Below are 44,947 nucleotides of genomic sequence, written 5' to 3'. Positions count from 1 at the left end.
TGGAACTTCAGCAACCATTGCTTCTGTTGTGATCAGAAGGCTCGCAATTGAAGCCGCATTCTGAAGAGCAGAGCGCACAACTTTCACAGGATCAACAATTCCCAAAGCAATCAAATCACCGAATTCACCAGTTGCGGTATTGTAACCATAAGTGTCAGCATTATTTTCCAGCACTTTGCCCACAATAATAGCGGCTTCTTCACCAGCATTGCTTGCAATCTGGCGCGCTGGTGCTTGTAGAGCACGACGAACGATACTAATACCAGCTTCTTGGTCAGGATTACTTCCCTTAACGGTCAACGCATTTGCTGCACGCAACAATGCGGTACCACCACCAGCAACAATACCTTCTTCAACAGCAGCACGTGTTGCATTCAAAGCATCATCAACACGGTCTTTCTTTTCTTTCACTTCAACTTCTGTTGCACCACCCACACGGATAACAGCAACACCACCAGCGAGTTTAGCAAGTCTTTCTTGCAATTTTTCACGGTCATAGTCAGAAGTTGTTTCTTCAATCTGAGCCTTGATTTGATTGACGCGAGCAGTAATTTCAGCCTTTTGTCCAGCACCATCAATAATGGTGGTGTTTTCTTTAGAAATATTCACTTTCTTTGCACGTCCAAGCATATCCAAAGTGACATTTTCAAGTTTAATGCCCACATCTTCAGAAATAACCTGTCCGGATGTCAAGATAGCGATATCCTCTAACATTGCTTTACGACGGTCACCAAATCCAGGAGCTTTTACAGCAGCAATTTTCAAACCACCACGCAATTTGTTGACAACGAGCGTTGCCAAAGCTTCACCTTCCACATCTTCAGCGATAATGAGAAGTGGTTTTCCAGACTGAACAACAGCTTCAAGCACAGGAAGAAGAGATTGCAAATTAGACAATTTCTTTTCGTGAATGAGAATGTAAGGATCATCAAGATCAGCGACCATTTTCTCAGCATTTGTGACAAAATAAGGGGAAAGATACCCACGGTCAAATTGCATTCCTTCAACGACTTCTAATTCCGTTTCAGCGGTTTTAGCTTCTTCCACGGTAATGACGCCTTCATTGCCCACTTTTTCCATAGCATCAGCGATCATTTTACCGATTTCAGCAGCGCCATTAGCGGAAATTGTTCCCACCTGTGCAATTTCTGCTGAAGTTTGAATTTTTTTTGCTTTTTTGAAGAGGTTTGCCACCACTTCTTCAACAGCAGCATCAATCCCACGTTTAAGATCCATTGGGTTCATGCCCGCAGCAACAGCTTTAACACCTTCTTGCACAATAGCTTGTCCTAAAACAGTTGCTGTTGTTGTTCCATCACCAGCGATATCATTGGTTTTAGAAGCAACTTCGCGCAACATTTGTGCACCCATATTTTCGAACTTATCTTCCAGTTCGATTTCCTTTGCAACGGATACACCATCTTTTGTGATACGAGGCGCACCGAATGATTTATCAATCACCACATTGCGACCTTTAGGGCCGAGTGTCACCTTAACAGCATTAGCAAGGATGTCGACACCGCGCAACAAACGCTCACGCGCTTCACGGCCAAATTTGACTTCTTTAGCAGCCATTTAATTTCTCCTTGGAGTTTTCTCAAAATAGTACACAATGAAAAACTAAGTGCTTCAATTAGCCCATAATTCCCATAATGTCAGATTCTTTCATGATGAGGAGGTCTTCCCCATTAATCTTGACTTCAGTTCCAGACCATTTTCCAAACAAAATACGGTCTCCTGTTTTGACTTCTAAAGGCACGCGCTTTCCGTTATCATCGAGAGCGCCATTGCCAACAGCAATCACTTCGCCTTCTTGGGGTTTTTCTTTTGCTGTATCAGGGATGATAATCCCACCAGCCGTTTTATTTTCAGATTCAACCCGACGGACAACGACACGGTCGTGAAGTGGGCGGAATTGTATATTAGCCATGTTTTAAATCCTTAAAACTGAACATAATTGAATTAATCTTAAAAGTTCTTGCTAGCACTCTCAAATTACGAGTGCTAGCATGTGTTAGATATAAAATCGGCATCTCTCAATGTCAAGAATAGCCATAAAAATAATTTCTCTAAATGAAGCTTCAAAGTCTTGCCTCTTATTGCACTTTCGCGTTATCTATCTTTTTTGAGAACCCGTGAACAAAAAAGGATCTTATCATGGTTGAAACACGTCAGGAAACGGATAGCTTTGGAACGATTTCGGTACGTCAAGATCGTTATTGGGGCGCACAAACTGAACGTTCTCTGCATAATTTTAATATTGGCAGTGAAAAGCAGCCTCTTGCCATCATCTATGCCTTAGTCCTTGTCAAAAAAGCAGCAGCGATTGTAAATATGGGCAAAGGAAAACTACCAGAAAATATTGGAAAAGCAATTATTGCCGCCGCTGATGAAGTGCTTGCTGGCGATTTTGATACGCATTTTCCACTGTCCGTCTGGCAAACAGGTTCTGGCACACAAAGCAATATGAATGTCAATGAAGTCATTGCTAATCGTGCTAGTAAGATTTTGGGAGGAAAACTTGGAAGCAAAAAACCAGTTCATCCCAATGACCATGTCAACATGAGCCAATCATCGAACGATTCCTTTCCCACGGCGCTTCACATTGCCACCACGTTGCAAACACGCCAACACTTACTGCCAATCCTTGAAGCTCTTATTGCGACATTAAAACAAAAAGAGCAAGAATTTGCAGATATCATTAAAATCGGCCGCACCCATACGCAAGATGCAACCCCTTTAACCTTAGGGCAAGAATTTTCAGGCTATCGTGCCGCATTAGAAGCCAATCGTCAGCGTATTGAAAATGCTCTAACCGATGTCCAAATGCTTGCTCAAGGTGGTACGGCTGTTGGCACAGGGCTGAATGCGCCAAAAGGTTTTGACGTTGCTTTTGCGCAAACAGTGAGCACTCTCACAGAAATAACGTTCCAAACTGCCAGCAATAAATTTGAAGCACTTGCCCATCATGGTGCCCTTGCGCATTTCCACGGGAGCTTGAATGCTCTCGCTGCTGATCTGTTTAAAATTGCCAATGACATTCGGTTTTTAGGCTCTGGTCCACGTTCCGGTTTAGGGGAACTCAGTCTTCCTGAAAATGAACCAGGATCTTCTATTATGCCCGGCAAAGTCAACCCCACGCAATGTGAAGCCTTAACCATGGTCGCATGCCAAGTCTTTGGTAATCACACCAGCGTAACCTTTGCCGCAAGCCAAGGACATTTTGAACTCAACGTTTATAAACCTGTTATTGGCTATAACGTTTTACAATCAATTACCCTTCTTGGTGATTGCATGCGTTCTTTTGATATGCATTGCATTCAAGGATTACGAGCTAATCGTGTTCATATTCACTCACTCATGGAGCGCTCACTCATGTTAGTCACAGCTCTTGCACCAGAAATTGGCTATGAAAAAGCTGCTGAAATTGCCAAAGCAGCGCATAAAAATGATACAACTTTGCGCACCGAAGCATTAAAAGCAGGTGTTTTTGTAGAGGATTATGACCGATTAGTTGATCCTAAAAAGATGATTGCTCCCCAATAAACAACCCACTAAAAAAGATGCAAACATCTTAAACAAATCTTTCTGTCAAAAGATCGGGGTGTAAACACCCCGATGATGACCGATAACAATTACCCACAGCGTTCATTTTAGGCTCTGATCCGCATTTATGCTATGGGTGGTTTTGTTGCTTATATTGTACTTAAAAGGCACAACGGTTTTGCAAAGGCATGGATAGTCATAGCTCAACACCCAATGGCTATACTGGCAGAAAGTGATTTAAATGGATATGACCTTAAGGTGTTTTTCATTCTAGCTTCGCGTTTTGATTTTGAAAATCTATTAGCTATCAACCAAACAGAATGAGCTCAAAAAAATCGGTATTAATAGACATAATTTCAATCGAAGTATAAAAAGATTAATGAATTCATCGTAGTTACGCTTTACAATGTTATCATTATTGATAACATTGGGTAGATAACTCTTATCTCAATGAGATAATGTGTTTATTTATAATGATAATCTAGCGTTATCCATATTGAACGAGAATCCTAAATACCGTAAGATTTTCTCATTTTAAATCGGTCCCATGTTGCATCAATCAAAATCATTGACTTGCACATCACAAACGCAATGAATATGTGAATAGAAATTGTATCCGATAAGAACTACAAACGCCTCTAATGAACCACCTCAAGTGCCAAGGACTGTCACAACGGACAAAGGGGCCTCTGTCACAACATTGTGGAGAGGACTGTCACAACACCCCACGAACTGGCAAATATAGTAATGGTACCGGCGTGCTCCTTTATGAAGCGTAAAAGAGATGCTCAATAGATTTATTATTATACCATTCACAATCGCTGTCATGAAATGGGTTTAGGAACATTGAGAAATGTCTCTTTTATGAAGCGTGAAGATGGGAGTGCTCAATAGATTTATTATTATATCATTCACAATCGCTGTCATGAAATGGGTTTAGGAACATTGAAAAATGTCTCTTTTATGAAGCGTGAAGATGGGGGTGCTCAATAGAGGAACAGCTGTTGGAACAAAATTCAATGCACCGAAAGGTTTTGACCTTTGCTGAAACAATCAGCTCTCTAACGGGGATATCCTTGACAGCTCGCAAGAAATTGGAGGCATTTGCCCATTATGGCGCCCTCACCCATTTCCACAAAAACCTGAATGCACGCGCTAATCTCTTTAAAATAGCCAACGACATTCAGTTTTTAGGCTCTCATCCACGTTCCGGCTTTAAGCGAACGGAACGGAGAGTTTATCCGTTTTACATGGCGCATAAGAAACCTCATGAGACTTGAGATTCTCGCACTTTACTCCTTCTGATTCTTCGTATTCCATTCAATCAATCAAAACTATTCGCTTAGATTATTATAAGCAAAAGTGGCATATAGATAAAAAAGAAATAAAGTCGCCCATCCCCTCGAGTGCTCAAAAGGCTACCGCAATACAAAGCTATGCAATATCAAAAACGAGCAACGAATATGACGGTGCCAATATGCATTTTTACGATAAATTGAATATTTAAGCACATTGGTGTCAATCATAATGGATAATACATTTAATAACAAAAAGTGTTTTAATGTATATAAAGTAATATTTTTTTAACAAATAGAAAGCTTGTTTACTATACTATAATTTTTTCTAAAACACAGAGAACACTGAAAGAGTATATAAAAATACTGAAAAATCAATATAAACGCGGGATAATAGCATGAAAACAAGTTTCAAGAACGCTTAAATATGGATAATTATAGAGTTTTTGAATGTTTTAGTTTTCATAATGATATTAAATATAGATTTTTTTAACCAATTCGTATATAATGCGATTTGTATCTGAAATAAATTGGGGACGTTTTTATGAAAACAAAATGTTTAGTTGCACTATCTATTTTCACCTTCATTACCGCTTCAACAGCGCAAGCAGCAGATACAGTAATCTTTAAGCAATCAGAACCGAAGGTTTCATTGCAAGATGTTTCATCGTCACGTATTTCACCGGTTACTGTTTCTGCGCCTTTTTCTTGGTCTGGTTTTTATTTTGGAGGACAAATTGGATATTTTTCCAATAAAAATACTCTAAATTACGCACAAGAAGCCAGGGACGGAAAATGGGCTTTGGTTGATAGAGATTTATCACCGAAACTATCAGGATTGAGAGCAGGTTTGTATGCAGGTTCTAATATTGATCTGGGAGATCTTGTTTTCAGTTTTGATACCGATATGGTCTGGTCTGGGAGGAAAAGCACCCAAACAGACAATGGAAAGAAAATTCTAGATGAATCAAACTCCATTAACATTGCCTTTAAAAAAGCTGGGATTCCTATCATAAAACCTGCAGCTCAGGGTGAAACGATATCCAACTATGGTGACATTGTTGTTAGCAGTGTAACATTGAAAGAAACGTGGTCTGGTGCCACGCGCGCGCGCATTGGTTTTGCTTCCCATCGTCTTATGCCTTATATTGCAGGGGGTATAGCCTATAGACAGATGCAATATATCATGTCACTTTTATCAAAATCGCAAGAAGATTCGACAATTTTTGCTTCTGGCAATGTGTTAGATGAGACAAAAACAATGTTTGGTTACACTGTTGGTGGTGGTTTTGATCTTGCAATGACAGATAATATCATTATGCGGACAGAATATCGTTATTCAGATTTTTTTAAAAAGAAATTTGCAAACGATAACCTTAAAATCTCTTCTCAAACGCATGATGTTCGCTTTGGTATCGCTTATAAATTCTAAGTTTTTTAGAAAAGTTGAACGATTAAAAAACCCCGTTAAAAACGGGGTTTTTTAATGCCCCTTTGCACTAAAAAGACGTAGATTCTAAAAACCAGTACTAAACTGTAAACAAATAATCACGAAACAATCCAACCTCTCCCTCTCTTAAAGCAAGCTCCTATCCTCTCAGCCTTTCATGTAATGCCTTTGGAATATAAAAGCTTTACCATCATACCACTGGGCGCCATCGTAAAATAAATGAGAGCCGTTATTTAAGAGATATTTCTTTAAAATAAATATGGATATTGTGCATCAATTGCAGTTTTATAAGATGATGTTGACTTGGCCTCCCCGCTCTTAAAGGATAAAGATTCTAAACACCCATTTTTAAACACCATGTCCGTTTATAAAAGCACAAAAACCCTTGGAGACTCTTGGGGGATATTGGGCGGGCTTCTTTGGGCTCCTCCTCATGGAATGCCCTTAAATCTCAAGCAAGACAAACACTGAAGAATATCCAACACACACCGAAAAAAATACTGTAACGTTTCAAGGAAGTATGCCCTATATGACCACACTTCAAACGACAGTATTTTACCGCTATTGTATGCCAGAGTGGAGAGAGGATATTGCGGTTCTCTGTTTATGTAATTTCTATAACGGGGAGACAGCTTCATTTAGGGAGAACATGAAGTTGTCAAGGTAAAAACCAATTTCTAATCTTACCATTTCCCTCTGCTTTACGACTTTCAAAAGCCTCTAAAGCAAAATCTTTTAAGCCTCTCATGCTCCTGTCTTTTAAAGAGAGGAGATTACACATTGCCCCATGTTTTTGTTGCTCACATATCTTTTTGGCGATCACGCCCCTCATGTCATACGACAACGCTTCAAACCAAACACACTCAAATTCAAGACACTTTGGTTGCCAATTCACATGCGTGTTTTAAAGAAACAGCTCTCAAAACCCTCAAGCCCATTTTGCGAAAGCACCTACAAGAATATAAAATCTATAAAGCCTCTAAAGCACTATTTTTTAAACCTCTCATGCTCCTGTCTTTTAAAGAGAGGAGATTACACATTGCCCCATGTTTTTGTTGCTCACATATCTTTTTGGCGATCACGCCCCTCATGTCATACGACAACGCTTCAAACCAAACACACTCAAATTCAAGACACTTTGGTTGCCAATTCACATGCGTGTTTTAAAGAAACAGCTCTCAAAACCCTCAAGCCCATTTTACGACAGCACCTACAAGAATATAAAATCTATAGAGCACCATCTCTACACTTCATAAAAGTGCAAGCTGGCACCATCCATCATACACTTTACCTCCAATGATGCCCTTGAAACGGCATAAGAGGCATTTTTATTCATTTTTTGTAAAATTTCACTCCACGCGAGCTCATCTAGCTTGTAACGCACGAGCGACATGATTTTGGTTGATTTACTATAAGCAGACTTGAAATGAGAGAATCCTACGGTATTCGAGGTTTTTCATTCAACATACAAAACATTGAACACGGTCTATAAATTCCATGTTTTATAAATCCCATGTTCTATAAAACAACGTGATGCACCATAACAGGATAAAGGAAAATATTTATGAAGTGGTGCGGGTGGTCGGACTCGAACCGACACTCCTCTCGGAACCAGATTTTGAGTCTGGCGCGTCTACCAGTTCCACCACACCCGCACACTGCTATAAAAGACAGGACTATAAAAGACAGACTTGTCGATTATTCCTTTGCACTATATGAAGAAGAACAGATTCGTCAACAGAAGACTTCTCATTTTTTAAGAATTCATATCATTTTCTTATCTATTTTATGAAATACTTTCTTTATTGGATTTCTCTACCGGATTTATAGCAATCTCATTTGTAAAGTCTTTACCTCTTAAACTTATAAAAGCCTCATGATATTAAACAAATTAAAGCTTTGGACGATTTCTTTAGCAAATCGGCGTACAGCACCACACTGGCTTGGTTTCATTGCCTTTATTGAAAGTTCTGTTTTTCCAATTCCCATAGATGTTTTATATATTCCGATGCTTCTTATCCATCAAAAGCGGGTTTATCGCTATGCTTTGATTGCAACAATCTGTTCTGTATTAGGAGGCATTGCCGGTTGGTTTATCGGACATTTTGCCTATGATACCCTTGCCAAACCCATTTTAGAAATTTATGGTAAGGTTGAAAGTTTTGAATCTCTGAAAAATAGTGCAACCCTGCAATTTCTAATCATTTTACTGATAACATCAGGTTTTTTTCATCTTCCCCCCATCAAGATTGTCACAATTTTGGCCGGTGTTATGAGTGTGCGTCTTGAATTTTTCATTCTTATTTGTATTTTTTCCAGAGGCGCTCGTTTTTATCTTCTCGCGTGGCTGATTAAACATTTTGGGCAAAAAGCAATGAATTTTCTAGTACAGCATTTCAAATGGATTGTTCTCATTGGTTGTGTTAGCCTCCTTTTAATTTATGGGATTTTCATAGCTTTTTTAAACAGGAAGCTTTTATAAGGAACAGACTTAATGGCATGCGTTTTGTCTTCTCACCCACTTTTACACAAGCACCTTCATCTTGAACCCAGCAGAAAAGAACAAAGTTTATGGGCTTTTTTTCTCGCTTTTTGCTTGTCTGCCACAATAGGTATTGCCCTTGGTTTTGAACATTTCGGAGGGTATCTTCCTTGCGATTTATGTCTCATAGAGCGTTTCCCCTATTATGGTGCCATACCATTTTTGCTCTTAGCAGGTTTTGGGGCATATTTTTTTCGCATAACTGCTTGGGTACAACTTTTATTTTTGTGTGTTTTTGTCTTAATGTGCATCAGCCTTGTTTTAGCCATTTATCATGCGGGTGTTGAATATGGCTTTTGGGCTGCTCCCCTCAGTTGTGGTTTAAGCGCAGTCAGAAAAACCTCAGACATTAACCAGCTGCTTAACCAATTAAATAGCATTCATCCCCCTTCTTGTTCTGAAGCATCCGCACGCTTTCTTTTTCTCTCATTTGCCGGTTGGAATGTCGTCTCAAGCCTATTTTTCTCCCTTATAAGCCTCTATATTACTTCAAAAGGGCTCCTTTCAATCCATAAAAAACTCTAACCATAAAATAGAAACGAAACCGCGTACACTCGTTCTCTCCAATCGCTTTCCCCTACCAACCAACCCTCCAGTCACCAATCCCCACCCAAAACCACCCACCGCCAAACCAACCCACCAACACCAACGAGTCACCAACATCCCTCCTCTAGCGTTGTACTCAAAAGACAAAAATAAGCAGAGACATCCATTTTATGGTTTCACCTCTCTGTACTTATAAGCAACATTTTGATAAAAACTCGTGATAGAAAAGCCGTAAAATAATAAGTGAGGGGACCAATAAATATAAATGGTCTGCTATGGCTGAAGATAAGAACACAGAGCCTTCTACCCTATCACCTATTTCCTTAGATATAACCAAACTTGAAGAACCATGTGTTATGATGGAACATGATCATAATGCATGGCGTGAGCATATAAAAGAAAGAGATTTAAATGCGCCTTACGAAAAACCACCTCATATAAAACCACGAATCAAATCGGCACCACGCATCAGACAAGTTTTTTGGTGTGATTTTCCTCATGATTCGATACTCCCTGAATTTTGGAAAAAGCGGCCTGTTTTAGTGCTTTCTAAGAATGCAAAATTATATGGAAATGTGACAGTTTTACCTTTTTCAACGAAATCACAACCCAATAATCCCGCTGCGTATCCAATACAATCTCCTATAGAGAATAAAAAAGCATGGATTATCTGCAATTATGTCACAACAGTTTCTGTAAGTCGTTTAAGTTGCTCACGTACCGTTCCAAGATTATCCTGCGAAGATTTTCATAAAGTTGTAGCTCTGATGCTCAAATATTTACCGCATTTACACTATTGACTTTTGAGAAAAATAAGTGTACCTATATCAGCATACACGGCATCAGTAATGGTGGCCGCTTCCCCGCAAGGGGAGATAGGAACGAAGGAGTGGGAAACCGCTCCTTTCGTCATTTTTGGTATTTTTTTGAAAACTGCCATTTTTTGCAACCTTCCCTAGAACATATCCAACATTCATTCTCCACCGTTGTTGTTTTGAAATATCTGCGATTTGGGGTAAGCAGAAGACAATATCCACACCTTGGATCCGGTAAAGTTTCCCACGGAGATTACCGAGATATTGTACATACTTATCATTTCATTGCACAAAAAATCGTGCTGCCGTTGCTTAAACTTTATATGATTTTCCGCAATAAGAATATCTTTCCAAGATTGAAAAAAAGCTTCGCTTTATATGACCACACCTCAAACGATCGTATTTGACGAGATAACAAAGAAAATTCTCTAATAAACTAGAAATCAACCCCCAATCGATTTCTATCTCTTCACCAATAACAATTGTTTATTGCCCTAACCGCATTATTTCACCGGTCACACGACCCAACATAGCTTTTACAGATAGATTTTCTTCCCCTTTTCCGAGAAACGATCTATGCTATTTTGGGATTTACTGCTAAATTGCGTATGCTTGCACTTTGAATGCCTTTTTTCTCACCATATAAAAGGTAGATAAAAAAATAATTTCGTTTATCAGCTTTATTTTAAAGACACACCTATTTTTACAGGATACGTTTTCCTTTCTATCAACCCTATCACATTTAATACACTTGTCGTTTCTAAACATGAACAACCAAGCATCACAATGGAACAATAGACACCCATCACTTTCATGGGCACTTGCATTGACAAGAGATAAACAAGAGCATTGATCACCACACACGGAGCAAAAGTCTATAGCGACTACGCCATAGACTTTCGCCACGCAAGGGTTATTCTTAAAGCATATTTATGATGAGATAATCATTTATGACATCCTTTTTGTTACGCCAAAGAACGGGTTTTGCTAACGAGTTTTACTATTGTGCAAATTTTTCAAGAGAAATCCTCACTCGCTCATAGATGACAAGATTTCTTTATGGAGAAAGCGTATGGCGCTCAGCTTTGACCTTTTCCATAACAAGGGTAAAGTTCAAACTTTAACCAACACGACAATACACCTATTCTAAACGATTTACGCACCACCTCATCGGCAACACATTGCCAAATATCCGTACATTTCCTCGAAAAATTTTCACACTTTTACGCATAGTAAAAAAAAGATTAACTTTAATCATGTTGCACTCCATTTTAATTGATTTGGATTTTAAAATGCCCAAAAAAATCAAACAAAAATAGAGAGGTAAGTTACGAAAACTACAGGATAAATTTTACTGCCCCAAAATGTCTATTTTCCCCCGCCTGAACAGTCAGAGGAACACTATAAAAATTATTTTTATTGAAAAACAATTACTTATAATCTAGGGAAGAAAAGTAAAAATCTCCCCCAGAAAAAGAGATTATCTTCAAAATTATCAAAAAAAGCAGCACAATTTTAGTGATCTTTTTATTTTTTTTCTTTTGATAAAAGAGAGCTGGCAGGTGTCTTAGGCGCCCCTCCGGTAGGTTCCCAATTCGCAACAGCCGCTAATTCCTCAATGAGCTTCTCTCTTGGTAAATTATCATCATCCACCAACTTGTACTGAACGGCATGTTCACTAAGCCACTTTATAAGCGTTCCTTTAACAGTTTTACCACCCTCAGCCTCACTCACCGCTTCCCATGCTGCAACAATAGCAGCAAGCTTTGGAGCATAACGTGGATGCGTTGGATCTTGAAACGCATAATATTTCTGATCCTTAGTCTCAGCAGAATCATCCTCAGGGAAAAAAATGGAGGGTACAGACCACGCGATGAAAGCCATTCTTTTAAATCATCAACGCGAACATATGAAGAATCTGGATCTATATAACTCGAATAACTATACGACAATTTCATCTTTAATTGCCCTTCTTTTCCTGCCTGAATTATGGCATTATAAGCTCCTCGGAAACAAGCAGTTTTCTCTGATGATACGGAAAGGTTATCTTCGTAAATATCACTCTTTTCTGGTTCCATTTCATCGTGAAACAAACACTTTCCTGGATTTAATCCAACTATTAAAAGCGCTGCCTGCGGTATTGTTAGTTTGTGCAAACCCAAAAACCATTCTAAACTATCATCAATGTCCATAGAGTTCCTCTTTTTTCTGCACAATTTCGCTCTTTTTTAAAAACATCAAAAACGTTTGTTAACGCGTAGAGATTATGCACTTCTCACATTTCAATTCATCCCATACTTTAAATAAAAACACAGCACCCACACTCCTCCTTGTGATACACAAGAAAATGATTTGAATTGATTTAAGATAAGAAGTTTTGAAGTGAGAGAATTTTACTGAATTTTGGGCTTTCATGCAAGATATCAGGCCAGTTACAAGGCGATAAATGCCCCTTCATAAAGCATAAATTTTTATGCGTGATCAAACAATTTGATATGATAATATCTCTGTCATTTATGCACTCCCACCTTTATCTGTCCCTGCAATTACAGCACAAAAGATAATTCGTTACACGCTAACAAATCCACCTAAATGCAAAAGCTGTAACAACGCTAAAATGCGCGTAAATATCATAAGAATACTGTCTTACACCTCCACAAGCAGAATGAGTGGCGTAAAACTGTACAATAAAATGTCATGCCTATAATGAACAGTGCTAAAGACTGTCGCAACACTGGGAGCTAAGGTGTATGATGATGCCGGCTTGCTCTTTTATGAAGCGTAAAGATTAAGAAGACTCAATGGAGTTTATATTATTTCATGGAAATTTTGCCGCTCTACCCTTCTATACTCTTCACGGGGCCCCCTCGCGAAATGGGCTTTTATCCCTTGAATAAAGATCTCCTTTAAAGAATCATTTCAAATTCTAAGAGCTGTACAGTCTTTTGAACGCATCGAATGAAGATGATGCTAGCTTATTCCTTTCCTATATTCTCGAGCATCAATACATTGAAATGCTCCATTCAAACGCCCCTTTAGCAAAATAAAGCACATTGTCTCTTAAATTTTTTCACGTAATCATTTCTTTCATGCGCCCCTGTCGTCTCCATTTGACAAATCTCCTTGTACTTTCTCAACATCCCAGCACCTTTTTTCTCAGTGCAACCTTTTTGCAATTTTTCAGTTTTGAACTTTTAGATTGACTTTCGGTTTATTTTTCTTATGTTTTAGAATTATTCTAAAGTGCAGAGGAACAGAAAATGTTGAGATCGTTTTTTTCATTTGTACAACGTAAAGCTCTGTCCTTTCGTTCAGCACAAAACGTGATACTTAAAGCGCTCAAATTAAAAGAGCAACATGCGGCGCTCTATTTAAAATATGCAAAAGCTCTAGAACCTTATTCCTCTAAGGAAGCGGCGGTTTTTACCGCCATGGGGCTTCAAGAGCTTAAAAATTATAAGCAACTTTTGTGCCTTTCTTGCCATAATCGTGCAAACACTATCGGTTCATTATGTGACAGAACTTCTCTTGTGAAAGGAAAGAGCCGCCATCCCTCCCCAAAAACAACAGCGGCAAATCACACCATAAAAAAGCCTTCGAAAACGCAAAGACAAACACTTTTGACTTGGATTCAACCAGGTCTTGCAGGGTTAATGGATGGCTCTGTCTCCACCCTTGCCCCCATTTTTGCCGCAGCTTTTGCCACGGGAGACACGCATCAAACTTTTTTGATAGGGCTCTCAGCTTCAATTGGTGCGGGACTTTCAATGGGTTTCACAGAAGCAGCCCATGATGACGGAAAATTATCAGGGCGTGGTTCGCCATTAAAAAGAGGTCTTGCCAGCGGCATTATGACAACATTAGGAGGACTAGGTCATACTCTTCCCTATTTGATCAACTCTTTTTATGTAGCGACAATTATTGCTTTTATCATTGTTTTTTTTGAACTAGGCGCCATCGTCTGGATTCAGAACAAATTCATGTCCACTCCCTTTTGGCGCGCCTCTTTACAGGTTATCATTGGGGGAGCTCTGGTTTTTGCCACGGGTATTCTTATCGGTAGTATCTAAAAAATCTTATCTGTAACCATAATTTAGATCTCAAATAAGCGCATGCCCCTAGGCATAAGCCATCCTTGATGATGCCATTATTGAAAAATGCCATTGATAATGTTAGGTGGTGTTGTGGAATATTTTAAGTCAGTAAGAGATGATAAGCAAGCTCTGGGGACAACCTATATCCACACACCTTTATCGACTTGGTTTTATAGATATCTTTTGTTAAAGTATCATTTTCTTCTAGACCTCATATTTTGGAAATGCCTCGATCATGTCGCACACTGAAACCAACGCCCCTTTAAACAATCATCCTGTCTCTTCTCAATCTTCACATGCCCAGACTTTATTTGTTCAGCGTCTTGCACACGGACAAGGTTTAGAACTTCCTTGCTACGCGACAGCGGGTTCTGCGGGTCTTGATCTACGGGCAGCAATTGGAGAAGAAGAAACGCTTGTTCTTGCCCCTGGGCAGCGGGCACTTATTCCAACAGGTCTCATTTTTCATTTATCTCTTGGGTTTGAAGCACAAATACGTCCACGCTCTGGCTTAGCCTTAAAACACGGCATCACATGCCTCAACACTCCAGGAACGATTGATAGTGACTACCGTGGTGAAGTCAAAGTCCTTCTTATCAATTTAGGCCAAGAAGACTTTTCAATCCAACGGGGCATGCGCATTGCCCAAACAGTCATCGCCCCTGTATCCCAAGTTAATGTTTGCGCCATTGAACCAGAGCAAAATACCCAAAGCCATAACGAGAGCCGTGGAACAGGAGGTTTTGGTTCAACGGGACACACTTAAGAAGCTCTGAAAAATCTCTACTCTCAAAATAACACATACCCAACCACTCTTTCACTAGAAGTCCCTTGGGCTTTTAAAGTGTAGAAGGAGTGCGCATTTGCTTTCAAAGTTTTTTCACTAAACGCCCCTCTAAACAAGTATCCTTACTCTTCTCCTGTCTCTTCTCAATCTTCACACCCCCCTTGACTTTATCCGTTCAGCATCGCACGCTTGGGACAAGAAAGCTTCCTCATTACGCAACGGCTGGTTCTGCGGGTCTTGGATTTACAAGCAGCAAATTGGTAAAGAAGAAACGCTTGTTCTTGCCCCTGGGCAGCGGACACTTATTCCAACAGGTCTCATTTTTCATTTATCTCTTGGGTTTGAAGCACGCATCCGTCCACGCTCTGGCTTAGCCTTAAAACACGGGCATCACATGCCTCAACACTCCAAGAACGATTGGGTGTGACTATCCGGAAGTGAAGTCAAACTCCTTCTTATCAATTTAGGACAAGAAGACTTTTCCATTTAAACGGGGCATGCGCATTGCCCAAACAGTCATCGCCCCCGTATCCCAAGTTAATGTTTGCGCCATTGAACCAGAGTAAAATACCCAAAGCCATAACGAGAGCCGTGGAACAGGAGGTTTTGGTTCAACGGGACACACTTAAGAAGCTCTGAAAAATCGCTCCTCTCAAAATAACACACATACTTATTCCAACCACTCTTTCACTGGAAATTCTTTGCGCTTTTAAAGTGCAGAGGGAATGCGCATTTGCTTTCAAAGTTTTTTCACTAAACGCACCTCTAAACAATCATCTCTCAATTACGTCTCGTGCGCTATACAAAACTTCATTATCACCAGATACCCCTCCCCCATAACAAAAACATTGGCATTAACCATTGAGCGTTCACACACCACTTGTAATGTCGACAATCTATACATCATATTGATTTATAATAATAATGAATTGTCTTTCAACTTAAATGAGAAATCTCAATACTGTAAGATTGTTTTATGGCAAGCCTATTTATATTAAATCAATCAAAAGCATGTTTCTCACATTCCAAACGTGGCTAGCATGCAGATAACAACTGAAAAAATGCCTACAATGAATACGTGTCATAAACACTGTCGCAACATTGGGAAAAAATATAAATACGATAATGGTGCTCGCTTGCTCTTTTGTTAAGCGTAAAGATGGTGATGTTTGATAGGTTTTTTGATTATTTTACGGGGGCTTTACCGTTATACCATTTATGAACACCGCCGCAAAAAAGGCTTTAAGATGTATTAAGACACACAACAATCGCCTCTGCTGTTTTCTTGATCGCACCTCTTGCGGCAAGATGAGTAGAGTTTAATCCTAAAAAAACCGATTCGATATATGAACCCCCTGCGTAATATCAAACCCATGCGTGTTTGGTTTAATAAATCCGCGGAACCCTCATCAATTTCACTCTACGACTTTGAGTAATATGCTTTGCTTCCTGCAACAAAGGCTGTTTTTTATCACTGATCAGAGACATCGGCTGGAATATTAGCGTTTCCCGTAGTGCTCGTTGTTACGGCATCCACATGCCCCACAACGTTACCACCCGCGCTACCACCCGCTCCATCGACAGCAGCGTTCGCTACCCCTGTTGTTTTATTATTGATCTCACCTCTTGAGACAAGATTGGTAGAGTTTTGCAATCCTACAAGACCGATTTTATGATATCCAGCCATACGTATTTGATTTAATAAATCGATGACAGTACCATAATCAATTTCGCTATCCGCTTTGATTAAAATTTTTGCCTCTAAATTTTGCGTCGTTTCCCTCAACAAAGCTTCTCTCAAAGCTGCTTGTTCTACAAGATGATCACCAATGTAAAGAGAACGATCTTTTTGCAACGTAACATAAAGAGGTTCATCAGACTGAACCACTGAAGGTGCTTGAGTTATAGAAGGAAGCTGAACGGAAATGGCAGATGTTGCCAAAGGCGCAGCAACCATAAAAACAATAAGCAACACCAATACAACATCAATAAAAGGGGTCACATTGATTTCGCTTTGCAACCCACTCTCGTCTATATCCCAATCATTATTAAGGCTTGCTTTCATTTTTTATGACTTTTCTGTTGTCTTTGTCTATCAAGTTCACGGCTCAAGAGCCTTTCAAGAGCAGCAGCGATATCACCTAAATCACTACGATAACCACTCAAAGCACGCATAAGGCTATTATACATAACAACGGCGGGAATAGCCACAAAAAGCCCAACAGCCGTTGCGAATAAGGCTTCAGCAATTCCAGGCGCCACCACATCAAGTCGCGTTGTTTGAGACTGAGCAATCCCAATAAAAGAATTCATAATTCCCCAAACAGTTGCAAAAAGACCAACAAAAGGAGCAATTGCGCCAATAGTTGCAAGAACAGCACTTCCACATGCAACACGGCGTGTAGCAGCCAGCAAGCAGCGTGACAAAAGTGAATGAACCCTTTCTTTTAAACCTTCATGAACATCACGAACCCTAGCATCGCGAACATCGCGGGAAACATCTTCATATTGATTGCTCTCCTCATAAAAGAGAATATCTTCAATCGTTTGTGCCCTTTCCTCTGTACTGGTTTTTTCACCAGAGCTTTCGTTTATCCCTTCAGGAGCAGAAAAATGAACCTGTTGTGCAGAAAGATACACCTCTTTAAGGACTTCTTTGAGAAAAAACACACCAGCTCCTTTGCTTTCTTTCAAGCTAGCTGCCAAACGCGTAAGAGTCTGAGCATTTAGAACCAATTGAAGTTCATGACGTACTCTTCGTTTTACCAAAGTGATCTCAACAATTTTCACAAAAGCAATTGTCCAAGACATAAGTGAAGCAAATAACAAAATAATGATAACGGCTTTTACCACCCAATCAGCAGCCATAAACATAGAAAGAGGAGAAAAATCATGCACTGTCAATACAGCAGACATATTATCTAAAGGGACTGTTTTATCTAAAGGGACTGTTTCAGATTCCATTTTTATCTCACATTCTTGTGCTCTTATCTTTATTTATGAGCTGGATCGTCACCCCGCATAGCATCACTGTTCCACAATGCCACTACCCTTTTAACGTCACTTGTGTATTCCTCTTAAGAAAGAAAACTTGATAAATCAAGTATAGTTTTATTTCACAAGCTCTCTCTTAATTCTAAAGAAATTACTCAAGAAATTTTTCTCTAACAATTCAACAAGTTTATCTTACCCAATCAATTTATTGCATAAATTAGGCAAAATGATAAACTTACAAGAAGTATCGCATATAATATTTTAATTTATAAGAATAATTTATCATCGTTCCTGTTAAATAAATCTCTCATATCGCAAAGCTTTTCTCATTTCTGCGGCTCTTTTAAATCCAACAAAATATTTGCTTACATGAAACAAGCAGCAAAAATATCATAAAACTCTTAAAGAAAAGGACATGCACTTCTCTAACAACCCCTACACTAAAGTACCTCTCCTATCCTAAAATAAAAATATACCTTACGTTTTTAAAAAAGAACGATCGCAATATTCTTAAACTGACCAAAAGTATCATGGGGAGCGCGTGTTGCCCCCAAATACATAGAGAGCAAAGAGCCGCAATATTATTTTCTTTTTCTTTGCTGCAAAAGTATAAAAATGACAGTACTTCTGCCGCAAAATCGCAACAACGATGTTTTTTACCTGTCACAAGCTTAAAAAATAAGCCTCAGCACACTTTTAAAAAACTTTTATAAAAAACTGCGCCACGAGAAACTGAAGAATGGTGCTAAATTACTGCAAAAGCATAAGACAATTCTCAACAGATGCGACCCTTTACAGACAAAGCATATCGTATAGGAAAGATTTATTTTATCAAAAACAATTTTAAATTCGACAAAATGAAAGGAACCAAAAAAAGCTTTTGGCGTTACTCAAGCAGTGAAAATTTTCACTCCAATGCAAATGATCACTATGAACACACCAATACAAATATAATGAATCAAGAGGGAAAAATACCATGGCCCATAATAAAACAACACAGCACGATAAATCAGCCGTAGAAAAAGACCTACAAGGACAATTAGAAACGTTACGCACTGAAATTTCAGGGATTACCTCAACCCTAACAGATCTTGGTGCAAACAAATTCAACGCCGCCAAAGACAAAGCGGAAAAACTATATCACTCAGCGAAAGAAAGTGGTGAAGACATGATGTCTCAAGCAAAAGACAAAATTAGTGATCTTGAACAAACCATGAATCAATGCGTTCGCAAAAATCCTGGCAAAAGCGTTTTGTTTGCCGCAGGGGTTGGTTTTATTCTTTCTCAATTACTGCGTCGTTAAGCAATGCATAAGTTTATCGCGCCTCTTTTAAACCATCTTGTCGGTGGAGGGCTTAAAAGCACAGTCAAGCAAGTACGCCTTCAAGCAATTTTTTATGGGTTTATTGGCATTTCATTCTTCATGTCTTTGCTTTTTTTATGTACCATCGGTTTTATTGCGTTATGTTCTGTTATGAAGCCTCTTGCTGCCGCCAGTATCATGTTTTTAATTTGTCTTTCTCTTGCGGGATTAGGTCTTATTATCAGTCGCGTTCTCAAAACTTATCAACGCTATGACCAACAAAAAAAGACAGAAGAACAACGCCACAAACTCATGACAGATGCGACTGTTTCCAGTCTTGCAGCTCTCAGTCAACATCTCCCTTTTGCCAAATTGGGTGTTCCCATTCTCGGACTTGCAACTTATTTTTTGTGGAAAAAAGATAAAAAAGACCGCTTTTCAGAGTAAAATATGTAAAGCTGTCACTCTAAATCCCCCTCTCAATGTGCTTTCTTTTGTTATAAAAGAAAGCACATTTTTTTCCTCATAGTCTCTTTAGCTTCTTCAAATACCTGAAAAAAATCCCCTTCATTTTGCTAAAAATTCCATAGAACCGCTACACTCTCTTTCAGATTGCAACCCATTTTTCATGAACATAACAACATAAGGCAATGCTTGCATTAGAAGTCCTAGTTTAATTCGAAGCCATTTATTGTTTTTTGAAGGAAATGATGTTCCGTTTCTGCCTTTCTCTATATTTTCATAAGCTTTTTTCAGAACCAAAGGTCACGTCATCGATTTGAATTTATAAAGCAAAAATATTCCCCGTATGAAAATTCTTTTTTCAAAAAATCTGAAATTTTTACCGATAAGAAAGTTGTAAAAACGTCCATTACACAACAAAAATTTATCAACTCTGATACGAATAGAACAGAGGTCATACCTACAATTCACGTCACAGAAAAAATAAAGAAAGAAAATTTTATAGAAATATTTGCTGATGGCATTCAAGCAATTTGTAATTTATCTCGTACAGGACATCGTGCTTTGATAATAGTTTTAGAAGAATATCGATCTAATAAATCAACAAACGAAGACCCCAGCAGCGTTACCTTAATCTGGTTTGATGGGGGTATAAATGGAAAAAAGCGCGATATGGTCGACAGAACTTTTCACAATGGTTTAAGAGAGCTCATACAAAAAGGAATTTTAAAACCAAAATTGCCTAATCAATACTGAGTGAATCCTATTCTGTTCTTCAAAGAAGAAAAAGTTGCTTTTATGAAAGAATATCAAATAGAATCATCTTCTACCAAACCGGATATTTCATCCGTTGAACATCAAACAGATCTTGAAGATTTTATAACAAAATAACTTGTATCATTTATCGTACTGTGTATATTGTGGAGCATCTTGATTTAAGCGCGTGAGGGGAAAATAATGTCAAAATCACAAATAAGCAAAGAGGCGCTCGTCCTTTTGCTTTTATGGCTTCGTGGTCCTTTAAGATTGATACTAAGCCTTATAATGATAATGGGGTTTGTGGGATTGTTTACAATTCCTATTATGATATTATCAATAGGTTGGTCAAAAGCACTAATAAACATTACAATTTGTTCCTTTATATTAGGTTTTGGCTCTTTCCTTCTAATTTTTTATTATGATAAACTTATAAGATATTTACAATAAACTGTTCACATATTTTTCCATTAACAATACTAATAAAAAACAAAAGATCACGATAATTAAATCTGTATTCCGATATAATTGATGAGATTAATACATATAATTTTTAAAGAGGGGAAAAATGAAAAAATTTATTTTAATATGCTTGGCTCTATTGACTATAGGATTGAATATTACAGGTTGTGGTAAAAGTGAAGAGGAAAAACGTAGAGCCCAACAAGAAGAACAAGCTAAAAAGTTTTTTGAAACAAAATCGCCAGATACAGATCGTGGACATGCATATTAAATAAATACCCCACGACAATAAAATGTGAGTTATCAATCTCTAACTAAAAGAGTATTTTGTGTAACTCACACCTGACAACGTCATTGTACACTTTAACACGTATGAAGACAATCAGTTTTAAAAACTTTGGAAAGGCTTTTCATAACCTATCCGCTTAACGCTAAGTATTTATATAACAAAATACCCATTTATTATCTTTTCTTGTCTTTTTTATAATATTTTCAAATATATATCACTTAAAATACCTTATTATTTTCATCACTTTCTTTTGACTTATCCCCCTATAAGCTTTCTCTTTAATCATGATCTCAAAGCCGCGTGAGAAAAGAACAAGATAGGCCTTTTGGTTATTGATAAGGGGCACACGTGCGCCTAACGATACGCTTTTACAGAATTTCCCAGCCTTTAAAACTTAAAGCTTTTAGCCTTCTCATTTAAATGCAGGTTTGATGTCATGATTTTGGGGTGCGATTATTAAGAGTTTGAGAAGCGAAGAGCTTTTCATTTAAAAAGCAAAACGAAATGACGTATAGCCAAGGAAACGCGCTCTCCCATAGCACTGTAGTAAACAACCTATAAGGATATTTTAAACACAACAAATTTTCATAACGAGCGTTGTCCACCAAGGACTGTGTGGATTATCATTAACTTTTTTCTGATAAGATTTGCAGTAGAATATTGTCTTGATTTTTAAATAGCGCTTGAAAAGACGCTTTATCAATAATGGTCAATATTAATTATGGTCAATGGGATTATAGCTTCCATGATCTCTTCGCCAATCTTCTGGTTGTTGAAATTGGCTCGACCATAAACCGTTTTGTGCTTTTTGAGCAGCAGATTGTAGAGTTTTATAGTCTGCGGGGGATGGAAAATGATGCTGATCTTTTGTCAACACCATCAACCCTTCTGCCAGCCCCAACCGCGCCAGATCAACCCCATCTACAAAACATTGTGCATAATGAACCTGTTGAACGACACGTGCTTGCCGACAAGTAACCTTTTTATCAATTGTTTTTGAAACAAGCCAAGCCGTAACAAAAGCACCGCAAGGCCACTTAACTCCGTTGCGTGAGGCAAATTGTCGTGTTTCACAGCTTTCCACACCATATAAACGGATATCACGGATGATCTTTTTTCTCCACCCATCATCTACAAGCGTAATCATTTTAAAGGTCACACCACTTGTGACCTGTATAGCACCGGAATAGACCGGCACATTTTCTTCATAAAATTGTGATGCGATTGGTTCTGAATGCAACACCACATTTTGTTGGATTGCGTCTTGTTGGTTTGCATAATCAACCAATTGTGACTTCGGATTTTGAACGGGGTTTCCAATTGTCTTTTCTGATCCTTCAAAAAGAGAAAATTGCATAATATTTTCAGTATGTTGACTGAAATAAAAGTATCCTAAAATAATAATACAAATTAAGACAATATATTTAGGCGCTGCTCGAAGATATTTTAAAAGTATCATTTTGAATATTACTATATTTTTTGTTTATTAAATAATAAAAGATTAAATATTATTAATTTATCGATAGAAAAATTTATTTTTTTCATTTATATGATTCCCGATTAATATTTTGAATATTAATTTTATGATCAACTTAAACATAAAGCGGGGGAATTTTCATGAAAAACATGAATAATTCGTTCATTAATGAACATACCTTACAAAAAACTATTCTATCCAACACCCAAAAAAAATGGTTAACAGCAGCATTGATGCTGTTTATTGCCTTCATGGCACTGAGTGAACCAGCATTTGCTGATGGCGGCTTCGGAAAAATTGAAACTGCTCTTCAAAAAATAGTTGATGCTTTAAAAGGACCAATTGCAAAATCAATCGCAACCATTGCGATTGCTGGTGTTGGGCTTGCATGGATTGCTGGTTATGTTGAAATGCGTAAAGCTTTCTTTGTTTGTGTTGGCATCGGCATTGTTTTTGGTGCATCGCAAATCGCATCAATGTTTATGTCTTAATTCGCTTAACTTTAGCCTTTCAAAGCCATGAAAGAGCACGACAAGCTAACAGAAGATACGTTATTTCTTGCTTGCACGCGCCCTGCAATGATTGCGGGCGTAACAGTGGAAGCTATGGGATTAAATGCGATAGGAACGATGATATTGTTCATTATGGCAGGCAATATTTTTTTTCTAACCTTTGGTGTGATGCTGCATTTCATATTCAAGGAAATCCTAAAGCATGACCATAACAAATTTCGTATTCTTCTGACATGGCAAAAGACATCTATTTTTGCCAGAAATTCGAGTCTATGGGGTGGGGGAAGTATTTCTCCATTACGATTAATTCGTAATTATGAGGAATTATAATGAATAGAACAGAGCGCAAACGTGAAAAGCAGCCAGAAGCGATCATTCCTTATGTGCGCCATGTCAATAAACACATCATTGCGCTGGATTCACGCGCTCTCATGAGCGTTATTAAACTTGAAGGGATTAACTTTGAGACAGCGGATATTATTGATCTGAATGTGCTTCACGAACAGCTCAATAATCTGTTTAAAAACATAGCGGATGAACGGATAGCGCTTTATAGCCATATTATCAGAAAGCGTGAAACGATTTATCCGGATGGGACTTTCAGATCGGCATTTGCCAAGCAATTAGATGATAAATATCGCGAGCGGATGATTTCACAGGAGCTTTATCGCAATGAGCTTTATCTTTCTATTTTGTGGAATCCACACGTTGATCAAACGGATAAATTAGTGGAGTTTTTCAAACGTTTAGGCAAAGCCAAGCAAGAAAAGACAGAAGTTGATGCAGAGTCCATTCGCAAGCTTGAAGATATTACCACAGATCTTATTCAAAATTTAGAGCGTTATGGTGCAAGAAGATTGAGTCTTTATGAACATGAAGGCAATATTTATTCGCAGCAAAGTGAGTTTATCCACCAATTGGTGGGAGGTCGTCGTGAACGTATCCCTCTCACATGGGGGACGATAGCTTCGACTGTTTATTCAGACCGTCTCATTTTTGGGAAAGAGATCATAGAAATACGCACCGAGGCGGGACAGCGGTTTGCGGGCATGTTTGGTTGGAAAGAATATCCAGCAAAAACCAGGGTAGGCATGGCGGATGGTTTGCTCACCCTTCCCTTTGAGTTTATTTTCACCCAATCTTTTATTTTCAAGAGCAAAAATGCTGCCAAACAGATTATGGGGCGCAAACAGAATCAAATGGTCAATGCAGGAGATCGAGCAGGTTCACAAATTATGGAACTGGATGATGCGCTTGATGATCTTGAATCCAATCGTTTTGTTTTAGGGGAGCATCATTTATCATTGGCAGTTTTTGCTGATACGCCGCAAGAGTTAGCGGATAATCTTGCCAAAGCGCGTTCTCGTCTTACAGATGGTGGGGCTGTCATTGCGCGGGAAGACTTAGGGTTAGCAGCAGCTTGGTGGGCACAATTGCCTGGCAATTATGCTTATCGCACCCGCTCTGGTGCAATAACAAGCCGCAATTATGCAGCGCTTTCTCCTTTTCATTCTTTTCCGGTTGGAAAAATAGATGGCAATGTGTGGGGACCAGCGGTCGCCTTGATGAAAACCTCTGCTGGTTCACCATTTTATTTTAACTTTCACTTTGGAGATTTAGGCAATACGTTTGTTTGTGGTCCCTCTGGTTCTGGGAAAACGGTTATTGTTAATTTTCTTTTAGCACAACTTCAAAAGCATGATCCCAATATGGTCTTTTTTGACAAAGATCGGGGCGCAGAACTTTTTGTCAGAGCGGGTGGCGGCACTTATATGCCCTTGAAGAATGGTAGACCGACAGGCATAGCACCGCTAAAAGGCTTAGACTATAACAATCCAGCAGATAGAGTTTTTTTACGCCAATGGATTATAAAGCTTGTTTCTTCTGAAGATCAAAAGATCAGTGAATCAGAAAGACAAGATATTTCTGCTGCTGTTGACCAACTTGCCTTATTACCAAAAGAACAACGGACAATATCGGCCTTACAAATGTTTTTTGACACCACGCACAGGGAGGGGATAGCGGGTCGTTTAGAAAGATGGTGTAAAGGCAATGCCTTAGGGTGGGTTTTTGACAATCCTGATGACGACATTGGCATTGATGCAAAATTTATTGGTTATGACATGACGGATTTTTTAGACAATAATGAAATTCGTCCCCCATTAATGATGTATCTTTTTCATAGGATTTTGTCTCTGATTGATGGGCGTCGTATTATCATTGTCATTGATGAGTTTTGGAAAGCCTTAGAGGATGATTCCTTTAAAGCCTTTGCGCAAGACAGGCTGAAAACTATCCGTAAACAAAATGGTTTGATGTTGTTTGCAACGCAATCTCCCAAAGATGCGATCAATTCGACCATTGCTCACACCATTATAGAGCAATGCCCCACACAGATTTATTTTCCTAATCAAAAGGGCAATCATGGGGATTATGTAGAAGGGTTTAAATTATCGGACAGAGAATTTAACCTGATACAATCAGAATTAAGCCGTGAGTCACGGCGTTTTCTCATCAAACAAGGACAAAGTTCAGTTGTAGCAGAACTGAATTTACGCGGCTTTGATGATGAAATAGCCATTTTAAGTGGCACCACCAAGAATATTGAACTCCTAGAGACCATTATGGATGAAGTTGGACAATCTCCAGAAAAATGGCTTCCTATTTTTCAAGAAAGGTCAAAACAATGAAAAAACTTTTATTGGCAACAACCGTCTATGCAGCTTCATTTGGCTTTCAAACAAATGCATTCGCTATCATGGTATATGATCCCGCGGCTGTAGGACAAATAATGAAACAAGTCCAGCAAGGCACACAACAACTTAACAAATTGCAAGAACAAATTCAACAAGGTGCACAACAGCTTGACCAATTAAAGAGCCAACTCGATCAAGCGAAACAATTATATAACTCCCTAAATGTCAAGCCTGACATTTCGGGATTGAAAGAGATGTTTAACAAGCAAGGGAGCAGTGGCGCCCTTCCTTCAGATTTTAACCACTTTCAACAATCGATGGGCAGCGGCGGTGGTGGCGGTGGCGGCGGCAGCAAAAACACGCAAAAATGGCAAGAAGAACTTAAATACAAAGAGCCCTCAGGGGGTGCTGGATCAAAAGAGGCCGTGGATGCTTTTTACGCACAGGAAGTAAAAAAAGCCGAACAGCGCGTAGTAGGACAAGCAGCAAAAGGACAAGACGTCTACGAAGAAGCCAATGAAACACAAAAAAACATTACCAAGCTTCTTGACGAACTTGGAAGTACTGAAGATGCGGGTAAAATTCAAGGCATTCAAGCACAATTAGCAGCGATACAAGCAAAACTCCAAACACAAGTCCTTCAAATGCAAGCCGCCATGATGATTCAACAAGCAGAAGAAAAAGCGGCAGAACAACGTGGCTACGAAGAATTTACAGCACGATATAAAGATTTTGCCAAAAAACTCCGTGGTCAATAAACGAAAAAGAGGGATTTGAATATGAACAAGATCATCATAACAACATTGCTACTTTGCACAGGGCTCATCACGGCTGGTTGTGAAAAAACCTACAGCGTAGAAGAACTTAAAAAAAATAAAAAACTGATGGAAGAAGTATTAGTGAAATGTTTGACGTCAGGGGATTTGAATTCGAAAAATTGTAAAAATGCAGAGCAAGCTGAATTTGAAACCCGTAAAAATTGGAGAGGCTTTGGCTCAACAAATGACGATAAACAAGAATCTGAAAAGAAACAGGACAGTCATTAATCATGAACAAGATCATCATAACAACATTGCTGCTTTGCACAGGGCTCATCACGGCTGGTTGTGAAAAAACCTATAGCGTCGCAGAATTTAAAAAAGATAAAAAATTGATGGAAGAGTGGAATGCTAAATGTGGATTCGCAGGAACTGCAAAAAATTGTGAAAACTTAAGATTAGCACAACTTGAACTTGAAAAGGAATATGAAGCAAAAGCTGAAGAAAGAGCGCGTGAACGCGAAGAAGAAAACCGTAAAGCGATGGAAAGATTTGATGCCGCAATGGAAGCTCAACATCAAGCAAGGCAAGCTGAAATAAAAAAACTAAAAGCTGAAATAGAAAAAAGAAAAGCAAAAGAACAAGCCGAGCGAGAAGCAGAAGAGCGCGCTAAAGCAAAACAACAACAGGACAATAAATAATGAATAAAGTTCTCATAACAACATTGCTGCTTTGCACTGGAATTATCGCTGCTGGATGTGAAAAAACCTATAGCGTCGCTGAATTTAAAAAAGATGAAAAATTACGCTTCGAGTGGGATGCTAGATGTGGATTCGCAGGAACTTCAAAGAATTGTGAAAACATGCGGTTAGCATTTTTAGAACTTGATAAGGAACGTCAGGCACAAGCAGCAGAAAGAGAGCGTCAAGCGGAAGAGAACAATCGCAAAAGATATGAAGAATTTATGGCGAAACAAAAAGCTGATCTTGAAAAAATGAGAGCTGAGACTCAAAAAAAATTAGAAGAACAAAGAGCAAAGCGACGTGCTGAAGAAGAACAGGAAGCAAAAGAGAGAGCGGCAAAAGAACAACAAAATAACCATTAAAACATAACGAAGAGCGGAGCATCTAAATGGCAATAATAACGAAAGGCGTATTTACTGACATAGATGATATGTTGATGGATCCCCTTGCAGAGGCAATGGATAGCGCCATTACACATCGCTATTGCGCTTTAGCTGCTCAACTTAAAGAGCTTTGTGCACTTTATAATATATTTATGGCAACATTATGTCTGTGCTCTAGATTTATCATCACTGGTTATAAAAACCGATAACACAAGCAGAATTTAAAGATTGTGCTCAAACCTTGTAAAACTGAAAGGAAAAAGGGGAAATATCTATGAATAAAGTTCTCATAACAACATTGCTACTTTGCACAGGGCTTATGGCTGCTGGTTGTGAAAAAACCTATAGCGTCGCAGAATTTAAAAAAGATAAAAATTTACGCGATGAATGGAGACGTAAGTGTGGATGGACAGGAGATTCACAAAATTGTAAAAATTTAGACAAAGCAATAGAAGAAGTACGTCAAGAAAATTTTGATAACTATCTAAATAAATATCGTAAAAATGACGATAAACAAAAAATGAAAGAACAATCTGAAAAGAAAGAAGACAGTAATTAAAGCATAAAAATTCGACTTTGTATGGAACGCGAACCCGTATGATAAGAAGCGGAGAAAAACAATGGCAGCGTATGATATATTTACCATGATAGACAACGGGTTGATCGAGCCCCTCACAAAGGTAATGGATGACACCATTACACATCGCTATTGCGCTTTAGCTGCTCAACTTAAAGAACATTACAGACTATACAATAGATTTATGGCAAGATTATGTCGCTGCCCTAGATTTATCATTACTGGTTATAAAAAACCGATAACACAAGCAGAATTTAAAGATTGTGCTCAAACCTTGTAAAACTGAAAGAAAGAAGGGGAAATATCTATGAATAAAGTTCTCATAACAACATTGCTACTTTGCACAGGGCTCATCACGGCTGGATGTGAAAAAACCTACAGCGTAGCAGAATTTAAAAAAGACGAAAAATTACGTAATGAGTGGACACCTAAATGTATGTGGAAAAAGCCTTCTAAAACAGAATCTCCTCAAAATTGTGAAAACTTAGGAAAAGCACTAGACGAACTTCGTGAAGAATCCTTTCAAAACTATCTAAATAAATATCGTAAAAATGACGATAAGAAAAAAATGAAAGAACAATCTGAAAAGAAAGAGGACAGTAATTAAATCATAAAAATTTGACTCCGTATGGAACACGAACCCCATATGATAAGGAGCGGAGGAAAGACAATGGCAGCGTATGATATATTTACCAAGATAGACAACGGATTGATGGAGCCCCTTACAAGGGTAATGGATAACACCATTGGAAATCTTTCATCGTCTTTATCTACTCCGCTTAAAGCATCTTGTACAATCTACATTATATTTATAGGGTACAATATTATCTATGGGCGTTCTTCCATGCCTTTGTGGGACTTTATAGCAACAATTTTCAAACTTGGCATCATTGTTTCACTCGCCACAAACGCCGCTCTTTATAATGCGTGGGTTAGGGATATATTTTTCAATGATCTGCCGAATGCCATTGCAAATGTCACCCAAGGAGCACACTCGGATAAAAATGTATGGGATAATATGATACAAACTGCTGCTGGACACGTTTTTGATGCAGCAAACAACGAAAATGGATTTACGTTTGTTGTTTACTGGCTTGCTGGCCTTGTCTGCTTAGTAATTTCTGCTTTCTTTTGTGCTATTGGTTTTTTCGTCTCAATATTTGCTAAAATTGGTTTATTTCTCGTTATATCAGTGGGGCCCCTCTTTATAAGCCTTTATATGTTTTCCTCAACAAGAAGGTTTACAGAGGCATGGTTAAATCAAACAGCAAACTTCATCATTTTGCAGGTATTAGTAGTTATAGTTGGTGGTCTATATGTTGATCTTTCAACAACCATCCTTTCAGGTAGTGTTCTAGATATGATAATTTCCTTAGTCCAATTCTTCTCTATTGCCAGTTGCGGCATTTTGATTTTCCTCAAATTACCTGATATAGCATCAGCTTTAGCTTCTGGTGGAGCTTCCCTCACAGGCTCAACAAAATTAGGTGTAGGTGCAGGACAAATTGCTGGAAAAGGAGCTTTCCGTGCCGCTAAAGAAGCTGGTCACCTTGCTAATGTAGGTGGTAAAGCCGCTCTTCATGGTCTACAAAAACTCATCTCGAAAATAAGGGAGCACTAAGTTCAAATGCGGGAATTTAAAAAAATTGGGATTATCTTACCATTTCTCTTTCTCAGTGGCTGTGTGTCTTCACCAAACACACTGAAGTCACTCCCAAAATGTGATGGATATTCTAAACGTCCACTCAACAGATCAATGTGGAATTGGGAAGGGAAAAAACCCACGCCCACGCCCATCATCATCAGTAACAACACCCCTTCACCCCTAAAAGAAGGTAAGCTGGAAATGCTTCTGGCACAAAAATTAACGGATGAAGAAATCAAATCTTACAAAAATTGCGGGCAAAAAGCATGAAAGAAAAAGATATAGAACAATACATTGCTGAAGCACGCTCGTTTGATCAAGATCGCATGCTCGCCTCACGCCGCACCACCCGCGTCTCGCTTGCCATTGCCGGCATCGCCGTTGCGGTTGCAATACTGTCTTCTCTCGCGGTCATCACCCTCACACCCCTTAAAACCGTGGAACCTTTTGTCATCCGCGTCGACAATTCAACCGGCATCACCGAAGTTGTGGAAGCCTTAAAAGAAGGTCCCACCAATGTCGACGAAGCAATCACACGCTACTTTGCTGCAAAATATGTCCGCTCCCGTGAAGGCTTCACCACAGAAGAAACACAACACAACTTCCAAACCGTCTCCCTCCTCTCTTCTTCAGAAGAACAGGAAAGATTTGCCAGCTGGTATGGAGCAAGAAATCCCCAAAGTCCTCAAATTCTCTATAAACACGCCGCTGTTACAATAACAATAAAATCAATCTCCTTTATCAATGACGATGTTGCCCAAGTGCGTTACTACAGAACCATTCACGACAACGACAACAACAAAGAATTCATCACCCACTGGGTTGCAACACTTACCTTTGAATACATCAATGCCCCTATCTCTGTCCAAAACCGTTTGATAAATCCTCTAGGGTTTATTGTTAGTGAATATAGAACCGATCCGGAAGTGGTCAACTGATCATGACAAAAAAAATTCTTTTTCTCATTCTTAACATCGCTATTACCCTTTCTTTAACGCCTAGCCATGCCAGTATTTTTCCCACCCGTGCGCCAAGCGATAGCCGCATTCGCTTTATCAACTATGATGCCTATAATGTCACAAAAATTATTGGCTCCATACGCTCATCGGTACAAATAGAATTTTCTCCCAATGAAGAAATTGCCCATGTAGCAATTGGCAACAGCGTTGCATGGGAAGTCGCCCCCGCTGGCAATATTCTTTTCCTCAAAGCGCGGGAAGTCCAACCCATTACCAATCTCCAAGTCGTCACCACAAAGCTTGATGGCTCAAAGCGCTCCTATCAATTTGAACTCATGGTCAAAGATGGAGAAATTTCCTCTGGACAAGAAACATATTTCCTTGTGAAATTTCGCTACCCACAAGAAGAAGCAGAACAAAGAAGACTCGCAGCCCTTATGCGACAAGAAAAACAACAAGCCCAGCGTATCGATAATGTCTTCAACGCTTCTGAAACCTACGGACCACGCAATTGGGCTTACACCGCTCAAGGCTCTATCACTCTTGAACCCTCCTCCGTTTATGACAATGGCAAAACAACAACATTTACATTTCCAGACAACCAAGAAGTCCCTGCCATTTACATTGTCAGCAATGACGGTACAGAATCGCTGGTTCCCAAAACCACAAGAGGCAACATGGTGATTGTCCATGCTATTAGCGCACGCTTCACCCTAAGACAGGGAAAAAACGTCCTATGCGTCTTTAACGAAGCCTATCAACCAAAAGGCACAAATCCAAATACCGGAACAACCTCACCATCTGTTGAACGTAAAATTGCATCAGATCTTTAAATAAGCGGGAATTGAAGGGGACAACACATGAGTGATAAACCAATCATCGAAGATCGCGGATCTATTGGGGATGGCAAAAACAATAGCGCCAAAACCGCTGGCAAAAAAATAGTTGTCGCAATAGCCTGTATAGGAATCTGCGGCTATGTGCTCTGGAACATCTTATCCTCCCCCACAGAACAAAAAGACACCGCAAAAGCTCATAAAAAACAAGCACAAAACTTTCACAATTCCCTCGCTCCTTTAGAGCTCGCCCCCTCTGACCCGCGTGCAAACATAGCGCCAATAACCTTACCACCCCCACAACCACTCGCACAAGAACCCAAAAAAGATGACCCACTACTTGATGCCGCAAGACGTGCCCCTGTTCTCGCTTTTGCCAAAGGCTCTAAATCTCAATTAAAAGACATCGTCAACACGACTCTCAACCCCTTTGACAAATTCCATGCCCTTGAAAATCTCGCGAATGCGCAAAATTCTCCTGCCCTTCAAGACACACAAAATTTTGCAACCCTTTTAAAGCCTACCAAAACAGAAGAAACAAAAGCAAAAGCAAAACTCATCGGCAATAGAAACTTTATCATCGCCATGGGAACCTCTATTCCCTGTATCTTAGAAACCGCATTAAACAGTGAGCAACCAGGCTTTGCAAGCTGCATCATCAACCGTGATATCCTCTCTGACAATGGGCGCGTTGTTTTGCTTGATAAAGGAACCCAAGTGATTGGCGAATACCGCGGAGGGATAAAACAAGGTCAATCTCGCCTCTTTGTACTCTGGACAAGAGCAAAAACCCCAACCGGTGTCATCATCGACCTTGCCTCACCCGCAACCGACAGTTTAGGCAGAGCCGGTTTTGATGGCAACATCAACACCCATTGGTGGGAACGCTTTGGCTCTTCCCTTTTACTCACCGTTATTGATGGTGCCACAACAGTTTTAACAAATAAAATAGTAGGCAATTCCAATAAAGAAGGTTCAAACAACTCTGGAGGCGGCGGTTTTGAAGGCGCAAACAACACTGGAAAAGAGGCCGCCAGTATTGCTCTTGAAAATCAAATCAACATCCCCCCTACCTTAGAAAAATTTCAAGGCGAACTCGTCAACATTTTCGTAGCAAAAGATCTCGATTTTTCCTCTGTCTATAAACTAGTCGTAAAGAGCAAAAGAAACCGCTCTACTCCCGGCTATTCCTTTTTTCATTAAGCCAATAAAGTCACATTATGCCATCAGCAAAAAATGCAGAACGCGCCTCCATCGTCTTAACAAAATTAAAGATCTTAGATGACTTCCTCAATAATGACAATTTATTTGAAATTGTCATCAATCGCCCTGGCGAAGTAATCGTTGAGGGTCCCAATGGTTGGCAAACCCACATCTTAAAAGAGCTAACCTACAGCGAACTAGAAGGGATTGCAAAAGTTGTTGCTGCCTACACAACACAAAAAATCAGTGTAGAAAACCCCGTTCTCTCCGCAACACTGCCAAACAACGAACGCATACAAATTGTTATGCCTCCAGCAGTTGCAGCCAATACCATTAGCATGACCATTCGTAAACCTTCATCACGCACTTTTTCTCTTGAAAGTTTACATGAAAACAATCTTTTTTCTGTTGCCCAAAACACCAGTTTCACACCCACGCAACAAATGACAGAACGATTATCCGAACTCTCTGACACAGACAAAGAGCTAACAGATCTCTTTATCGCCAAAGACTTTTGCACCTTTTTAGAAAAAGCCGTTATTACACAACAAAATATCTTAATATCGGGCAAAACCGGTTCTGGTAAAACAACCCTCTCCAAAGCTTTGATTGCAAAAATCCCTGACTATGAACGAATTCTCACCATTGAAGACACGCCAGAACTTGTCGTTCCGCACGCCAACAAAGTGCAGCTCTTTTATTCAAAAGATAACCAAGGCTTAGCAAAAGCAGGCGCAAAAGAACTGCTTGAATCTGGCTTACGCATGCGCCCCGACAGAATCCTTCTACAAGAGCTGCGTGATGGTACAGCCTTTTACTATATCCGTAATGTCAATTCTGGTCACCCCGGCTCCATTACCACCGTCCACGCCTCAACAGCCCTTGCAGCCTTTGAACAAATGACCCTTTTAGTCAAAGAAAGTGACGGTGGTGGTAATTTAGCACGCGATGATATCCGCGGCTTATTAATCTCGATGATTGATGTCATCATCCAATGTAAACGCCTCGAAGGAAAATTTCGTGTAACAGAAATCTATTACGACCCTTTCAAACGCCGTGATGCTTTTTAAAAAAACGCTACCCCTCACACCCTTTTTTATAAGCAAAAACTATACCAATAGAGCTTTCTTAAAAACACGATTATAAGCCGCGGATATCATCGCGTGCTAAATTACCACCATAGCTTCAAGTTCAGTGTCAATAATCGAAAACAACAAGTAAAAAGAAGTAAAAATATCATCCCCATTCCCAATCACGAATGCGCCCCACAGGAAAACCAAAACGTGCCGAAAATGATATCTATAACCCTATATTTTTTCTGATTTTTTTTGACATCAATATTTGCAGGAATATCGATACAAAATTTAGTATCCGCTTCACCTTTAGCTTCAGACAAAAGCTTCACAAACACCTTTTAATATACGAGGTCCTGCTTTATGTGCCTTATCCATTATTATTCTTTTCGATATTCATCAAGGCGCAGTATAAAATTTTCTTCAACGCATTCCTCTCTGATTTTGTCAAATTACCTCAAGATGATTGACTGTAAATATCTTCGATCAACACCGGAATATTTTAACCACCAAAAAAGGGTATAACTTTATATCCCCCACTTTTACTCTTATGCTTTTAAACCTAACTTTCCTTGGCTTTCTCTCATACCTTGCATAAGACCACCAGCATCTGAATGAGTAGCAATAAAAGAAACAATATCAAATAATTATTCAGGCGATATGCCTTCTTCTTTCACAGAAGTTCAATAAGCTGCCATTTCAATCACGGTTTGCATACATCATTCAATATACGGAAACACCCATAACGATAACGATAACGATGTAAATTAAAAGCTCATTTGAAGTAAATGATCAGAAATATCAAATATCCAAATGACAAAACAAATCTTACTTATCTTCAGCTATATCTCTTAACCCTTGTCACTTTTCTTAACCCTTATCACTTTTCTCAAAAGTTTTAAGCGTTTTCTCATGAAGAATATACATATCAAACGGCAATCCTCTTTCATCAACAACTTTTGTCAAAGCAATACGGATGAAATCAGACACCGTAAGTCCTAAACTTGCTAATATTTCACCGAATTTTTTTTAACGCCCTATCTATGCAGGCACATACAACGTCTTTTGTCACACCCATATTAAACCTCTTTTGATTACCTCTCTTTTGCCATATGGCTTAATAGGGCTTATACAGCATAAGGCTTTATCCTTGCCCTTACCGTATCATATCTATTGATCTTGCACGCGCTATTGCGTTGATTTTCTCCTGTTGTCTCTGTTGCAAAAACTTAACTGCCATTTGAAACTCTTTTATGCGTTCTTTATTATAAGACTGTTCTTTGGGGATTGCTTTTGATAAATCAAAACCATATTTATGAATGGCATCATGTCCAAAACGTTTATCTAAAACACTTTGTAGCTTTAAAAACTCTTGATTAACCTGCTCTGGTATCTTTGAATAACTATCACAACCAGCTTCAACGTTTTTCATAAAAGTCACTGCTTCTTGTGAAAGTGACGGAACCTCAACTTTCAATCGCTCACGCTCCCGTGTAACACTATCCATATGTGTCTCATAAGAATTCTTATAAAAGGATTGAAGCAGTTTAATAGAAGAAATAGCAAGAGGAACATGATAAAGCGCTTCTTTTCGTTCTTTTCCTGTAGCCTTCAATTTATCGATAAAACGATCTGACCCACGCAGTTCGCCTGCTCTATCAGGTGCCCTATCCAAAATATCAGGAAGTTTATCGCCTTTACCTGCTAAAATCGTTTGCTCAATCCTAAACGCAGCCTCTTGTGGATCTCTATAAATAAATGCTAAACGACTGTTTAACTCCTTAAACATATTAACATAAGATTTTTTATTTCTAAGGGCGCTTAACACCTTCTGTTCTAGATTAGAGTTATCCGTATAAGCAGCAAGGTATGGCTCTCGTTCTGTTGCTTTTGCAACAACATTCAAATCATTTTGTAATTGTTCTAGTTCTTCTTTTTGACGTTTAGCAAAACTTGTCTTTTCTCTATCCCAAGGAGTTTCAATCTTCTCTTTTTGTTGTTCCAAGCACTCTTTATTAAGATCAACGCCAAAAGCAATATTTTTGCCAATACCTTGAGAAACATCATCCCTTTTATTTTCTGTAAACTTGATAAGGTTCTTATAGATGAGTGCAGATAGATATTCTGAATTACCAAAATGTGCTTCAATTGACGCACGTGTCATTTCTTGTCGCTCAATACCCTTCCAGTTGATATGATAACCAGCTTCACGAGCAAGTTGCACCATAAATTCGCGCTGAGTACGCCCATTCCCCTCTCGAAACGGATGCAACGCATTCAACTCGCCCATGTAATATCCAGCCCTTTGGCTAAAGTCATAAGCACCAAGACCACGCAGATACTGTTCTTTTGCAAGCTTTTGCGTAATCTTCGGTGCATAACTTTCAATCTGATTATAACTAGCAAACATACTATTGCCTTTGGCAATATCCACTAAACGAACTTGTCCCGCCCATTCATATATGTCACCAAACAGTCTTCTATGAATCTCTTTCATGTAATTCAGATCAAACTTACCACCAATAGGAGTATGTACAAATTCGAAAGATTTTACATAAGAAATCGTAGATTCTACACGTTGCAGTGTGGCTTTGTCTTTAATACCAAGCCGATTATACATCACACCAGTTTCAGGATCAGTATAAGAATCACCGCTCCCCTTATACTTCTCCACGTTTTACCCTCTCCATATAATCTTTGAGGATATCACTTGTTTCAAGCTCTCCAATAATAACACGCTCCATTTGTGCAACAACCAGCGGATCTGGCTCTAATCCCTCTAAACGTTGGCTTGCCAATGCATTTTCAGCATAGAGGCGACGCAGCTTAAGTTCCTCTTCACTCAACATATTAAAACCCTCATTTGCTTACATTTATTATAGCCAAACAGACTATAGAAACAAGATTTTATTCCTTGTCTTACCCGCGTTACATCTTTTGACCTTGTACGCTCATACGCATGATTTAGCTCTTGTATACGTTTCTGTTGCAAAAACTTAACTGCCATTTGAAACTCTTTTATGCAATCTTGATCATGGGACTGTTGTTAAGGATTTTTTTTTGATAGATCATAATTTGTTTGCATAGCAAGCCAAGCACGTGCTGTGCTTACACCAGACATTTCAAGCCTAATAGCAAGATTAGCACTCATAGCGGCTTTTCCATTTAAAACTCTAGAAAGTGCTACACGAGATATACCAAGCTACTCTGCTGCTTCATTAACGGATAAACCAAGCTCTTTGATCACATCTTCTCGCAATAATTCACCGAGATGTGAAGGATTCTTCATCATTGTTTAGACCTGCTTTTTGATGACAATCCAGATAATCAACCATTTCCACATCTATGCTATCAAAGCGAAATATTACGCAACAATTTCCATTTACAGTAATTGACTAATAATCCTTGAAATCACCCTTTAGCAGATGTAATTAAAAGGATGGATAACTCAAATCTTTTGGCGATACATCTCCTTCAAGAGCACTTAGAATACGCTTTAATTTTTGAGCATGGGCGGTTCTAATCCCTTCAGTCGTACCAGTATTATAGAAGGCTTCAATCCTTTTATGTTTAAATCTTAAAATTGTAAATGAATATAGAGTGTACCCTTCCAAGATACAAAAAATGTTCATTATTTTTACATCACACGGCTTTTTTTACTTTATAAACATTAGAACTGTCGTGAAAAAATTACTCATTCTCATCTCTTTCTCATTATTCTACTAATTATTGGAAAAGTATAAGTTCATAATTAGGAGGAGCTAAACGTAATAGGAGCGTATCATATCTCCAATTGGCAGCGGCACTTAGAAACATCAAGATGATATAACCACAATGACCATTGCTGTTTGATGTTCATGAGGCGCTGCACCCGCTGTATATCGAGTAAAAAGAATGAATAACACTAATAACCCCCTACAAACTCTGTTAAACTAATAACCGGTTTACGAATAAGTAAAAGAAAAAGGGAAATCAAAAAAAGGCATATTTTTCATATTTTACGAACTATAGAGAAATCTATACGCATTGTAGTTATTAGAATTAGACTTTTCCCTTTTTTATTTAATTTGTTCGTAGATAGAGTATCCATTACCGTTATTACATCACTAACAGAGTTAATAATCATACCTTTTGTAATTGCCAAAATCCCGCATTAAAATCAGACCTTTATTCAAAGATGATCTGATAATTTTTTCAAAAAATTCAAGATTCCTCAAGTGCAGTCCCCATGCGTACATCATGATGAATAATAACATCCATCAACTCTGTCACGACAGTGTCCAATACTTCTCGTGCATCGCCTTCAGCCATAAGGCGGATAACCGGCTCCGTTCCAGAAGCGCGGATCACCAGCCGTGCCTCTTTTCCTAACCGCTTCTCTGCTTGATCAATGGCCGCTTTGACGGGATTTTTTTTCAAGACATTTTTATTTTTAATCGTTACATTTTTTAAAATTTGCGGTACAGGTTCAAACCGTTTACACAATTGGCTCATAGGGCTTTGACTTTCCTTCATACAAGCTAAAATCTGCAATGCAGCCACCAAGCCATCACCCGTGGTACCAAAATCACTAAGCACGATATGGCCAGAAGCCTCACCACCAACATTATATCCCTTTTGGCGCATGGCATCGACAACATAACGATCTCCAACTTTTGTCCTTACAAGGTGCAACCCTTTGCTATTCAAGAAACGTTCTAGTCCAAGATTTGACATAATCGTTGTGACAACACCATTACACCGTAATCGTCCCATTTTATGCCAATTTTCAGCAATTACAGCAATTAACTGATCTCCATCAACCGTTTGTGCTTTTTCATCAACAATGAGAACACGATCTCCATCTCCATCAAGAGCAATCCCCACATCAGCACGCACTTCATGCACTTTTCGTTTTAAAGAGCTTAAATCGGTTGATCCACATTTTTGATTAATATTGGTCCCATTGGGTTCATCATGAATAGCAAAAACCTCAGCCCCCAATTCCCATAAAGCACGGGGAGCCGCTTTATAAGCAGCCCCATTGGCACAATCCACAACAATACGCACAGTATCTAAGCGAACATCACGCGGCAAAGTTCGTTTGGCATATTCAATATAACGATAAATATCCCCCTCAACCCGTTTTGCATAACCAATTTCGGCAGAACTTGCTAAAGATTTTGAAAGATCTGTATCGATCAATTGTTCAATTTTGGCTTCCATATCATCTGAAAGTTTAAAACCATCAGGACCAAAAAGTTTAATTCCATTATCATAGAACGGATTATGAGAAGCAGAAATCATCACCCCAAGATCCGCTCGCAAAGAGCGGCAAAGCATTGCAACAGCAGGGGTTGGCACTGGACCCAATAAAAAAGCTTCCATCCCCGCAGCAGTCAATCCTGAAACCAAAGCGTTTTCCAACATATAACCAGATAATCGTGTATCCTTGCCAATCACCACACGATGAGATTGATGTTGTGAGCGAAATAAAACCCCTACAGCCATCCCCACCTTCATGGCAAAATCGGGTGTCATAGGAAATGAATTGGCTTTCCCCCGAATTCCATCTGTACCAAAATATTTTTGCACCATGCCTCTTTCCTTTAATATATAATTCTTCCCTTGGCTTTTCCTTAAACCCCTAACAAGCCCCCTTGGTACAATAGTCCCCCCGCTCCCCGTATAAAATCAGATCATTGATCTAAACCTTCATGCATTTAAACAATCAAGCCCCCTATTCACCATCTACACATCTAAACCACTCTCAAGCAATTATGTTTACACCCTTCCACATAAAAGCAATATTATCTCCTCAAAATGCTCTATACACCCCTTTAATACAACCAACGGATAATCTCACACACTTGCTAAATCCGTAAAGAAACCCAGCACCAAACCTCATACCCTACAAAATCAGCAAGGAAATCTATCGCCTAACCTCACAACCCTACCACATTAGAAAAGCAACAGTCCACCTCGCCTTGTAGCATGCTAAAGCCGTCATAATACAACGGCTTTGCTTAATTTTTTGCTTCCATATTTTTGCAAATATTACAAGAAAGGCGCAAACAAAACTTGCGCCTTTCTCAAAAAAATTAGAAGTTTTCCTAAAACATCGTCACTCAAGCGATATTAAATAATTCTTATTTTTCTTTATCATGTCCCGCAGTATTGGACTTCTTTTCAGCATTACTTTTAGAGCGGTTGACTGATTTTGTGGTGCCTTTTGTGCTTTGCGCTTTTTTCTCAGTCTCATCCGATTGCACTTCTTTAGACTGAGCCTCCTTAGGCTCAACATTACCGGATTTTGCTGTTTTTTTCCCAACAGCTGCCTCTGCTTTGCCTACCTCGCCTTTATCTGTCTCTGCTTTATGAAGCACTGTTTTAGGGGCTGCTTCAGCGCTTTTTTCATCTACCACTGTTGTCTCTGTCTTCATTTTTCCAGTTTTTGGAACAGAAGACCCCCGTGGCGCAGCACCCTCATCTTTCTGTGTGCGTGAAGGAGGCTTTCCTGCAATAACTTCGTTAATTTCAGCTCCCGTTAAAGTCTCATATTCCAACAAACCTTGTGCCAAAGCAAACCATTCTTTTCTTTTTGTTTTCAAAATGTTTGTCGCATTTTTATAGGCATCATCAATAAGCTTACGCACTTCCATATCAATCATGCGCGCTGTTTCTTCAGAGACATTTTGTGTTCGCGCAACAGAATGACCCAAAAAGACTTCATCTTGGTTATCGCCATAAGCTACATTTCCAAGCAGATCAGAAAATCCCCACCGTGTGATCATCGCGCGAGCTAATTTCGTTGCTTGTTCAATATCAGAAGAAGCACCAGATGTGATATTTTCCTTTCCAAACTTTAATTCTTCAGCCACACGTCCACCCATCATAATGGCCAGACGAGAAATCATCCACCGATAACTCATAGAATAGCGATCGCCTTCAGGCAATTGCATCACCATTCCCAATGCTCTTCCCCTTGGAACGATTGTTGCTTTGTGGACAGGATCAGCAACCGGCACATTAAGAGCCACAATAGCATGTCCTGCTTCATGATAGGCAGTGAGTTCTTTTTCCTCTTGTGTCATAGCGGTTGAACGACGTTCCGCCCCCATCATCACCTTATCTTTGGCATCTTCGAATTCTTGCATCGTGACAACTCTTTTATTACGGCTTGCAGCCATAAGAGCAGCTTCATTGACCAGATTCATCAGGTCCGCACCGGAAAATCCTGGTGTTCCCCTTGCCAAAATTTTCAAATCAACGTTAGGCGCTAAAGGCACGTTGCGCACATGCACTTTCAAGATTTGTTCACGCCCAGAAACATCAGGGTTTGGCACAACAACTTGTCGGTCGAAGCGCCCTGGTCTTAACAAAGCGGGATCAAGCACATCGGGACGGTTTGTTGCAGCAATAAGAATAATACTTTCATTGGGCTCAAACCCATCCATTTCGACAAGCAACTGGTTTAAGGTCTGTTCACGTTCATCGTTTCCACCGCCAAGACCAGCCCCCCGATGGCGCCCAACAGCATCGATTTCATCAATAAAGATAATACAAGGTGCATTTTTTTTAGCCTGTTCGAACATATCGCGCACACGGCTTGCCCCAACACCAACAAACATTTCAACAAAATCAGACCCTGAAATGGTAAAGAATGGCACATTGGCTTCACCGGCCACAGAACGTGCTAGCAAAGTTTTACCGGTTCCTGGAGGACCAACAAGCAAAACACCGCGTGGGATACGCCCCCCTAAGCGTTGAAATTTTTGTGGTTCGCGTAAAAATTCAACAATTTCTTGAAGATCTTGCTTTGCTTCTTCAACGCCAGCAACATCTTTAAAGGTAATACGTCCTTGCGCTTCATTAAGCAATCTTGCTTTCGATTTCCCAAATCCCATTGCACCGCGTGATCCATTTTGCATTTGCCGCATAAAAAAGACCCACGCCCCCACGATAATAATAACAGGTAACAAGGAAAAGAGGAGATTGAGGAAAATGCTATTTCCAGAGCTTTCAGGAATAGCTTTAACATTGACGTTTTTACTTTCCAATTTTTGTATCAAACCTGGATCGCGAGGAGCATAGGTTGAAATAGCTCTATGTTCAATGGTTTTTCCTGTTAATTTTTGACCTTGAATGGTCACAGATTTCAACTCATTATTCTCAACTTTTTGCAAAAATTCAGAATAGGAGACTTCTCCACCACCAGAACGTTGGCTATCTCCATTAAAGAGAGAAAACGACACAATCAAAATCAATGCAATAACTCCCCAAATAAGGAGAGAGCGGTAATTGGAATTCATATTCAGCCCACTTAATCAAATATAGATTTCAAACAGTTCCCCTTAACATATAACCTTGTCAGCCCCTTGCCAAGGGATGAGAAGCTGTTTATTTTCTTTTAGAGTAATTTTCCTTTATCTTTTCACCTCAATATTAAAAAAAGGTTCCACAACATTCACCAAGGCTGCATCTTCTCGTGAGGAAAGCCAATCGAAAGGTGCCATAATCCGCTTGACGATAACATGTTTATGAACAACTGCTTGAGAAATCAACTCTGGAATATCATACCCTTTATGATTTGAGATCATCAGCAGCGATTGTAAAGAGGGAAAATGAGGCTTTTCAAGCTCAAAATCGCTATTTTTTAATAAAAATTTCAGCTGTTCTAAATTTGCGGCTCCAACCTTTATAGCCTCATATCCATGATTTGTGATATGATAGCGCCCATCCCATATAAAAGTTTTATCTGGCTCAACAATAGCCTCTTTCATATTTCGCCCTTCACGCCACAAAGAAATTCCCTGCTTGTTATATTCAATAACAGAGCCCGCATAAGTAAAACGCCGCTTTTCTGGAGAATCAAGACAGAGTTTTTGAACAAGCATGCTTAATTTCTGATTGGGGAGCAAATAAAATCCCCCTCCCATCAGCACAGCAAAGAGCCCCACCACGAAAGGAAAACTGGAATGTTTCTGTAAAAACAGCGCAGGCTTTTCTATGAAACAACGCCCATGTTGGACAGTAATATCCAGCGCTAAGATCAAATCAGCAATATTTTTAGCTTGTTGACGACGCTGCAATGCGGCTTCATTTATTTTTTGAGCAATATAAGCCAATTTTTGTGGAGAAAGAGATTGACGCACGCGCACACGTTCAAAATTGCGATCTTCATTGGTTGGATCATCAATCCATGTTTGTCCTTGTAAGCGTAAATAATTCCGTAATGTTTGGCGTTTTACACCAAGGAGTGGCCGAATCAAACGCACTTTTCTATGCAACAGCGCCTCACGCGGAATACAGGATAAACCACGCTCATAGAGGGGACCATAGTTTTTTTCGGCAATATTTTTTTTTGTTTTTCTGGTATGATCCTCATCACGTATACCCTCGGCTTCACCGCGCAAAGCACCAGCAAAACCACTGGCATAAACCTCATCGCACATGGCAACAGCTTCACTATATAAAGCACCTCTATTCTTTTGGAGACGTTGATACCGCATTTGATAGGTCTCAACCTGATCATTGAGTGTATGCCCCGTCATAATAAGTGATGCGCCTTGTTTTTGTGCTTCTTTAACCAAGAGATCATAGCGTGCAACACGCGCGCTGGAAGCAATATGCGTCTTTGGCTTTTCGCCTTCCCATCGCACAGTGATATGTTGAATATCATGGACACGACAAATTTTCGCAACAGTTTCTGCTTCACGCATCGATTCTTTACGCAATTGATGATCAACCGTGACAACAATCATTTCTGGAGGAAATACGAGTGTTTCCAAATGCTCTTTGACCAAAAACATCAAAGCCAAAGAATCACTTCCCCCTGAGACGGCAAGAATCAACTTCTGACATTGAATAAAATCCGATGTTTTAAAGAGATTTCTTGCCAGTCTAACGCACACCGAAAACGACCTCGCTGTTTATTTTGCAGGTTTACAAAAAACAGATGCTAATGTTTGTTGACGTTTTGATTTTTTCACAAAATGAGCACAATCGTCTTTATTTGGCTCAAGAGCGACCATACTTCTTGCTAATTTCAGTAAAATCTCGGAGGTATAGAGCTTCTTTTTATCTGCATACCATGCGGTAAGATAAACTTGTGCTGCTTCATGATAGCGTTTTTGCCCCAACAAAGATTCGGCCAACCAAAATAAAGCATCATCACTCAAAGAATCTTTTTTGTAACGATTTTGAAAAGCGCAAAAGCTTTTTTCAGCATCAACATAGTTAGCAGAACGAATAAAATCATACCCTTCCTTATACAAAGCTTTAGAAGAAGAAAGATTGTCACTCTGATGTGCTTCAATTGGAGCACTTACTTCATGCGCTTTGTTAAAAGGTTGACTGTTTTCATGGTCATGGCTCTCCACCTTAGCTTCCACAGCAGCAACCTTTGTCTGGTCACCTGTACTATGGTCCTGCTCCATCTCTTCCTTTACAGTCTGAGATTTTTCATCTACAGCAGACTTTTCAAAAGAACAAGAATAAACAGAAGAGACTTCTGTATCAAAAAGCTCGTGAAACTGCTTGTTAACATTTTTTAAACTGTTATGCTCAAGCACCATTCGTATCTTATGCAAAAGCTTATCTAAATCATAATCTTTAAATAAAGCCTGTTGATTCTCTAAAATAATCCCTTGGTGCTCCGCAACACTAGTAGCTTTTTCCACCACATCAGATGCTGCTTTATCAGCTGCTTCAGGTGCTTTCTTCACTGCATCAGTTGCCTTATCAACAGCGTCAGTGGCTTTTT

At 39.2% G+C, this 44,947-nt stretch carries 42 protein-coding genes, 1 tRNA gene and 3 pseudogenes; 30 read left to right on the top strand and 16 right to left on the bottom strand.

The features are described 5' to 3' along the window. Together groL and groES are read right to left on the bottom strand one after the other, a co-directional pair. Positions 1-1,575 (bottom strand): chaperonin GroEL (groL, locus tag ACFINK_RS04030; protein WP_375638306.1); only part of this gene is annotated, 1,575 nt, incomplete at its 3' end. Between the two features lie 58 nt (positions 1,576-1,633). Continuing rightward, positions 1,634-1,930, bottom strand: coding sequence for a co-chaperone GroES (gene groES / locus ACFINK_RS04025; RefSeq protein ID WP_005774667.1), 297 nt, complete (start codon positions 1,928-1,930; stop codon positions 1,634-1,636). A 227-nt stretch (positions 1,931-2,157) separates the two neighbouring features. On the opposite strand from groES, the gene fumC reads away from it, so the two are divergent. From fumC to ACFINK_RS04005, 4 genes and pseudogenes are all read left to right on the top strand, one after another. Then, positions 2,158-3,546: a class II fumarate hydratase gene (fumC, locus tag ACFINK_RS04020; RefSeq protein ID WP_375638305.1), complete on the top strand. Its 1,389-nt coding sequence runs from the start codon at positions 2,158-2,160 to the stop codon at positions 3,544-3,546. A gap of 132 nt (positions 3,547-3,678) precedes the next feature. Further along, positions 3,679-3,870 (top strand): hypothetical protein, encoded by a 192-nt coding sequence (locus ACFINK_RS04015; RefSeq protein WP_375611601.1) that lies wholly within the window; start codon positions 3,679-3,681, stop codon positions 3,868-3,870. Between the two features lie 670 nt (positions 3,871-4,540). Beyond that, positions 4,541-4,760, top strand: a pseudogene (locus ACFINK_RS04010) (lyase family protein); the annotation flags it as partial. A gap of 625 nt (positions 4,761-5,385) precedes the next feature. After that, positions 5,386-6,273: an outer membrane protein gene (locus ACFINK_RS04005; protein ID WP_375630099.1), complete on the top strand. Its 888-nt coding sequence runs from the start codon at positions 5,386-5,388 to the stop codon at positions 6,271-6,273. Positions 6,274-7,861: 1,588 nt separating this feature from the next. Here ACFINK_RS04005 and ACFINK_RS04000 read toward each other — a convergent pair. Then, positions 7,862-7,946 (bottom strand) — tRNA-Leu (locus tag ACFINK_RS04000). Between the two features lie 221 nt (positions 7,947-8,167). On the opposite strand from ACFINK_RS04000, the gene ACFINK_RS03995 reads away from it, so the two are divergent. Both ACFINK_RS03995 and ACFINK_RS03990 read left to right on the top strand, forming a co-directional pair. Then, positions 8,168-8,773: a YqaA family protein gene (locus ACFINK_RS03995; protein ID WP_375638304.1), complete on the top strand. Its 606-nt coding sequence runs from the start codon at positions 8,168-8,170 to the stop codon at positions 8,771-8,773. Positions 8,774-8,785: 12 nt separating this feature from the next. Next, positions 8,786-9,358: a disulfide bond formation protein B gene (locus ACFINK_RS03990; RefSeq protein ID WP_375638303.1), complete on the top strand. Its 573-nt coding sequence runs from the start codon at positions 8,786-8,788 to the stop codon at positions 9,356-9,358. Here ACFINK_RS03990 and ACFINK_RS03985 read toward each other — a convergent pair. Then, the gene (locus ACFINK_RS03985; protein ID WP_375638302.1) at positions 9,338-9,490 is read right to left on the bottom strand and encodes a hypothetical protein; all 153 of its coding nucleotides are present in this window, start codon (positions 9,488-9,490) and stop codon (positions 9,338-9,340) included. The two genes, ACFINK_RS03990 and ACFINK_RS03985, sit on opposite strands and share 21 nt — an antisense overlap. A gap of 164 nt (positions 9,491-9,654) precedes the next feature. Between ACFINK_RS03985 and ACFINK_RS03980 the strand changes: the two genes are divergently transcribed. Next, positions 9,655-10,179: a type II toxin-antitoxin system PemK/MazF family toxin gene (locus tag ACFINK_RS03980; RefSeq protein WP_375613249.1), complete on the top strand. Its 525-nt coding sequence runs from the start codon at positions 9,655-9,657 to the stop codon at positions 10,177-10,179. 1,542 nt (positions 10,180-11,721) lie between these two features. Here ACFINK_RS03980 and ACFINK_RS03975 read toward each other — a convergent pair. Beyond that, on the bottom strand, positions 11,722-12,078 hold the full coding sequence (locus ACFINK_RS03975) for a hypothetical protein (protein WP_375638301.1): 357 nt from the start codon (positions 12,076-12,078) through the stop codon (positions 11,722-11,724). Between the two features lie 1,376 nt (positions 12,079-13,454). Here ACFINK_RS03975 and ACFINK_RS03970 point away from each other — a divergent pair. The 3 genes and pseudogenes from ACFINK_RS03970 to dut (ACFINK_RS03960) all read left to right on the top strand — a co-directional run. Beyond that, positions 13,455-14,264 (top strand): VIT1/CCC1 transporter family protein, encoded by an 810-nt coding sequence (locus ACFINK_RS03970; protein WP_375613245.1) that lies wholly within the window; start codon positions 13,455-13,457, stop codon positions 14,262-14,264. A gap of 259 nt (positions 14,265-14,523) precedes the next feature. Further along, positions 14,524-15,054: a dUTP diphosphatase gene (gene dut, locus ACFINK_RS03965; RefSeq protein ID WP_375638300.1), complete on the top strand. Its 531-nt coding sequence runs from the start codon at positions 14,524-14,526 to the stop codon at positions 15,052-15,054. A 182-nt stretch (positions 15,055-15,236) separates the two neighbouring features. After that, positions 15,237-15,704 (top strand): annotated as a pseudogene (gene dut, locus ACFINK_RS03960) (dUTP diphosphatase); the annotation flags it as partial. A gap of 842 nt (positions 15,705-16,546) precedes the next feature. On the opposite strand, the gene ACFINK_RS03955 reads toward dut (ACFINK_RS03960), so the two are convergent. Next, positions 16,547-17,140, bottom strand: coding sequence for a biopolymer transporter ExbD (locus tag ACFINK_RS03955; RefSeq protein WP_375638299.1), 594 nt, complete (start codon positions 17,138-17,140; stop codon positions 16,547-16,549). Beyond that, positions 17,137-18,039, bottom strand: coding sequence for a MotA/TolQ/ExbB proton channel family protein (locus tag ACFINK_RS03950; protein ID WP_375638298.1), 903 nt, complete (start codon positions 18,037-18,039; stop codon positions 17,137-17,139). The genes ACFINK_RS03955 and ACFINK_RS03950 overlap by 4 nt, the downstream gene beginning before the upstream one ends. A 1,006-nt stretch (positions 18,040-19,045) precedes the next feature. Here ACFINK_RS03950 and ACFINK_RS03945 point away from each other — a divergent pair. The 3 genes from ACFINK_RS03945 to ACFINK_RS03935 all read left to right on the top strand — a co-directional run bounded on the left by ACFINK_RS03945 (position 19,046) and on the right by ACFINK_RS03935 (position 21,323). Further along, positions 19,046-19,372: an ElaB/YgaM/YqjD family protein gene (locus ACFINK_RS03945; RefSeq protein WP_375612522.1), complete on the top strand. Its 327-nt coding sequence runs from the start codon at positions 19,046-19,048 to the stop codon at positions 19,370-19,372. A gap of 3 nt (positions 19,373-19,375) precedes the next feature. Next, positions 19,376-19,819, top strand: a complete 444-nt coding sequence (locus ACFINK_RS03940) for a hypothetical protein (RefSeq protein WP_375638297.1) — start codon at positions 19,376-19,378, stop codon at positions 19,817-19,819. A 1,339-nt stretch (positions 19,820-21,158) separates the two neighbouring features. After that, a complete protein-coding gene (locus ACFINK_RS03935) occupies positions 21,159-21,323 on the top strand; it encodes a hypothetical protein (protein WP_273758902.1) in 165 nt (54 codons plus the stop codon). A gap of 733 nt (positions 21,324-22,056) precedes the next feature. On the opposite strand, the gene ACFINK_RS03930 is transcribed toward ACFINK_RS03935, so the two are convergent. After that, complete coding sequence (locus ACFINK_RS03930) at positions 22,057-22,800, bottom strand: nuclease (protein ID WP_375638296.1); 744 nt, start codon at positions 22,798-22,800, stop codon at positions 22,057-22,059. 158 nt (positions 22,801-22,958) lie between these two features. On the opposite strand from ACFINK_RS03930, the gene ACFINK_RS03925 reads away from it, so the two are divergent. The 17 genes from ACFINK_RS03925 (at position 22,959) to virB11 (ending at position 34,200) form a co-directional block, all read left to right on the top strand. Further along, positions 22,959-23,309, top strand: coding sequence for a TrbC/VirB2 family protein (locus tag ACFINK_RS03925; RefSeq protein ID WP_375612518.1), 351 nt, complete (start codon positions 22,959-22,961; stop codon positions 23,307-23,309). Positions 23,310-23,336: 27 nt separating this feature from the next. Continuing rightward, positions 23,337-23,660, top strand: coding sequence for a VirB3 family type IV secretion system protein (locus ACFINK_RS03920; protein ID WP_375638295.1), 324 nt, complete (start codon positions 23,337-23,339; stop codon positions 23,658-23,660). Then, entirely contained in the window at positions 23,660-26,020 is a 2,361-nt protein-coding gene (locus tag ACFINK_RS03915) for a VirB4 family type IV secretion/conjugal transfer ATPase (RefSeq protein WP_375638294.1), read from the top strand. Before ACFINK_RS03920 ends, ACFINK_RS03915 begins: the two co-directional genes overlap by 1 nt. Next, positions 26,017-26,784, top strand: a complete 768-nt coding sequence (locus tag ACFINK_RS03910; protein WP_375638293.1) for a type IV secretion system protein — start codon at positions 26,017-26,019, stop codon at positions 26,782-26,784. The genes ACFINK_RS03915 and ACFINK_RS03910 overlap by 4 nt, the downstream gene beginning before the upstream one ends. A gap of 21 nt (positions 26,785-26,805) precedes the next feature. Then, a complete protein-coding gene (locus ACFINK_RS03905; RefSeq protein WP_375610252.1) occupies positions 26,806-27,072 on the top strand; it encodes an EexN family lipoprotein in 267 nt (88 codons plus the stop codon). 2 nt (positions 27,073-27,074) lie between these two features. Then, on the top strand, positions 27,075-27,485 hold the full coding sequence (locus tag ACFINK_RS03900; protein WP_375638292.1) for an EexN family lipoprotein: 411 nt from the start codon (positions 27,075-27,077) through the stop codon (positions 27,483-27,485). Further along, positions 27,485-27,889, top strand: coding sequence for an EexN family lipoprotein (locus ACFINK_RS03895; protein ID WP_375638291.1), 405 nt, complete (start codon positions 27,485-27,487; stop codon positions 27,887-27,889). The genes ACFINK_RS03900 and ACFINK_RS03895 overlap by 1 nt, the downstream gene beginning before the upstream one ends. Before the next feature lie 26 nt (positions 27,890-27,915). Further along, positions 27,916-28,119, top strand: a complete 204-nt coding sequence (locus ACFINK_RS03890) for a hypothetical protein (protein WP_375638290.1) — start codon at positions 27,916-27,918, stop codon at positions 28,117-28,119. Positions 28,120-28,184: 65 nt separating this feature from the next. Next, positions 28,185-28,469 carry an EexN family lipoprotein gene (locus tag ACFINK_RS03885; RefSeq protein ID WP_375612512.1) on the top strand — a complete coding sequence of 95 codons (285 nt, stop codon included), beginning with the start codon at positions 28,185-28,187 and terminating at the stop codon, positions 28,467-28,469. Positions 28,470-28,530: 61 nt separating this feature from the next. Next, positions 28,531-28,767 (top strand): hypothetical protein, encoded by a 237-nt coding sequence (locus ACFINK_RS03880; RefSeq protein WP_375638289.1) that lies wholly within the window; start codon positions 28,531-28,533, stop codon positions 28,765-28,767. Positions 28,768-28,794: 27 nt separating this feature from the next. Then, positions 28,795-29,094: an EexN family lipoprotein gene (locus ACFINK_RS03875; RefSeq protein ID WP_375635551.1), complete on the top strand. Its 300-nt coding sequence runs from the start codon at positions 28,795-28,797 to the stop codon at positions 29,092-29,094. A 63-nt stretch (positions 29,095-29,157) separates the two neighbouring features. Further along, positions 29,158-30,108 (top strand): TrbL/VirB6 family protein, encoded by a 951-nt coding sequence (locus tag ACFINK_RS03870; RefSeq protein ID WP_375638288.1) that lies wholly within the window; start codon positions 29,158-29,160, stop codon positions 30,106-30,108. Between the two features lie 6 nt (positions 30,109-30,114). After that, positions 30,115-30,402, top strand: a complete 288-nt coding sequence (locus tag ACFINK_RS03865) for a type IV secretion protein VblB7 (protein ID WP_375632018.1) — start codon at positions 30,115-30,117, stop codon at positions 30,400-30,402. Beyond that, positions 30,399-31,070, top strand: coding sequence for a VirB8 family type IV secretion system protein (locus tag ACFINK_RS03860; RefSeq protein WP_375613221.1), 672 nt, complete (start codon positions 30,399-30,401; stop codon positions 31,068-31,070). The genes ACFINK_RS03865 and ACFINK_RS03860 overlap by 4 nt, the downstream gene beginning before the upstream one ends. A 2-nt stretch (positions 31,071-31,072) precedes the next feature. Beyond that, positions 31,073-31,924 (top strand): P-type conjugative transfer protein VirB9, encoded by an 852-nt coding sequence (virB9, locus tag ACFINK_RS03855; protein WP_375638287.1) that lies wholly within the window; start codon positions 31,073-31,075, stop codon positions 31,922-31,924. A 27-nt stretch (positions 31,925-31,951) separates the two neighbouring features. Then, a complete protein-coding gene (virB10, locus tag ACFINK_RS03850; RefSeq protein ID WP_375638286.1) occupies positions 31,952-33,130 on the top strand; it encodes a type IV secretion system protein VirB10 in 1,179 nt (392 codons plus the stop codon). 17 nt (positions 33,131-33,147) lie between these two features. Continuing rightward, positions 33,148-34,200: a P-type DNA transfer ATPase VirB11 gene (gene virB11, locus ACFINK_RS03845; RefSeq protein ID WP_375638285.1), complete on the top strand. Its 1,053-nt coding sequence runs from the start codon at positions 33,148-33,150 to the stop codon at positions 34,198-34,200. Positions 34,201-35,073: 873 nt separating this feature from the next. Here the strand turns inward: virB11 and ACFINK_RS03840 are convergent. The 8 genes and pseudogenes from ACFINK_RS03840 to ACFINK_RS03805 all read right to left on the bottom strand — a co-directional run. Continuing rightward, positions 35,074-35,193 (bottom strand): type II toxin-antitoxin system RelB/DinJ family antitoxin, encoded by a 120-nt coding sequence (locus tag ACFINK_RS03840; protein ID WP_375638284.1) that lies wholly within the window; start codon positions 35,191-35,193, stop codon positions 35,074-35,076. A 166-nt stretch (positions 35,194-35,359) separates the two neighbouring features. Beyond that, positions 35,360-36,877, bottom strand: a complete 1,518-nt coding sequence (vbhT, locus tag ACFINK_RS03835) for a type II toxin-antitoxin system protein adenylyltransferase VbhT (RefSeq protein ID WP_375638283.1) — start codon at positions 36,875-36,877, stop codon at positions 35,360-35,362. Beyond that, complete coding sequence (locus ACFINK_RS03830) at positions 36,864-37,052, bottom strand: antitoxin VbhA family protein (protein ID WP_375638282.1); 189 nt, start codon at positions 37,050-37,052, stop codon at positions 36,864-36,866. Before ACFINK_RS03830 ends, vbhT begins: the two co-directional genes overlap by 14 nt. Positions 37,053-37,249: 197 nt before the next feature. After that, positions 37,250-37,495: pseudogene (locus tag ACFINK_RS03825) on the bottom strand (HigA family addiction module antitoxin). 911 nt (positions 37,496-38,406) lie between these two features. Next, positions 38,407-39,780: a phosphoglucosamine mutase gene (gene glmM / locus ACFINK_RS03820; RefSeq protein WP_375613213.1), complete on the bottom strand. Its 1,374-nt coding sequence runs from the start codon at positions 39,778-39,780 to the stop codon at positions 38,407-38,409. Between the two features lie 551 nt (positions 39,781-40,331). Beyond that, positions 40,332-42,494 (bottom strand): ATP-dependent zinc metalloprotease FtsH, encoded by a 2,163-nt coding sequence (ftsH, locus tag ACFINK_RS03815; protein ID WP_375638281.1) that lies wholly within the window; start codon positions 42,492-42,494, stop codon positions 40,332-40,334. Positions 42,495-42,608: 114 nt separating this feature from the next. After that, on the bottom strand, positions 42,609-44,096 hold the full coding sequence (gene tilS, locus ACFINK_RS03810; protein ID WP_375638280.1) for a tRNA lysidine(34) synthetase TilS: 1,488 nt from the start codon (positions 44,094-44,096) through the stop codon (positions 42,609-42,611). 18 nt (positions 44,097-44,114) lie between these two features. After that, positions 44,115-44,947, bottom strand: an 833-nt coding sequence (locus tag ACFINK_RS03805) for a tol-pal system YbgF family protein (RefSeq protein WP_522729907.1), incomplete at its 5' end; no start/stop codon positions are given.

The sequence above is a fragment of the Bartonella sp. AA16NXGY genome (assembly GCF_042197325.1).
Taxonomy (GTDB): Bacteria; Pseudomonadota; Alphaproteobacteria; order Rhizobiales; family Rhizobiaceae; genus Bartonella.
Note: the sequence above shows the minus strand (reverse complement) of the source record. Positions and strands in the feature narration are given on the sequence as shown.

Excerpts from the sequence above, each read along its gene's own strand:
- ACFINK_RS03995 (WP_375638304.1), top strand. The coding sequence starts at position 8,168 with ATGATATTAAACAAATTAAAGCTTTGGACGATTTCTTTAGCAAATCGG.
- ACFINK_RS03950 (WP_375638298.1), bottom strand. The coding sequence starts at position 18,039 with ATGGAATCTGAAACAGTCCCTTTAGATAAAACAGTCCCTTTAGATAAT.
- ftsH (WP_375638281.1), bottom strand. The coding sequence starts at position 42,494 with ATGAATTCCAATTACCGCTCTCTCCTTATTTGGGGAGTTATTGCATTG.
- ACFINK_RS03920 (WP_375638295.1), top strand. The coding sequence starts at position 23,337 with ATGAAAGAGCACGACAAGCTAACAGAAGATACGTTATTTCTTGCTTGC.
- ACFINK_RS03990 (WP_375638303.1), top strand. The coding sequence starts at position 8,786 with ATGGCATGCGTTTTGTCTTCTCACCCACTTTTACACAAGCACCTTCAT.
- ACFINK_RS03910 (WP_375638293.1), top strand. The coding sequence starts at position 26,017 with ATGAAAAAACTTTTATTGGCAACAACCGTCTATGCAGCTTCATTTGGC.
- ACFINK_RS03975 (WP_375638301.1), bottom strand. The coding sequence starts at position 12,078 with ATGGCTTTCATCGCGTGGTCTGTACCCTCCATTTTTTTCCCTGAGGAT.
- ACFINK_RS03880 (WP_375638289.1), top strand. The coding sequence starts at position 28,531 with ATGGCAGCGTATGATATATTTACCATGATAGACAACGGGTTGATCGAG.
- virB10 (WP_375638286.1), top strand. The coding sequence starts at position 31,952 with ATGAGTGATAAACCAATCATCGAAGATCGCGGATCTATTGGGGATGGC.
- virB11 (WP_375638285.1), top strand. The coding sequence starts at position 33,148 with ATGCCATCAGCAAAAAATGCAGAACGCGCCTCCATCGTCTTAACAAAA.
- ACFINK_RS03930 (WP_375638296.1), bottom strand. The coding sequence starts at position 22,800 with ATGATACTTTTAAAATATCTTCGAGCAGCGCCTAAATATATTGTCTTA.
- ACFINK_RS03900 (WP_375638292.1), top strand. The coding sequence starts at position 27,075 with ATGAACAAGATCATCATAACAACATTGCTGCTTTGCACAGGGCTCATC.
- ACFINK_RS04005 (WP_375630099.1), top strand. The coding sequence starts at position 5,386 with ATGAAAACAAAATGTTTAGTTGCACTATCTATTTTCACCTTCATTACC.
- ACFINK_RS03895 (WP_375638291.1), top strand. The coding sequence starts at position 27,485 with ATGAATAAAGTTCTCATAACAACATTGCTGCTTTGCACTGGAATTATC.
- ACFINK_RS03875 (WP_375635551.1), top strand. The coding sequence starts at position 28,795 with ATGAATAAAGTTCTCATAACAACATTGCTACTTTGCACAGGGCTCATC.
- glmM (WP_375613213.1), bottom strand. The coding sequence starts at position 39,780 with ATGGTGCAAAAATATTTTGGTACAGATGGAATTCGGGGGAAAGCCAAT.
- ACFINK_RS03915 (WP_375638294.1), top strand. The coding sequence starts at position 23,660 with ATGAATAGAACAGAGCGCAAACGTGAAAAGCAGCCAGAAGCGATCATT.
- ACFINK_RS03925 (WP_375612518.1), top strand. The coding sequence starts at position 22,959 with ATGAAAAACATGAATAATTCGTTCATTAATGAACATACCTTACAAAAA.
- ACFINK_RS03865 (WP_375632018.1), top strand. The coding sequence starts at position 30,115 with ATGCGGGAATTTAAAAAAATTGGGATTATCTTACCATTTCTCTTTCTC.
- ACFINK_RS03945 (WP_375612522.1), top strand. The coding sequence starts at position 19,046 with ATGGCCCATAATAAAACAACACAGCACGATAAATCAGCCGTAGAAAAA.
- ACFINK_RS03885 (WP_375612512.1), top strand. The coding sequence starts at position 28,185 with ATGAATAAAGTTCTCATAACAACATTGCTACTTTGCACAGGGCTTATG.
- ACFINK_RS03830 (WP_375638282.1), bottom strand. The coding sequence starts at position 37,052 with ATGTTGAGTGAAGAGGAACTTAAGCTGCGTCGCCTCTATGCTGAAAAT.
- ACFINK_RS03935 (WP_273758902.1), top strand. The coding sequence starts at position 21,159 with ATGAAAAAATTTATTTTAATATGCTTGGCTCTATTGACTATAGGATTG.
- fumC (WP_375638305.1), top strand. The coding sequence starts at position 2,158 with ATGGTTGAAACACGTCAGGAAACGGATAGCTTTGGAACGATTTCGGTA.
- groES (WP_005774667.1), bottom strand. The coding sequence starts at position 1,930 with ATGGCTAATATACAATTCCGCCCACTTCACGACCGTGTCGTTGTCCGT.
- ACFINK_RS03955 (WP_375638299.1), bottom strand. The coding sequence starts at position 17,140 with ATGAAAGCAAGCCTTAATAATGATTGGGATATAGACGAGAGTGGGTTG.
- ACFINK_RS03970 (WP_375613245.1), top strand. The coding sequence starts at position 13,455 with ATGTTGAGATCGTTTTTTTCATTTGTACAACGTAAAGCTCTGTCCTTT.
- ACFINK_RS03980 (WP_375613249.1), top strand. The coding sequence starts at position 9,655 with ATGGCTGAAGATAAGAACACAGAGCCTTCTACCCTATCACCTATTTCC.
- ACFINK_RS03860 (WP_375613221.1), top strand. The coding sequence starts at position 30,399 with ATGAAAGAAAAAGATATAGAACAATACATTGCTGAAGCACGCTCGTTT.
- ACFINK_RS03870 (WP_375638288.1), top strand. The coding sequence starts at position 29,158 with ATGGCAGCGTATGATATATTTACCAAGATAGACAACGGATTGATGGAG.
- ACFINK_RS04015 (WP_375611601.1), top strand. The coding sequence starts at position 3,679 with ATGGGTGGTTTTGTTGCTTATATTGTACTTAAAAGGCACAACGGTTTT.
- virB9 (WP_375638287.1), top strand. The coding sequence starts at position 31,073 with ATGACAAAAAAAATTCTTTTTCTCATTCTTAACATCGCTATTACCCTT.
- ACFINK_RS03890 (WP_375638290.1), top strand. The coding sequence starts at position 27,916 with ATGGCAATAATAACGAAAGGCGTATTTACTGACATAGATGATATGTTG.
- dut (WP_375638300.1), top strand. The coding sequence starts at position 14,524 with ATGTCGCACACTGAAACCAACGCCCCTTTAAACAATCATCCTGTCTCT.
- ACFINK_RS03905 (WP_375610252.1), top strand. The coding sequence starts at position 26,806 with ATGAACAAGATCATCATAACAACATTGCTACTTTGCACAGGGCTCATC.
- ACFINK_RS03940 (WP_375638297.1), top strand. The coding sequence starts at position 19,376 with ATGCATAAGTTTATCGCGCCTCTTTTAAACCATCTTGTCGGTGGAGGG.